Origin of the sequence: Buttiauxella agrestis ATCC 33320, assembly GCF_000735355.1 — a bacterium.
GTDB classification, from domain to species: Bacteria; Pseudomonadota; Gammaproteobacteria; order Enterobacterales; family Enterobacteriaceae; genus Buttiauxella; species Buttiauxella agrestis.
This window is the reverse complement of the sequence record NZ_JMPI01000023.1, coordinates 57,244-114,141: the sequence shown is the minus strand read 5'-3', so window position 1 is coordinate 114,141 and position 56,898 is coordinate 57,244. Positions and strand designations below refer to the sequence as shown.

Here is a 56,898-nt window from a genome sequence, read left to right as displayed (position 1 = left end):
GGGGCTATTAGCATACTGTGCCCTTCAATCTGTAATCGGCGGAAGTGCATGTTATAAGCTGTCGCTAAATGTTGCGGCGACAGCACTTCATCCCGATTTCCTTGTGCAATCATTTTACCTGCCCGCAATAACCAGACGGTGTGCGCATGGCGCAAACTATGGTTTAAATCATGGCTGCTCATCACCACCGCAATACCCGCTTCACACAATGCCACCAGGATCCTGTCCAGCGCAGTCTGTTGCGCGACATCGAGGCTATTCATTGGCTCATCCAACAAGAGTAAACGCCCTTGCGGATTGATTTCAGGATGAATTTGCAGAACGACAGCGGCCAGACGAACGCGTTGCCATTCCCCACCCGAAAGCTGATTCACGCTGCGGGTGAGTTTGTCGGTCAGACCGAGCGTTTCAACAAGGTCGAGCATAATGGTGTCTGTAGGGCCGAGCGTTTGATGAAGCTGTAAATAGTGCCAGACGGGCATGGAAAATGGCGGCATCTGTTGTTGAGATAAATAAGCCCGATGACGTGCCAGCTGCGTCGGTTGCCAGTCATTCAGTTCACGTTCAACAAAAGTGATTTGCCCGCCACCGGAGCTTAAACCCGCAGCCCGTGTTAACAAGGTGCTTTTCCCGGCCCCGTTTGGCCCGACAAGGTGTATCAGTTCACCAGCGTGCACCGTGGCGGAAATCGGCCCAAGCCGTTCCGCCACTGCGACATCATTGAGTTGCAACAACGGCATTATTTTGCCAGTGCCGACTTAATTGCATCAACAATGATTGCGTCGTCAGGCGTCATGTCTGGTGAAAAGCGTTGAATGACCTGACCATCACGACCAATCAGGAATTTTTCGAAGTTCCACAAAATATCGCCAGGATGAGCTGGAGCGCGGCCTTTGCTGCTCATGCGCTCCAGAAAGCCGCTGCCTTCGGGCGCGACGGCATTCGGTGCAGCGGCGACCAGTTTTTCATATAGCGGGTGACGATTTTCACCGTTCACGTCCAGCTTGCTGAACATCGGGAAAGTAACGCCGTAAGTGGTGCTGCAGAAAGTTTTGATCTCTTCTTCACTACCCGGCTCTTGCCCCAGGAATTGGTTGCACGGAAAACCGAGCACTGAGAAGCCTTGCTGCTCATATTCTTTCTGCAGGTTTTCTAGTTGCTCGTATTGCACTGTCAGGCCGCATTTAGAGGCAACGTTCACCATCAGCAGCACTTTACCTTTCCACTTTTCGAGCGTTGTGGCTTCACCATCAATGGTAGTAACTTGAGTGTTCAGAATGTCTTGCATTGTTTACCCCTGAATTGAATAGCGTTTGATTATTTCCCAGCTTTTAATAATAGCCAGATAAATACAGGTGCGCCTAACGTTGCTGTCACGACGCCTATTGGTAATTCTGCGGAAGCCAGAGCCAGGCGAGCAATCACATCGGCCCCCAATAACACTGTGGCACCTGCCAACGCGCTCGCGGGCAGTAAAATACGATGATCGGTTAAGCCTTTCAGACGTAACATATGAGGGATAACCAGGCCGATAAAACCAATTGCGCCAGCAAGCGCAACGCTCACACCCACCAGCCAGCCTGTCGCTATCACCAGAATGTTGCGCCATACCCAGACGGGCAAACCGAGCTGACGTGCGGATATTTCGCCAAGCGCCATGAGATTCAATGGGGCGTAGTTGCGGCATAACCACAGCATCACGGGCAATAACGTGACCATGAGCCACCATTGCCGCCAGTCCACGCCACCAAACCCGCCCATCATCCAGTACATTAACTGGCGCAGGTCGAGGCTGCTGCTGAAATAAATTGCCCAGGTCATCAGTGCGCTACAGATGATGCCCAGCGCCACACCGGCGAGCAGCAAGCGGCTATTCGAAAGATGACGTCGTGAAAAACGCAGCAGGATAAATGTGATGATAAGCGCACCAGCAATGGCACAGATACCCAAAACCCAACCCGGCAGCATGCCCTGCCCAAGTAAAACAGCCGCCACTAAAGCCACACCCGCGCCATTGGAAACCCCTAATAGACCGGGTTCCGCCAGTGGGTTTTCAAAAAGTGCCTGCATGATAGTGCCAGAAATCGCCAGTGCCGCTCCAACCAGTAACACCGATAATGTACGAGGCAGGCGAATTTGCCAGATAAACAACTGCGCATCCTCACGCATCCAGTGTTGTGGGGCAAACCATTGATCCCCTGCGCTCAGGCTCAACACCACCATGCCTAGCATTGTGGCGAACAATGCAAGCAACCAGCGGCGTTCCAGAAAGCGCTGTCGCGCAACGAAAGTGTGCATCTGGATAATAAGATCCAATTAGTAACAATTCATAAACTTGATTTTACGGGGGATTTTCCGCGCAGGACAAGAAGAAAAGAAAAAGGCCGCTTCAGGCGGCCTTTTTGGTTAATTCAGGTTACTCGTCTTTTGGCGACGCGTTTTCAACCCTACTTTTCAACTTCTGACCAGGTCGGAAAGTCACAACACGGCGAGCCGTGATAGGAATATCTTCACCAGTCTTCGGGTTACGCCCGGGACGTTGGTTTTTATCGCGTAAGTCAAAATTACCAAAGCCTGATAGCTTAACCTGCTCGCCGTTCTCCAGAGCGCGACGGATCTCTTCGAAAAACAGCTCTACCAACTCTTTAGCATCACGTTTGCTAAGCCCTAGCTTATCAAACAGATATTCTGACATTTCAGCTTTTGTAAGCGCCATACGTTCAATCCCTCAATGATGCCTGGAATCGCTCTTTTAATGCCTCTACGCATTTTGCAACGGTAGCGGCCATCTCCTCTTCTTCGAGTGTACGGCCCGTATCCTGCAGGATAAGGCTTATGGCAAGGCTCTTATAGCCTTCGGCTACGCCTTTGCCACGGTACACATCAAATAAGTTTACGCCAACTACCTGATTTGCGCCAACTTTCTTACACTCGGCCAAAATATCTGCTGCGGGAACGTTTTCAGCGACCACAACAGCAATGTCACGGCGGTTCGCAGGATAGCGAGAAATCTCAGCCGACTCAGGCACAGCGCGGTCTGCAAGCTTGCTCCACAGCACTTCGAACACCAGCGTGCGGCCATTGAGTGACAGCTTGCGCTCGAGCTCTGGATGCACAACACCAATGAAACCAACGTATTCCCCGCCTAAATAAATGGCAGCACTTTGGCCTGGATGCAAAGCTGGGTTGCTTGCAGCTTTGAATTCGATGTCAGAAAGTTTACCAGTAAGATCTAATACTGCTTCCAGATCGCCCTTCAAATCATAGAAGTCGACAGTGTTACGCGCCAGATCCCAATGCTCTTCGTAGCGATTACCACAGATGGCACCAGCCAGCATAAGATCCTGACGGATACCCAGGTCTGCCTGAGTATCAGGAACAAAGCGTAAACCTGATTCAAAGATACGTACGCGTGCCTGCTGGCGGTTTTGGTTATAAACCACGGTATTAAGCAGGCCTGGCAGCAAAGATAAACGCATCGCTGACATTTCGCTGGAAATTGGGCTCGGCAGAATCAGATTTTCTTCACCTGGGTGCAGCAATTGCTGAACTTTAGGATCAACAAAGCTGTAGGTGATAACTTCCTGGTAGCCTTTATCGACCAGCATGGTTTTCACACGCTTGAGCGATAAGTCTGCTTCGCGATGGCTGCCCATAATCAGACCTGCTTGAACAGGCTCATTCGGGATGCTGTTATAACCATAAACGCGTGCCACTTCTTCAACCAGATCTTCTTCAATCTGCATATCAAAGCGCCAGCTTGGTGCCACTGCCGTCCACTGGTTGTCGCCTTCAGTTACTTCACAGCCTAAGCGGCGCAGGATGTCGCTAACCTGTGCATCTTCAATGTGATGACCAATCAGGCGATCCAGTTTGCTGCGACGCAGAGTAATTGTGGCAGCTTTTGGCAGATGTGCTTCATTAGTCACGTCAATAACTGGACCCACTTCGCCACCGCAGATATCAGTCAACAGGCGAGTTGCACGTTCCATCGCTTTATATTGCAGAGCTGAATCCACACCACGCTCATAACGATGGGAAGCATCGGTATGCAGACCATGGCGACGAGCGCGGCCTGTAATAGACAGCGGGCTGAAGAATGCGCACTCCAGCAGCACGTCCTGGGTTTCATCATTCACGCCAGAATGTTCACCACCAAAAATACCGCCCATTGCCAGCGCTTTATTGTGGTCAGCGATAACCAGCGTGTCAGCTTTCAGCTTCACTTCGTTACCATCAAGCAGAGTCAGCGCTTCGCCCTCTTCTGCCATACGCACAACAATGCCACCTTCGATGCGACTCAGATCGAATGCGTGCATCGGTTGGCCAAGTTCGAGAAGCACATAGTTGGTCACGTCAACGACTGCATCGATAGAACGAATACCACAACGGCGCAGTTTCTCTTTCATCCACAGTGGAGTTGGCGCTTTAACGTTGATGCCTTTAACCACACGGCCAAGGTAACGCGGGCACGCTTCAGGCGCATCCACACGAATGGGCAACGTGTCGGTAATGGTCGCCGCTACTGCGGGCATTTCTGGTTCGTGCAGCGGCAGTTGGTTCACAACCGCTACATCACGCGCAACACCGATGATGCCAAGGCAATCGGCACGGTTTGGCGTAACGCTGATTTCGATAGTATTGTCATCGAGCTTCAGGTATTCGCGGATATCAGTGCCAATTGACGCATCCAGCGGCAACTCAATAATACCGTTATGATCGTCGGAAATACCCAGCTCGGAGAACGAGCACAGCATCCCTTCAGATGGCTCGCCACGCAGTTTGGCGGCTTTGATTTTGAAATCACCTGGCAGAACAGCACCAACGGTTGCCACCGCAACTTTCAGGCCCTGACGGCAATTTGGCGCACCACAAACGATGTCTAACAGGCGCTCGCCACCGACATTCACTTTCGTTACACGCAGTTTGTCCGCGTTTGGATGTTGACCGCACTCAACCACTTCACCCACCACCACGCCATTGAATGCACCGGCAACGGCGTCAACGCCATCAACTTCCAGGCCAGCCATAGTGATTTGGTTTGAAAGCTCTTCACTGCTGTTGGCTGGGTTTACCCATTCGCGTAACCAGAGTTCACTGAATTTCATTGGATATCCCGCCCTTATTTGAACTGTTTGAGGAAACGTAAATCATTTTCGAAGAATGCACGCAGATCGGTCACGCCGTAGCGCAACATGGTCAGACGCTCCATGCCCATGCCGAACGCAAAGCCTGAATAAACTTCTGGGTCAATACCGACGTTACGCAGAACGTTCGGGTGCACCATGCCACAACCTAATACTTCCAGCCACTTGCCGTTTTTACCCATCACATCAACTTCTGCGGACGGTTCAGTGAACGGGAAATAGGATGGACGGAAACGAATCTGCAGATCCGCTTCGAAGAAGTTGTTCAGGAAGTCGTGGATGGTTCCTTTCAGGTTGGTGAAGTTGATGTTGGTATCAACAATTAAACCTTCCATCTGGTGGAACATCGGGGTGTGAGTCTGATCGTAATCGTTACGATAAACGCGGCCAGGCGCGATAATACGAATCGGCGGCTGCTTGTCTTTCATGGTACGAATCTGTACGCCAGACGTTTGGGTGCGCAGCAGACGAGTTGCATCGAACCAGAAAGTATCGTGGTCAGCGCGAGCTGGGTGGTGCCCTGGGATATTCAGCGCATCAAAGTTATGATAATCGTCTTCGATTTCCGGGCCAGTTGCCACAGTAAAACCAAGTTCACCAAAGAAGCTTTCAATACGGTCAATGGTGCGAGTCACCGGATGCAAGCCGCCATTTTCAATGCGACGGCCAGGCAGGGAAATATCAATGGTCTCTTCTGCCAGACGCGCATTCAGCGCGGCACTTTCGAGAGCGTGTTTGCGTGCATTCAATGCTTCCTGCACTTTCTCTTTCGCTTCATTGATTACCGCACCAGCGGCTGGACGCTCTTCTGGTGGCAATTCACGCAGGGTTGTCATCTGGAGGGTCAGATGCCCTTTCTTCCCTAAATACTCGACGCGTACGTTGTCCAACGCGGCAACATCATGGGCCTCGTTTATGGCGGCCGTTGCATTGGCAACCAGCTCTGCGAGATGTGGCATGGTATTCCTCTTATGCCGGCACAATTGCCGGGGTAGTTGATCCGTATACAGAAGCAAAAAAAAAGCCTCCATAGTGGAGGCTTTCGGCGCTATTTTTCGTTTCTTTTCTTACGCGCAAAGCCCCCTGATTCAGGTGCTAAAGTAAAAAAAGAAACGGAAAATAGCAGCATTCATGCTTGCAGTTACCTTATTGATCAGTGTTAAAAATTACCATTAGAAATTAAAAGAGGGAGACAAGCTCCCTCTAATAACCGGCTTACGCCAGAGCTGCTTTCGCTTTCTCAACCAGTGCAGTAAATGCCACTTTGTCGAATACGGCGATGTCAGCCAGGATCTTACGGTCGATTTCAACAGAAGCTTTTTTCAAGCCGTTGATGAATTTGCTGTAAGAGATCCCGTTCTGACGAGCTGCAGCGTTGATACGTGCAATCCACAGCTGACGGAATTGACGTTTACGTTGACGACGGTCACGGTAAGCGTATTGGCCAGCTTTGATAACAGCCTGGAAAGCAACGCGGTAAACGCGTGAACGCGCACCGTAGTAGCCTTTGGCTTGTTTAAGGATTTTTTTGTGACGAGCACGTGCGATAACACCACGTTTTACGCGAGCCATATTAGCTCTCCTGTTCTATATTCTGAATTAATTAAAAAGTGCTACTTATGCGTACGGCAGGCAAGCGATGACCAGGCCCAGATCCCCTTTGGAGACCATACCTTTCGGACGCAGGTGACGTTTACGCTTAGTAGACTTTTTAGTCAGAATATGACGCAGGTTAGCGTGCTTACGCTTAAAACCACCACCGGCGGTCTTTTTGAAGCGCTTAGCGGCGCCGCGTACAGTTTTAATCTTTGGCATTTAATAACTTTCCACTTCGCATTGTTAATAAAACGAACCAGAAGGCGAACAAATCTCACGAGACCGAAACCTCGCGAGAACTGTTACTTGATGGCCTTACTGTTTCTTCTTCGGAGCGAGCACCATGATCATCTGGCGGCCTTCGATCTTCGATGGGAAGGATTCGACGACTGCCAGTTCACTCAGATCGTCACGGACGCGGTTAAGCACTTCCATACCAATCTGTTGGTGAGCCATTTCACGACCGCGGAAACGCAGTGTGATTTTAGCTTTATCACCCTCTTCCAGAAAGCGAACCAGGCTGCGGAGTTTTACCTGATAGTCGCCATCATCGGTACCAGGTCGGAATTTGATTTCCTTGACCTGAATAACTTTTTGCTTCTTCTTCTGTTCCTTAGAAGATTTGCTTTTTTCATAGAGAAACTTGCCGTAGTCCATAATGCGGCAAACAGGCGGTTCAGCATTAGGACTGATTTCGACTAAATCAACTCCTGCCTCTTCGGCTTTTTCCAAAGCTTCATTCAGACTGACAATACCAATAGGTTCGCCTTCTAAGCCTGTCAGACGAACTTCTGTGGCACGAATTTCTTTGTTTATGCGATTAGGACGCGCCGGTTGAACTCTTTTTCCGCCTTTAATAACTCTATTCCTCTAGTTGGTTAAGATTGCGACTGCGAATTTCATTTTGCAGCTTTTCAATCAATTCGTTTACGTCCATGCTGCCCAAATCTTTGCCACGACGAGTACGAACGGCTACTTTGCCTGCTTCGACCTCTTTATCGCCACAAACTAACATGTATGGGACACGACGCAACGTGTGTTCACGGATTTTAAAGCCAATCTTCTCATTTCTCAAGTCTGCTTTTACACGAATGCCTGCATTTTGCAGTTTACGGGTCAATTCGTTAACGTAATCAGACTGTCCATCAGTGATATTCATGACCACTGCTTGTACTGGCGCAAGCCAGGTTGGGAAGAAACCCGCGAACTCTTCAGTCAGGATACCAATAAAACGTTCCATTGACCCGAGAATTGCACGGTGAATCATTACCGGAACCAGGCGTTCGTTATTTTCACCAATAAACGAAGCGTTCAAACGTGATGGTAATGAGAAGTCTAGCTGTACAGTACCGCACTGCCATGCACGGTCCAGGCAGTCGTACAGGGTAAATTCAATTTTAGGGCCATAGAATGCACCCTCACCCGGTTGATAATCAAACGGAATGTTATTTTCTTGCAGTGCAACAGCCAAATCTGCTTCTGCACGGTCCCACATTTCGTCAGTACCGATGCGTTTTTCAGGACGAGTAGACAGTTTCACAACGATTTTTTCAAAACCGAAGGTGCTGTACATGTCATAAACCATGCGGATACAGCTGTTTACTTCATCACGAACCTGGCTTTCAGTACAGAAAATGTGCGCATCGTCTTGAGTAAAACCGCGAACGCGCATCAGACCATGCAACGCACCTGACGGTTCGTTACGGTGGCAGCTACCAAACTCAGCCATACGTAATGGCAAGTCGCGGTAGGATTTCAGGCCTTGATTAAAGATCTGAACATGACCAGGGCAGTTCATTGGCTTGATGCAATATTCACGGTTCTCGGAAGAAGTCGTAAACATCGCATCTTTATAGTTGTCCCAGTGGCCGGTTTTTTCCCACAGCACACGGTCCATCATGAACGGGCCTTTCACTTCCTGGTACTGGTACTCTTTGAGTTTGGAGCGAACAAACACTTCTAACTCACGGAAGATAGTCCAGCCATCGTTGTGCCAGAACACCATACCAGGCGCTTCTTCCTGCATATGATACAGGTCGAGTTGCTTACCAATTTTGCGATGGTCACGCTTGGACGCTTCTTCCAGACGTTGCAGATAGGCATTCAGTTGTTTTTTATCAGCCCATGCAGTGCCGTAGATACGTTGCAGCATCTTGTTGTTGCTATCGCCACGCCAGTAAGCACCGGACGTTTTCTGCAATTTGAAATGATGGCAGAAACGCATATTCGGTACGTGCGGGCCACGGCACATATCAACATATTCTTCATGATGATAGAGACCAGGCTTATCATCATGGCTGATGTTTTCATCAAGGATCGCGACTTTGTAGCTCTCACCACGGTTCACGAAAGTTTCACGGGCTTCATGCCAGCTCACTTTCTTCTTAATGACATCGTAATCTTTCTCAGCCAGCTCATGCATACGCTTTTCGAGCAGCTCAAGATCTTCCTGCGTCAGCGTGTGGTCGATATCAACGTCATAGTAAAAACCGTTGTCAATCACCGGGCCAATCGCCATTTTGGTGTGCGGCCACAACTGCTTGATAGCATGACCCAATAAGTGGGCGCATGAGTGGCGGAGAATCTCCAGGCCAGCTTCATCTTTTACAGTGATAATCGCAAGTTTGGCATCGTGCTCAATAACATCAGATGCATCAACCAATTCACCATCAACACGGCCAGCGATACACGCTTTTGCAAGGCCTGGACCAATATCCAGAGCAACATCCAGCGGGCTAACAGCATGATCGTAATGGCGTTGGCTGCCATCAGGAAGAGTAATAACAGGCATTATAAGTCCTTATTCGCAGTGGTGACCCACACGTAAGATCACATGCAACGTTTATTTTGCTTTAGTTTCAATTAGTTGTTCAGCCATCTCGCCTACAATTGCAAGGCCGACTGCACAATTTATGCGCGAGCGTGCGGTTCACAGCTTCGCGACGGTTGGGAATATTATCACTTTCAAGAGGGAATGTCGCGCTTCGCGACCGGAAGGTCTCGTCTGACAATAAGAATAACCACCTGTTTTATCTTCATTTTAGGGGCCGTTGCTAAGGATGCTTATTAATTCAACGAAAACATGTGGCTTACCATTAATAAGTTTTTCTAACGTTTTAAATCAAATGATTTTCATGATGCACAAGCGATGTTCCAGACATAAAAAAACCGGGCTTCATGCTCGGCTTTTTATTTCATGCAGAATTAAAATGGAGTAATCAATTATGTATTCCGCACAAAGGGATAATAAAATTTACTTGTTAAGACCACTCACCTGCAACCAGAGTATGGACATTAAAAGCATCATCCATAGATTGCCCTGTAGATTGTGCGCCAGGTTGAATATTGGAACCAGCTTCAATATCGGTTGCATGCCATACGGCAGCAGGAGCGGTTTCTGTTGTTGTGGTCGTAGCAGGTGCTGCAGCAAATGCGCCAAATGAAAGCATCGAAAGTGCAATAGCTACAGTGGCATATTTAATATTTTTCATAATCTTTATTCTCTTATTTATTTGTGGGCCAGCAAGTTATTATCTCGCTACAAAAAAAGAGTAGATCCAGATCACACTTTTGACAAGGCTAATAACTTATCAATTCGTGTCAAATATATAGAAGATATGACTAAACAGATGATTAAGGAGAAATTATGGAGAAAATTCGTTAGGTTTGTTTTTTATTTAAAATAAAACTGCGGACCAAAATAATATTAGCACATATTGATAATTTAAAACAATAAAGCCGGGCATGACCCGGCTTTGCCAATTACATCTTATAACCAAGCGTCACTGCAGTGCGTCTGTCGGTGTGCTCAGGTGCAGAATCTGGCGGATTGGAGTTCCAGGTGACGTTATAACCCACCCGCAAACCGAAGTGCTCATTGATAGCAACTTCGAGCGCCGTTTCAGAGTTGACCGTCGTATCTTCACTACCCAGCACAGAAACGCCCTGGATAAATTTAGCATTGTCGGTCAATTGCCAGTTATAGATACCGGATGCATAACCCAGCGCCTGAGTCTTGTGGTCGCCATCTGCGTATTCGTCGTAACGAACGCCAGGACCGAATTCCACACGCAAACTGTGCACCGGCCCGCTAAGGAACTGACGACCGTAACCCGCGGTGAGGACATCCCTGGCTTGATAACCGTTGAAACGGTCCGTCAACCAGCTTCCCTGGCCAAACAAGTAATCGCTGTCTGTCATGTTGTAACGGCTACGACCGCCCAGTGCGTAAGTCTCAGAAGAGCGCTGATCGTTAGCAGAGGTATTATTTGCGTTGCCCCACAGAGACCATGCGGTAGAGGTGTTATACCAGGTCAGGTTGGAGTTCGCCGTCAATGAGGAGCTTGTTGTGTTACCTGATTGCGCAAGGTAACCCGCGTTCAGATTACCTTCGAAAGGTTTTTTGGCGGTGGATGGGTCATCCATGACAGTGAAAACCGAATTATCTGCAATTGCAAAGTGACTCAATAGCGCACTTCCGGTCAGCAAAATAGCAGCCGGTACTGTCTTAACAAAATTCATTTAATCGTCCGTACAACATAAAAAGAAACCATCAAGGTTCCGGAATCTTTTCTGTGGATCAAATATTTATGAGCCAAGAAAGGTTACAAATTATAAAAAAGCCCGAATAACATAGCAATGAATTCTTCTTTCATTTTTTGAATAAGAGAGCTCTTAAAACATGTTTATTTTCATAAACATAGAGATCGGTTGCTTTTTACAAATCATTTGATAAATCATGATGTTAATCGACATTCGACATCCTGAAACAGTGCTACGCTTTATCCCAATGCTAAATTAAGGAGGATATATGACACGCATTTACACTTTGACTCTCGCCCCTTCTCTCGATAGCGCAACACTCACCGCACAAATTTACCCCGAAGGGAAACTACGTTGTACCGCACCCGTTTTTGAACCAGGCGGTGGTGGCATTAACGTTGCGCGGGCGATTGCTCATCTTGGCGGGCAGGCAACCGCCATTTTCCCGTCAGGAGGTGCCACCGGAGCACACCTTTGCAATCTGCTTTTAGATGAACACGTTGCTATTGATACTGTTGACGCACATAACTGGACGCGGCAAAACCTGCATGTTCACGCGCAATCAACAGGTGAGCAATACCGTTTCGTCATGCCAGGCGCCGCACTGAGCGATCACGAATTTCGCCTTCTTGAAGAAAAAGTGCTGACCATAGAATCCGGCTCCATTCTGGTCATAAGCGGCAGCCTGCCGCCAGGGATAGATGTCGCTGAACTCTGCGCATTAGTCAAAACCGCGCAAAAATCCGGAATACGCTGCATTGTCGATAGCTCTGGTGAGGCGTTAAAAGCCACGCTTGAAATAGGAGGTATCGAACTGGTCAAACCCAATCAAAAAGAGCTGAGTGCGCTGGTGAATCGCGACCTCACGCAACCTGATGATGTCCGCAAAGCAGCACAAGAAATTGTCGATAGCGGCAAAGCCAAATGTGTCGTGGTCTCACTTGGCCCACAAGGTGCGCTGGGCGTTGATGCCAGCGGATGTGTGCAGGTCGTTCCGCCGCCGGTGAAAAGCCAAAGCACCGTGGGCGCGGGTGATAGCATGGTTGGAGCGATGACCCTGAAACTTGCTGAAAATGCGCCGCTATTAGATATGGTTCGTTTTGGTGTCGCCGCAGGTAGTGCCGCAACGCTTAACCAGGGAACACGTTTGTGCTCGCTGGAAAACACCCAAAAAATCTACGATTACTTGCGAAGTTAACGAGTCGGGTACGCGCCAGGCGGCTTGTCGTTTCGTCAAAAGTCGCCATTTTGCGCAGAAAGGCTATGCTAAAACCTTCGGGATAACAACGAGGTGAATCATGAGTAACGGAGACATTGAACGCTATGTCATCACATTAAAATTTCAGGAACATAACCTCACCGACCTTAATGAGTTAAATAACCATCTGACGCGCGGCGGTTTTTTGCTCACACTGTCTGATGACGAAGGCAAGGTACACGAATTAGGTATCAACACCTTCGGTTTAATTAGCCCTTTAAGCCCGAAAGAAGTGGAAGAGTTAGCCCGAGGTCTTGGCAAACTGGCATTGGGCGTGGAGCCAGAAGTTTCTGTCACGACCTGGGATGCCTGGCAACAAGAGAGTAAATAGCTTTGTTTCAAATATCATGACCGGGGATGTGCGTTAGTTCGAAGTTTGACCCGGTTAACAGCGATAAGCTAATGATCTACCAGAAAACCTGGGGAGAAGTATCATGTGGCAAGCCATTAGTCGTCTGTTAAGTGAACAACTCGGCACCGCTGAAATCGAACATCGTACAGAATTACCCGGCGGAGAAATTCATGCCGCCTGGCGTATTCACTATGCCGGTCATGAGATCTTTGTCAAAAGCGACGCTCGCGAGATGTTACCCATTTTCACCGCCGAAGCCGATCAGCTTGAGTTACTGTCGCGCAGTAACACGGTGCGAGTCCCCAAAGTCTGGGCGCTCGGCAGCGATCGAGATTACAGCTTCCTGCTGCTCGAATACATGCCCGCTAAACCGCTGGATGCGCATAACGCCTTTTTGCTGGGGCAACAGCTGGCACGTTTGCATGAATGGAGTGACCAACCGCAGTTTGGGCTAGATTTTGATAACGATCTTTCTACCACGCCGCAGCCGAATGCCTGGCAACGACGCTGGTCCACATTCTTTGCCGAACAACGTATCGGTTGGCAGCTTGAACTCGCCGCAGAAAAAGGGATCCAGTTTGGTGATATCGACTTAATTGTCGAGTTTGTTCATCAAGCTCTTGCCTCCCACCAGCCGCAACCTTCTTTATTACACGGTGATTTGTGGTCGGGGAATTGCGCGATGGGCCCGGATGGGCCATTTATCTACGATCCGGCATGCTACTGGGGTGACAGAGAGTGCGATTTAGCCATGTTGCCTTTGCACCCGGATCAACCCCCACAAATTTATGATGGTTATCAGTCAGTTTGTCCCCTTCCTTCCGATTTCCTCTTACGCCAACCGATTTACCAACTCTATACCCTGCTCAACCGTGCAATTTTGTTCGGCGGTCAGCATTTAGTGGTCGCGCAAAAAGCGCTTGATAGAGTTCTGGCCGCGTAAAAACTCGCCACTCCCGCGCATCAGGAGTGGCGTTTTTCTAGATAAAGCCCAATAAAGAAAAGAAGAAGTAACCGATGACGATGATAATGACAGGTAAAATATAGAGCGGGAAAATTTGCAGGAATATCGTGTGGCGCGGCACCACAATTTTGCTGTCGATTTGCTCTTTGGTTAATCCGTCCGGCCCTTTTGCCTGTTCCAGAATCAACTGATCCTGCACACCTTCGCGCAGAAACTTCGCCTGGCGGCTCATGCGCGCGCCCGATGCCTGTAACGCAAGACCCACAAATATCAGCGCGTAGATCACCCAAAACAGCACATTGGCTTGTTGATGGAACTCCGGCTGGGGCGAGTTGTACCAGAAGAAATTCAAAAATGGCGTATTAAAACGCATCATCTCAATCATGACGTGCGCGAAATCCAGCATCACGGCATTAATGCCCGCCTGTTTTTCGCTATGTTCATACATGAACTTCAAAATTGAAATCAGTGTTGAAATCACTGCCGGGATGAAAATTACCCAGCCAGCCACACGTTTGAGTACGGCAATGCGTCCAGCTTGTTGATACGTCATTCGTTCCCCTTTGGTTAAGACGCAACTTGTACGCACAAAGTTTACCTCGTCTGGTGTGATTTCGCCTGAGCTTTGCGGGCGATTTTCACAAAGCGGTGGCATCAATGCGTAATTCCAGCTATTCATAAGGGATCTTATTGGTAATGCACAAAGACAGGAGTCATAAATGGCTGCAACGCGCCAGATTTTAGCTGCAATTTTTGATATGGACGGTTTGCTGATTGATTCAGAACCATTATGGGACGAGGCTGAGCTGGAAGTGATGGCGAGCCTGGGTGTGGATATTTCGCGCCGTTGCGAACTGCCCGATACGCTCGGTCTGCGTATCGATCTGGTGGTCGATTTATGGTTTGCCCAACAACCCTGGAATGGTCCAGATCGCGAAGAAGTCACCCAACGCGTTATTACGCGGGCGATTACCCTGGTTGATGAAAAGCGCCCCATTTTACCTGGCGTTCGCGAAGCCATTGCGTTATGTAAAGCGCAAGGCCTGAAAGTCGGTCTGGCCTCGGCATCGCCGCTGCACATGCTTGAGCGAGTCCTCGAAATGTTTGACCTGCGTGACCAATTTGATGCCATTGCGTCCGCTGAACATCTGCCGTACAGCAAGCCACATCCGCAAGTTTATCTCGATGCTGCCGCAAAACTGGGAGTTGATCCGCTGACGTGTGTCACGCTCGAAGATTCGGTTAACGGCATGATTGCCACCAAAGCGGCCCGCATGCGGTCGATTGTGGTTCCAGCCGAAGAAAACCGTAGTGATGAGCGCTGGTGCCTGGCGAATGCCAAACTCTCCTCGCTGGCTGAATTACGCGCTGAACATCTGCTGGGTTAATCATTTTAAGATGCGGGGCTACCCCGCATCTTTCTCAAAACACTACCTGCGTCAAAATTATTGAAACGTCATTTCAATTAAGTTTGAGTTTCTGCAATCCCCTACCTATCCTTAATTTACACGCGCAAATGCGCATTTCCGGATACCGGGGTAACTATGATTCTCGATGCTTTTAATCTGCAAGGCAAAGTCGCTATCGTCACGGGTTGTGATACCGGGCTTGGCCAGGGAATGGCGATTGGCCTTGCCGAGGCCGGCTGCGATATTGTCAGTGTGAATCGCAAAGTCCCGCAAGAGACAGCGCAAAAAGTTCAGGCGTTGGGCCGACGTTTTATGGCAATCCAGGCCGATTTAAGCCAGCAAGACGCCATAGCGAGTATTGTAGAACAAGCCGTCGCCGGTATGGGGAAAATAGATATCCTGGTCAACAACGCCGGCACTATTCGCCGTGAGGATGCCCTTGAATTTAGCGAGAAGAATTGGGATGACGTGATGAACCTGAATATTAAATCGGTGTTCTTTCTCTCACAGGCGGTAGCAAAGCAGTTCATTAAGCAAGGAGGCGGCGGCAAAATCATTAACATCGCTTCCATGCTTTCGTTCCAGGGTGGTATCCGCGTCCCCTCTTATACGGCATCGAAAAGCGCAGTCCTGGGTGTCACGCGTCTGCTGGCAAACGAATGGGCGCAACACAACATTAATGTGAATGCCATCGCTCCGGGATACATGGCGACCAACAATACTCAACAGCTCCGTGATGATGAACAACGCAGCCAGGAAATTCTCGACCGTATTCCCGCTGGCCGCTGGGGGCTTCCTGCCGACCTGCAAGGCCCGATTGTGTTTCTCGCATCCAGCGCTTCTGATTACGTGAATGGTTACACCGTTGCCGTCGATGGAGGCTGGCTAGCCCGCTAAACATGCCGCCGCCGGGGCAATCGGCGGTTGCAAAATGTTACGCCGTCACCTCTTCCGTCTACTGTATAAAAACCCTATACTGTATGAATCGACAGTTTTCATCCAGGTAGTATCATGACGGCGGAAGGCCACCTTCTTTTTTCCATTGCCTGTGCAGTATTTGCTAAAAATGCTGAACTCACGCCAGTGCTCGCTCAGGGCGACTGGTGGCATATTGTGCCGTCAGCAATTTTGACCTGTTTACTACCGGATATCGACCATCCCAAGTCCTTCCTCGGCCAACGCTTACCCTGGATTTCCAAACCGATAGCCCGCGCCTGCGGCCATCGTGGTTTTACACACAGTTTGTTCGCGGTGTTTGCAGGCCTTGCGTTGTTCTATCTCAAGGTTCCTGAAACCTGGCTGATCCCCGCCGATGCGCTGCAAGGCATGGTATTGGGCTATTTAAGCCATATTCTGGCGGACATGCTGACCCCTGCTGGCGTTCCACTGCTCTGGCCATGCCGCTGGCGCTTTCGTTTCCCGATAATCAGGCCGCAAAAAGGCAATCAGCTTGAACGCGCCTTATGCATGGTGTTATTCGGGCTGGCTGTATGGATGCCACAAAGCGTGCCCGATAACAGTGCAGTGCGCTGGTCATCACATATGATAATTTCGCTGCAAATGACCTTTAATAGTTTTTTAAATAACCACCTGGAACAATAATTAGGCGAAATAACTCAAAACGTAATAATCAATTCCTTTTGAATATAAGACTCGTTCTGAGCTTCTGGTACGATTTACCCAATAAAGATGGCAAACAGTCCATCTATTGGTAAAACACTCAGGAGATACGGGATGAACTTTCCACTTATAGCGAACGTTATCGTGTTCGTTATTCTGCTGCTGTTGCTGGCGCAAACTCGCCACAAACAGTGGAGTCTGGCGAAGAAAGTACTGCTTGGTTTAGTGATTGGTGTGGTCTTTGGCCTTGCACTGCACACCATTTATGGCGAAGACAGCCCAGTACTGAAGCAATCTATCCAATGGTTCAACATCGTCGGTAACGGCTATGTACAACTACTGCAAATGATCGTGATGCCATTAGTGTTCGCCTCAATTCTGAGCGCGGTTGCACGTCTGCATAACGCATCATCTTTGGGAAAAATCAGTTTCCTGACCATCGGCACTTTGCTGTTTACCACGCTGATTTCAGCGCTGGTCGGCGTGTTAGTCACCAACCTGTTTGGTTTGACGGCTGAAGGCCTGGTTCAAGGGACTGCGGAAACTGCGCGCCTGAGCGCCATCGAAACCACATACGTGGGCAAAGTGGCCGACCTGAATGTGCCACAGCTGATTCTGTCCTTCGTACCGAAAAACCCGTTTGCTGACCTGACCGGTGCGAATCCAACTTCCATTATTAGCGTGGTGATTTTCGCCGCCTTCCTGGGTGTTGCTGCACTGAAATTGCTGAAAGATGACGCGCCGAAAGGTGAACGAGTCCTGGTGGCGATTGATACGCTGCAAAGCTGGGTGATGAAGCTGGTTCGTCTGGTCATGCAACTGACACCATACGGCGTGCTCGCCCTGATGACCAAAGTCGTTGCCGGTTCAAACCTGCAAGACATCATCAAACTTGGCAGCTTCGTGGTCGCGTCCTACCTCGGCCTGGCGATCATGTTTGGTGTACATGCGATTCTGCTGGCGGTAAATGGCGTTAGCCCACTGAAATACTTCCGTAAAGTGTGGCCAGTGCTGACCTTTGCCTTCACCAGCCGCTCAAGTGCTGCAAGTATCCCATTAAACGTTGAAGCGCAAACGCGTCGTCTGGGTGTTCCTGAATCTATCGCAAGCTTTGCTGCATCCTTTGGTGCGACCATCGGTCAGAACGGTTGTGCGGGTCTGTATCCGGCAATGTTGGCAGTCATGGTAGCGCCTACCGTGGGTATCAACCCGCTGGATCCGGTATGGATTGCAACGTTAGTTGGTATTGTGACCGTTAGCTCCGCAGGCGTTGCCGGTGTGGGCGGCGGTGCAACCTTCGCCGCGCTGATTGTACTGCCAGCGATGGGCTTGCCGGTTACATTGGTCGCGTTGCTGATTTCTGTTGAACCGCTTATCGACATGGGCCGTACCGCCCTGAACGTCAGCGGCTCCATGACTGCCGGTACTATCACCAGTCAGTTGATGAAACAAACCGATAAAGAAGTCATGAATAGTGATGAAGAAGCAGAACTGGCGCATCGCTAACCAGTAGCTAAATCACCGCAGAATCTGCGACAATCAAACGGCTCCCGAAACAGGGGGCCGTTTTTTTATTTATAACTTAGAGCGCCCGCATAGGGAGCCAAACCCAATTGCCGCCTACGGAATTTCTTTCATGAAACGATTGTGCATTCTGATGTTCTTTTGTTTATCAACCGCCTGGGCCGAAACGCCCGACAGCCCCTATTTAAAGCAGGCGCAAGCAGGCGATAGCCGCGCTCAGTTCTATCTTGCCGATACCCTTTTTAGCGCAGGCGAATACCAGCAGGCTGAAGACTGGGCTGCAAAATCTGCGGCGCAAGGCGATGCTGATGCTCTCGCCCTTCTGGCACAGCTAAAAATTCATAACCCGGCAACGGCGGATTACCAACAGGCTAAATCATTAGCTGAGCAGGCAGTACAACGGGGCAGCAAAACCGGCGAAGTCACGCTCGCACGCCTTCTGGTAAACACACAAGCCGGTAAACCTGATTACCCTGCCGCCATAAAACTGCTGGAAAGCGCATCGCAGGACCTTGAAAGTGACTCCGCAGTGGATGCTCAGATGTTCTTAGGTTTGCTTTATGCCAATGGCGTGGGCATTGCCCAGGACGATGAGCAAGCCACATTCTGGTTCAAGCGCAGCTCGGCACTCTCCCGCACCGGTTATGCCGAATACTGGGCAGGCATGTTGTTTTTAAACGGTGAGAAAGGGTTTATTGCTGCCAATAAGCAACGCGCATTGCAGTGGCTAAACCTGAGCTGTACGGAAGGTTTTGATACCGGCTGTGAAGAGTTTGAGGCAATCAGTAACGGCGGGTAACCCCGCCATTACTGCAATAGCAAATCCGATAATCCCTCAGGAAATCTCGTTTTCATGTCTGACTTGCATCGCCCAACGTTGAGCCGCCTCTGGTAAGGTAAATGGCGGTGACTGGCGGAACGCGTTCCCCACCAGCACAAATGCCACATAGCGATTGCGTAGCATCCACACATCCTTAAATCCTTCTACACGCCAGGCATGGGCTGGCGGCACGGGTTCAACACGCGGTTGATACGTAATAACGGGACGAGTATTCGGTTGGCGCAAAGGTTTCATAGGCAATGGAATCAAAACTAAATTGATGAACAACTTCACTATGATAGCGGAGAACTGCCCTTCTCGTCTCGCGTTGAGATGACCTTGTCCTATAGTTAAAGATGTTTTGATCATACCAAGCATCTTTATAACAAGACTAAATCAGGAGAAGTGTTCAATGTCGACGAACGATAAACATCCGCTTAGCCACAATGCCCCGATACATGACGCCAATGAATCAAAACCCGGAATGGATTCGCTGGCACCCGAAGACGGCTCACACCGCCCTTCCGCAGAACCCACGCCACCCGGTGCCCAGCCGACCGCTGCGGGGAGTTTCAAAAGCCCGGACACGTCCAATGAAAAGCTGAAATCGCTCGATGTGCATCGCAAAGACGGTGAAAACTTCCCGCTCACCACCAACCAGGGCGTGCGCATCGCCGACGACCAAAATTCACTGCGCGCAGGTACGCGTGGGCCTACGCTTCTGGAAGATTTTATCCTGCGGGAAAAAATCACCCATTTTGACCATGAGCGTATTCCCGAGCGTATCGTTCACGCCCGCGGTTCAGCCGCCCACGGCTATTTCCAGCCGTATAAAAATTTATCGGATGTCACCAAAGCCGATTTCTTATCCGACCCTGACAAAATCACCCCGGTATTCGTTCGATTTTCTACCGTCCAGGGCGGCGCTGGCTCCGCCGATACCGTGCGTGATATCCGTGGGTTTGCCACCAAGTTCTACACCGAAGAAGGGATTTTCGATTTAGTTGGTAACAACACGCCGGTGTTTTTCATTCAGGACGCGCATAAATTCCCGGATTTTGTCCATGCCGTTAAACCCGAGCCGCACTGGGCTATCCCGCAAGGCGGGAGCGCCCACGACACCTTCTGGGATTATGTTTCACTACAACCCGAAACATTGCATAACGTCATCTGGGCGATGTCTGACCGTGGCTTACCGCGCAGTTATCGCACCATGGAAGGTTTTGGGATCCACACCTTCCGCATGATTAACGCCGAGGGCAAAGCCACATTCGTGCGCTTCCACTGGAAACCGACCGCCGGTAAAGCCTCTCTTATCTGGGATGAATCGCAAAAACTCACGGGCCGTGACCCGGACTTCCACCGTCGCGATCTCTGGGAATCTATCGAGGCTGGCGATTTCCCGGAATACGAACTGGGGCTGCAATTAATTCCAGAAGAAGACGAATTCAAGTATGACTTTGACCTGTTGGACCCCACTAAACTGATCCCTGAAGAACTGGTCCCGGTTCACCTGGTGGGCAAAATGACGCTCAATCGCAACCCGGATAATTTCTTTGCCGAAAACGAACAGGCGGCGTTCCATCCGGGCCATATTGTTCCTGGACTCGATTTCAGTAATGACCCGCTGTTGCAGGGGCGCTTGTTCTCCTACACCGATACACAAATCAGCCGTCTGGGTGGGCCAAACTTCCACGAAATCCCGATTAACCGTCCAACCTGCCCGTATCACAACTTCCAGCGTGACGGCATGCACCGCATGGATATCGACAGTAATCCGGCAAACTACGAGCCGAATTCAATTAACGATAACTGGCCGCGTGAAACGCCTCCTGGCCCGAAACGCGGAGGTTTCGAAAGCTACCAGACGCGCGTTGAAGGGCATAAAATCCGTGAGCGCAGTCCATCGTTTGGCGAATATTACTCCCATCCTCGCCTGTTCTGGCAAAGCCAGACGCCTGTTGAACAACAGCATATTATCAGCGCGTTTAGCTTTGAATTATCCAAGGTCGCCAGACCCTATATTCGTGAACGCGTGCTCGATCACCTCACGCGTATAGATATTTCCCTCGCTCAGCCGGTTGCGGAAAACCTGGGCATCGAACTGTCACACGAGCAAATGCATGTCGCACCGCCGAAAGACGTCAACGGATTAAAGAAAGACCCGAGCCTCAGCCTGTATGCGGTGCCGAGTGGTTCCGTAAAAGGCCGTGTAGTAGCGATTTTGCTCAGTGAAAAAGCGAATGCAGCGGATGTGCTGGCGGCCATGAAAGCGTTAAAAAGCGAGGGCGTGCACACCAAATTGCTGTTTGCCCGTATGGGTGAAGTGGCTGCTGATGATGGTTCTCTATTGCCCATCGGCGCAACCTTTGCGGGTTCACCTTCGGTCACAGTCGATGCGGTCATTGTGCCGGGAGGCGACCTGAGTTCAATTCTCGATAATGGTGATGCGGCTTACTATTTACTCGAAGCCTATAAGCACTTAAAAGTGATTGGTCTCGCAGGGGATGCCCGCCAGTTCAAATCTAAACTGGCGATTGATGCGCAGGGTGAAGAAGGTGTTGTAGAAGGTGACACCGTCACAAAATCATTTACCGATGATTTCCTGAAATCTTTAGCCGCCCACCGCGTCTGGTCACGGCATAACAAAATCGCTCATATCCCGGCATAAGCCATAAAAAAAGCCGTCACATCAGTGACGGCTTTTTCAGAAATAGCGGGAATTATTTCTTAGTCTGCGGATCGGTATCGTATTCAGCACAAGTCTGATAACCCGAATTCATCACATGCCCGGTGTCATCAAGTGCGACGAAATAAGTTTCTGTTTTGCCATCGCGCTGGCCAAGAATATACGTCTGGCAAGTTCCGCGCGCGTGAATCATGGTCACTTCAGAAGAAGGCTTACCGGCAACCTGCTGCACTTGCTCACGGCTCATGCCTTTTTTCACATCTTTCACGACTGGCGTCGCGACCTGATCTTTTGTGCGGTCATAGGCCGTACAACCCGCAAGCATAGTCATCACCGCTGCTGCACCTAAAATTCCTGCAAAAGTCTTGTTCATATTTTATCCTCGTTTTTCAGGGTATTGCTCATGCGTGTTAGATAAGCCTGGAATATAAAAGAGGTTTTATCAACTAAGCAGACCAAATGAACAAATTTTAGGATTATTATACAAAACACCATGTTAGCGCTAAATGGTGTCAAATAGAGTTAAATAACACCAAATGATTCCATCGCAACGGCATGAGCCTTGTCGTTTCAACGACAAAAGGGTAGTTTTAACAAAAATAGCTTTTGCTGCCTGCACGTGCAGGTAAACGGTAACCGGAGGGTTTAAATGGCTCTGCAACAAGAGATTATCCAGGCACTAGGGGTTAAACCGCAGATCGATCCTGCACAAGAAATTCGTGTCAGCGTCGATTTTTTGAAGACCTATCTGAAAAAATATCCCTTTATTAAATCTCTGGTGCTGGGCATCAGCGGCGGTCAAGATTCAACCTTGACCGGCAAACTGTGCCAGACCGCCATCAGCGAACTGCGCGAAGAAACCGGTGACGAGAGCTACCAGTTCATTGCGGTGCGCTTGCCGTTTGGCGTGCAGGCCGATGAGCAAGATTGTCAGGACGCCATCACCTTTATCCAGCCCGACCGCGTATTAACCGTGAACATCAAAGGTGCTGTGCTTGCGAGCGAACAAGCGCTGCGCGAAGCGGGTATTGAACTGAGCGATTTTATTCGCGGCAACGAAAAAGCCCGCGAGCGAATGAAAGCGCAATACAGCATTGCCGGAATGACCAAAGGCGTGGTGGTCGGGACCGACCATGGCGCAGAAGCGGTAACAGGTTTCTTCACCAAATACGGCGATGGTGGCACTGATATCAACCCAATCTTCCGTCTGAATAAACGTCAGGGTAAAGCGTTGCTTAAAACCCTGGGCTGCCCGGAGCATTTATACCAGAAAGCGCCGACGGCTGACCTCGAAGACGATCGCCCTTCCCTGCCGGACGAAGCCGCACTGGGTGTGACTTACGAGCAGATTGATGATTACCTTGAAGGCAAAACGCTTGATGAAGGCACCAGCAAAATCATTGAAGGCTGGTATCTGAAAACCGAACACAAACGTCGCACGCCGATCACTGTGTTTGATGATTTCTGGAAATAACTTTTTCTGTAAATAGCGTCGGATGGCGCTTCGCTTATCCGACCTACGAAAACCCGTTCTCGCGTGTAGGTCGGATAAGCAAAGCGTCATCCGACAATACCTCTCTGGAAATACATGGACACCTCTGTAAAACGCGCCACGGCCTTTGGCCTGCTGGCTATTCTCCTCTGGAGTACCTCGGTTGGTTTACTGCGAAGTATCAGCGAACATTTTGGCCCGGTTGGCGGCGCGGCGCTGATTTATACCGTCAGCGCCATTTGCCTGTGCCTGGCTCGCGGCTTACCCAAAGTCCGTGAAATCCCTCAGCGATATTTATGGATTGGCGGCGCATTATTTGTCACTTATGAAATTTTCCTCGCCTTAGCGATTGGCCTGGCACACACCCGCACGCAGTCTTTAGAACTCGGGATGATTAATTACCTGTGGCCGAGTCTGACTATCTTACTGGCGTTATTTATCAACCAGCAACGTAGCAGCTTGTGGTTATGGCCGGGGCTTGCACTTTCGCTTGCGGGTATCGTTCAGGTGATGAAAGGCGACGGTGACTGGTCGCCGCTGCAAATGTGGCACAACATTCTCGATAACCCACTGGCTTACGGCCTGGCGTTTGCCGCAGCACTCATTTGGGCACTGTACTGCAATATTACGCGCCGCTGGAGCGACGGTAAGAACGGCGTTTCACTGTTTTTCTGCGCCACCGCCGCTGTGCTGTGGGTAAAATTTGCCTTCGTGAGCGAAGCGCCGATTCACTTTACGCTGCCTGCAACGCTGCAACTGCTGTTTATGGGGGCTTCCACGGCAATAGCCTATTCGGCCTGGAACCACGGCATTCAACGCGGGAATATGACGTTGCTGGCTACAGCATCGTATTTCACGCCGGTGCTTTCGGCGTTAATGGCGAGTTTGTGGTTAGGTTTGCATCCAGGCTGGGGATTCTGGCAAGGGGTGATGATGGTCGTCGGCGGGTCATTGTTATGCTGGTTAGCGACCCGCCGTTACAGTTAAGGCGTTATTTCACCATCGGTAGTTCAAGATCATGCTGCTGCGCGCATTCAATGGCGCTCTCATAACCCGCATCGGCGTGGCGCATCACGCCAGTTGCCGGGTCATTCCACAATACGCGCCCCAAACGCACGTCCGCTTCCGGTGTGCCATCGGCCACAATCACCACTCCGGCATGTTGTGAGAAGCCCATCCCCACGCCGCCACCGTGATGCAAACTCACCCAGGTGGCACCGCCTGCGGTATTTAACAGTGCGTTTAGCAATGGCCAGTCGGAAACCGCATCAGAACCATCTTTCATGGATTCCGTTTCACGGTTTGGTGATGCCACCGAACCACAATCCAGATGATCGCGTCCGATAACCACTGGCGCTTTCAGCTCGCCGTTGCGTACCATTTCGTTAAACGCCAGCCCTGCAAGATGGCGCTCTCCCAGACCCAGCCAGCAAATACGCGCCGGTAATCCCTGGAAAGCAATGCGTTCTTGCGCCATATCCAGCCAACGATGCAAATTCTGGTTATCCGGGAATAACTCTTTCAGTTTGGCGTCGGTTTTCGCAATATCTTCCACATCGCCCGACAGCGCCACCCAGCGGAATGGCCCTTTGCCTTCGCAGAACAGCGGGCGAATATAGGCCGGAACGAAGCCGGGGAAATCAAAGGCATTTTCCACGCCTTCATCGAAAGCCACCTGGCGAATATTATTGCCATAATCCACCGTCGGGACGCCCATTTCCCAGAAATCAAGCATCGCACGAACGTGTACGGCCATTGATTCACGCGCCGCTTTTTCTACCGTTTTAGGTTGCGCGGATCTTTCACTCTGCCAGCGATCCACCGTCCAGCCCAACGGCAAATAACCGTTGACCGGATCGTGTGCCGATGTTTGGTCGGTCACGATATCAGGCTTGATCCCACCCGCTTTGGCGCGTTTGACCAGTTCAGGCAAAATTTCTGCCGCGTTACCCAGCAGGCCCACAGAGATGGCTTTTTTCTCCGCATTAGCTTGCTCAATCATCGCCAGGGCTTCATCCAGATTCGTCGCTTTATAATCCAGATAACGGGTACGCAGGCGGAAATCAATACGCGACTCCTGGCACTCGATAGCTAAGACAGAAGCCCCGGCCAGAACACCCGCCAGCGACTGTGCGCCGCCCATTCCGCCCAGGCCCGCAGTCAGAATCCATTTGCCGCGTAAATCACCGCCGTAATGCTGGCGGCCTGCTTCGGCAAAGGTTTCAAACGTCCCCTGCACAATGCCCTGCGCGCCGATATAAATCCACGAGCCGGCGGTCATCTGGCCGTACATCATCAGCCCCGCTTTATCCAGCTCATGGAAATGATCCCAGTTAGCCCAATGCGGCACGAGGTTTGAGTTGGCAATCAATACCCTCGGCGCATCCGCGTGGGTGCGGAAAATACCCACCGGTTTACCGGATTGCACCAGCAGTGTTTCATCGGCTTTAAGCGTGCGCAGCGAGGCAAGGATCTGCTCGAAGCATTCCCAGTTACGCGCCGCTTTGCCGATCCCGCCGTACACCACCAGATCCTCCGGGCGCTCGGCGACATCCGGATCGAGGTTGTTTTGGATCATGCGGTAGGCCGCTTCGATCAACCAGTTTTCGCAGTGCAGTGTGGTGCCATGTGGAGCGCGTACCGTGCGGGCTACCGCCTGTTTTACAGATTCAGTCATTGTAGTGGCTCCCGGCGTCACGCCGATGTAGAAGGAAAGAGTTGAGTAATCACCGCAGGCAGTTCGCCGCTGGCACCCCACTGGCGCATGCTTTCAATATCGGGTGCCAGTAAACGGTCTTTATCGAGGAATGCCACGCGTTCGCGCACGCCGCTGAATACCTGTTCCATAAGCGGTGAACTGCGCAGCGGGCGTGAAAATTCAATCCCCTGAGCTGCCGCCATCGCTTCAATTCCCACCACTGCGGAGGTGTTGAAGCACATATCACCGAGGCGGCGAGCCGCGTAGGTCGCCATCGAAACGTGATCTTCCTGGTTTGCCGACGTTGGCAGGCTGTCAACGCTGCCAGGATGCGCCAGCGATTTGTTTTCAGACGCCAGAGCGGCGGCAGTGACCTGGGCAATCATAAAGCCTGAGTTAATCCCGCCCTCTTTCACCAGGAATGGCGGCAGGCCAGAAAGTCCGGTATCCAACAACAACGCCAGGCGGCGCTCGGAAATCGCACCAATTTCTGCCACCGCCAGCGCGATAATATCTGCGGCGAACGCGACGGGTTCAGCATGGAAATTACCACCAGAAATCACCTCGCCCGTTTCGCTAAACACCAGCGGGTTATCGGATGCAGCGTTGGCTTCAATTTGCAGCACGCGAGCCGCGTGGCGCAGGTTATCGAGACATGCGCCCATCACTTGCGGCACGCAGCGAATCGAATACGGGTCTTGCACGCGCCCACAGTGCTGATGGGAATCGACGATCTCGCTGCCGTCCAGCAACGCTCTGACCGCTGCCGCGACGTCAATTTGCCCGGTTTGCCCGCGCGCTTCATGAATACGGGCGTCGAACGGTTTCACCGAGCCTTTGATGGCTTCAAGGGATAACGCGCCCGCCACTAGCCCAGCACCAAAGACTTTCTCGCCTTCAAACAAACCGCGCAGCGCCAGTGCAGTAGAAACCTGGGTGCCGTTGAGCAACGCCAGCCCTTCTTTTGGCCCGAGCACTAATGGCTCGACACCGGCAATTTTCAGCCCGGCAATCGCAGGCAGTTCTTCGCCGTTGATACGCACGTTGCCTTCGCCCAGCAGCATCAGAGAAAGATGCGCCAGCGGCGCTAAATCACCCGAGGCACCCACAGACCCTTTTTCAGGGATCACCGGCATCACGCCCGCGTTGAACAAGGTCAGCAAACTGTCGATAACCTTCATACGCACGCCAGAATGACCACGGGCGAGACTGATGATTTTGCTCGCCATCACCAGGCGCACAACATCATCCGGCAGAGGTTGCCCAAGGCCGACGCTATGGGAAAGCACCAGATTGCGTTGCAACTCAGCGAGATGCTCTTTTGCAATCGTGGTTTGCGCCAGTTTGCCAAAACCCGTGTTAATGCCGTAAACCACATCGCCGTGATTCACGATATCCTCAACGGTTTTTTGTGACTTAGCGACTGCCTCAACAGCCTGCGAATCAAGGCTCAGAGTGACGGTTCCATGGTAGATTTCACGCAGCGTGGCGAGCGTTACACGCCCTGGAGTGAGACAGCACAGCTTTTTTTGCAGGGACATAGCGACATCCTGATGGCATCAATTCGTATGAACGTATAGAGTTGTATAGACAACCTAACTAATAAACCCAAATGACCGCCAGCACGTCATAGGTAATTTTTATTGAACAGTGAGCGGGATCGCGCTTTCACCGCAAAATGAAATAATCAAGGAACCGCTAATGTCTGAGACTCTCGCCCAATTACGCGCCGCCATCAGTGATTTACCCGCGCCCATTTATTTGCGGGTGAAGCAGGGAATTATCACCCAGATACGCAGCGGTAACTGGGTTGCCCACCAGCGAGTGCCTTCGGAAACTGAATTGGTTAATGCGCTTAATGTCAGCAGAATGACGATTAACCGTGCGTTGCGGGAACTGACGGGGGAAGGCTGGCTGGTGCGAATGCAGGGGGTCGGAACATTTGTCGCCGAGCAAAAAGGCCATACCGCTATGCTGGAAGTGGGCAGCATTGCCGAAGAAATTACCGCCCGTGGCCATCATTATCGCAACCAGGTGGTTGCCCTTGAGCAAGTCAACGCGGATGAAAAGCTGGCGCATGCTTTTTCAATTAACATCGGCGAGCCGCTGTTTTACTCGCAACTGGTTCATTACGATAACGATATGGCGGTGCAACTGGAAACACGCTACGTCAATCCGGCGCTCGCTGCTGATTATCTTCACCAGGATTTTCGCCTGTTCACGCCGCACCACTACCTGAGCAAAGTTGCGCCGTTAACCTCAGGTGAACATGTTGTGGAAGCGGTGCTCGCCGACGAAACGCAACAAGGATTGCTTGAAGTGACCGCTAGCCAGCCTTGTCTGTTGATTCAGCGCCGCACCTGGCATCATTCTCAGGTGGTGACGGTGGCCCGGCTGTTGTATCCAGGCTCACGTTATCAGTTGGTAGGCAGTTTTACAGGTAAGTGATTTCACTAAACAGCAGTTTCCCTTCCGATTTCAGCAAGCGCAAAGTGTGGCGGCCATCTTGCCACCACGCGCCCTGCTCCGCCTTGAGCAGTTTGTCACCCAGTTGCCACTCGCCACTTAGCACGTACACAATGCCGCCGCGTGGCGCGAAAGTGGTAAACGAGCGGTCCGCCACACGCACTTTGGCGCGGCAACGGTCACGGTGCGTCATGATATTAAAATCCATCGACATCCCCTGTTTCAGCTCGGCTTTTACCGTGTAATCACCGGCAAAAGCAAACGGCTGGAAGTGTTTCAGAGTATGGCGAAACGCCTTTCCTGCATCCAGCACCACTTCGCCCCCTTCGAGCAAAGTGATGACGCGGTCAACCTGTGGGAACGCAGAAAACTCACCGCTACTGGCGATCGAAGCGATACTGGCACGCCAGTTAAAATCACGCGTTGCGGGTGGAAAGCAGCAAATTTCGCGGGTTTCTCCAGCCCCGTTACGCCACAAACTGACGGGCACTTTCCGTATATCAAAAAATTCCATCACCACTCCTGAAGGGTGCGCATCACCTGCGCAAACTGTGTGTTGCTTTGTTCATCGAGCGGGTGCTGCCTGTCGCTGATTACCTGCTTCCCGGCAACCCACACGTCTCTGATTTGTTCACGGCTCCCACCAAATATCCAGCGGTTGAGCAACGCATAATCTTCTATGTGCGCAAGCCAGGAATCACGCTCGAGCACCAGCCAGTCGGCACGTTGCCCCGGCGCTATCATGCCCATAGTGACGCCGCACGCTTGCGCGCCCCCCACTGCCGCCTGTCGCCATAACACTTCACCCACCTGCGGCAATTCTGGCAGCACGATCCGATTGCGGCGTTTGTCACGCAGACGCTGCGCGTACTCGAGCCAACGCAGCTCTTCGAGCGCATTCACCGAAACATGGCTGTCGGAGCCAATCCCCCAGTGCCCGCCCTGCGCAATGAAATTCGTGGCCGGGAAAATACCGTCACCGAGATTCGCTTCGGTAGTGGGACACAACCCCGCCACGGAGCGGCTCTCAACAATTTGGGTTAACTCTTCCGGCGACAAATGCGTAGCGTGAACCAGGCACCAACGGTCATCCACTGCAAAGCGGTTATACAGCCACTCAACCGGGCGCTCGCCACTCCAGGCAAGGCAGTCATCGACCTCTTTTTCCTGCTCGGCAATATGGATATGCACCGGCATTCGGTAGTCGCTGGCTTCCAGCACATCTTCCATTTGCTCCTGCGTCACCGCTCTTAATGAGTGGAAACACAGGCCATGATTAATCAACGGATAGCGACGCAGCGCATTGCCCAGCGCTTGTTGCTGGCGCAAGTAACGGTCGACATCCTGAATAAATCTTTTCTGCCCGACGGCAGGAGGCTGTGCGCCAAATCCCGCATGGCTATAGAGCACAGGCAACAATGTTTGCCCTATCCCACTGTTATCGGCAGCAAGCAGCAGTTGCTGTAGCATCAAATCGCCAGATGCATACGGTTTTCCGTTAACGTCATGATGCAAATAATGAAATTCTGCAACCTGGGTATAGCCGCCCTTGAGCATGTCGATATACAAGCGTGTGGCAATAGCGCCAACTTGTTCAGGCGACAGTTTTTGCACCATGCGATACATCACATCGCGCCACGTCCAGAAGCTGTCTTGCGGATTGCCCGCGACCTCCGTCAGCCCCGCCATCACCCGCTGGAAAGCATGCGAATGCAAATTCGAGATAGAAGGAATCACTACACCGGGAAGCAGCGTGGCCTCCTCGCTTGTAGCGCCAGCCTCAACATGAGTTATCGTCCCTTGTTCATTGACGGTAATGCGCACATTGTGTCCCCAGCCTTGCGGGAGCATGACAACTGGTGCAAAAAATGCTGGCATAGATTTGATTCCTTCTTTTGCGATGCCAATGATTTAGCGATTATTTCGTGCCGACGCAAACCAAATCCGTCGTTTGCTAAAAAATTGTGTGACGGACTACAAAACGCGGGGTTGCCTGCTGCTTTAGCGGCAACCAGGTTGCTCAACTCATCATGCTGCGCTAGCTTGTAGTCAATTGTCTATACAACCTGATGTGGAGAATGTCATGACTTATCCTCGCGCCTGCGACAGCCTGTGGAGTGGCGCAACCCTGGTCACGATGAAAGACGGTCTTTACCACTTGATTGAAGATGGCGTTATCGCGGTGCATCAGGGGAAGATCGTCTGGCTCGGTGCGCGGGCGCAGCTTCCTGAAATCACCGCCGCTGAACATCACCATTTTGACGGCGGAATCGTGACGCCAGGCTTTATCGATTGTCATACGCATTTAGTTTTTGGCGGCGATCGCAGCGCTGAATTTGAAATGCGCTTAAACGGTATGAGCTACGCGGAAATAGCGGCACAGGGCGGCGGGATTATTTCCACCGTTCGCCACACGCGGGAAGCTGACGAAAACGAGCTGCTGAACTCCGCACATCAGCGCCTGCAACACTTGTTAAAAGAAGGCGTGACCACCGTCGAAATTAAATCGGGCTATGGCCTGGATATCGACAACGAAATCAAAATGCTGCGTGTGATTCGTCAACTCGGAGAAACGCTTCCGGTTGAAGTGTATGCCACCTGCCTGGCCGCGCACGCCATACCGCCAGAATTTAGCGGCGATGGCGATAAGTGGGTCGATGTGGTTTGCGAGCAGTTACTCCCTCGTGTGGCGCAAGAAAAACTGGCCGATGCGGTTGATGCCTTTTGCGAACATCTGGCTTTCAGTCCGGCACAAACTGAAAAAGTTTTTGCTGCTGCTCGCGGTTTGGGATTGCCGGTCAAACTCCATGCCGAACAACTCTCCGCGCTGGCGGGTAGCAGCCTGGCGGCACGTTTCCAGGCGTTATCTGCCGATCATCTTGAGTACGCCACCAATGCCGATGCACAAGCGATGGCCGCAGCGAATACGGTGGCCGTTCTGCTACCGGGGGCGTTTTATCTGTTGCGCGAAAAACAGCAGCCGCCGGTCGCTGCGTTCCGCGAACATGGCGTGCCGATGGCCGTCGCCAGTGACGCAAACCCTGGCACGTCCCCGGTACTTTCGCTGCGATTAATGCTGAATATGGCGTGTACGTTGTTTGGCCTGACGCCAGAAGAAGCGCTGGCGGGCGTGACGCTTCACGCGGCACAGGCGCTGGGAATTCGAGAAAGCCACGGCAGTCTTGAATGCGGGAAAGTTGCCAACTTTGTGCACTGGCCTGTGGCACGTCCGGCTGAACTGGTCTATTGGTTAGGGGGGCAATTGCCCTGCACCGTGATTTATCAGGGAGAGAAACGTGACAGCACCTTTTAATTTCAGCCGTGGGAAACTGCCGCTATTGGTCAGCATCCCTCACGCAGGCACCGCATTAACGCCAGAAGTTGAGTCGGCCCTGAGCGATGCGGCCCGCCCATTGCCGGATACCGACTGGCATATCCCGAAGCTATATGAATTTGCCCAGGCACTCGGCGCGAGTGTGATTGTCGGTAATTATTCGCGGATGGTTATCGACCTTAACCGCCCCGCCGATGATAAACCGCTCTATACCACGGCGACCACTGGCCTGTATCCCGAAACCTTGTTCGATGGCACAGCCGTTTTTATTCCCGGCAAAGAACCTAATACGCAGCAGCGTAAAGCTGCGCTGGACACTATCTGGCAGCCGTACCATCAGCAATTGCAGAGCGAGCTGGAGAGAATGAAAGCCGAACACGGCTACGCGCTTTTGTTCGATGCACATTCCATCGCCAGCCATATTCCGCGTCTATTCGACGGCAAATTACCGGATCTGAATTTCGGCACCAACGGCGGTAAAAGTTGCGATGAGCTGATTGAAGAACATCTGGTGGCCTGTGCAGCCTCGCAAAACCAGTTTAGCTGGGTGGCAAACGGGCGCTTTAAAGGTGGGTATATCACCCGCGCTTACGGGCAACCGTCGCAAGGCGTTCACGCGGTGCAGTTAGAACTTGCGCAGTGTAATTATATGGATGAGCAACCGCCGTTTGCATGGCGGGCAGAGCGAGCAGAAAAACTGCAACCGCTGCTTGAACAGTTTATTCGTTCGATGTTGAGTAGCGCCCAGCAGATTGCCTGAGATTCAAAACGGTGGATGACGTAAATGGTGGATGACGCTGCGCTTATCCACCCTACACAACCCAACATCAACAACATTTTACCCTAAATAACTCGAGTTGCAGCCAACACACCTGCAGCTCGAAGTATGACGGGTAAAAAGAAAACCGCCGGTTCTGTCCACTGCAATAAAGCGATTGTGGACAAAACCGGCGGTCTTAAGTCAGTCGATCAGTTATTCCTGATCAGCAGGCATTTTACCTTCATGCTGAGGACGTTCTGTCAGACGCTTCTCAAAATTGGCATTAAATTGTTTTTTCTGCTCAGGCGTCAGAATGTTGTAGATTTTATTCTGAGTTTCCATATGAGCCATCATACGAGTTTTGTTTTGCTCGGCCATTTTGTCGACTTGCGCCTGAGCTTTCGCTTTGTCGAAGCTGTCGCTGGCGATAATATTATGTGCCGCACGACGTTCTTCTACTGAAGGACGCTCCATTTTGCCGCGCTGGTCTTTCATGATGTCGCGCACTTGCTGTTTCTGCGCATCCGTCAAATTCAAATCTTTGAACATCATATCGTGATGGCCGCCACGCATACCTTTATGGTGCATCATCGGCGCATCGGTTTTTGCCGCCGTGGTCGTGGTGGTGTCAGCTGCATGAGCCAGGTTCGCCGCGCCCAGAGCCAGAGTTGAAGCAACAAAGAGAGCTGTTAATTTACGCATATTGTTTATTCCTGTTCTGATTTCTATTACGACAAGGTCTGCCGCGTTGACGAAATTAAGTTTACGGGGTTGTGCGTCAAGTAATAGTGCGCATCGGTAAAGCATTGAAAGGATAAAAAACAAAATTGCGGCAATTATGAAGAGAATAAGGATAAAACGTCGCTGAATTGCAACAGAATATAACAAGGCGATGATTTTAAAGGAATTATGAAGAGAGTGTATAGTAACTGGAATGTCGAAGAAAGCATCTATTAAGATTTATCTGTATATTGTTGTTTGACCGGTGATTATTTTCCGGCCCCATTACTGAGGCCGATGCTTATTAAAGTTCGCGTAGCATTAATCCAGCACGTAATCCCACCGCTACATGAGGATTAGGGAATAATACATATTCAATATCTTCTTTCACCACGTAACGCGTGTCGCCATCTTCTGCCAGTAATGTGTCTTTAGGAAACGCGGTGAAGTTCTGCGTTTTCGCCGACATGTGCAACACAAAGTCATCGCTGAGGCGAGTGATCTGTTGCGCCACTTTATAGCGTAGCGGTTCACCTTCCGCCGCTGGCGGAGTTTCACCACTCAGCAAAGCCTGCAACGCCTGTTTGGTTTGTTCAAACTGGCTGAGATCATTTTCACCAAAGGGTTGCGCCTTGCCCAATTCCAGCGTGCAGCTCAACGCATTGAAATGCTCACTGCTGAAATGAGTGAAAGTCCCGCCCGGTGACTGGTGGAACACCAGTGCCTGTAACCCCGCGCAACCCAACCACGAGAGAAACGCCTCATCGTACGGCGTGGTGCGTGAAGGTAACACCCCAAAACGTGGATGGTATGAGCTACGAATGGCGGTGTGCATATCGAGATGCCAGCAAATGGTCTCTTCGCTTTGGGCGAGGAACAAATCCAGCGCGTGTTCAAGGCGACAGGCGCGCTGGGTTTCAATGCTTTCCGGGAACTGCTGCCAGCCCCCGCCGAACATGCGGTTCATGTCGCTGTGTTGGTAACGCTGGTTGCTGCGCAATGCCTCTGGATTACCCAGAACCACCAGCAACCGCCATTGCAACGCCAGCTCACCCGCGAGAAGACTATCAACGAGCTGGGCGAGTATTTCTACTGGCGCAGTTTCGTTGCCGTGGATACCCGCCGACAACACCAGCGTCTTTTCCACAGATTGATGCGGAGTCAATGCCCAAATCCCCTCATCCCACCACTGCCAACGTAGGTGAGTGTTTTTTCCTGCGGTCTGCGTTGGCACTTTACCCGCCAGGGTTTGCGCCAAAAAATCCAACATTGAGCCTCCGGTTAGGACTGAAATTAGTGCTGAAACGGATAAACAAAACCTAAGTCTAGTATACGCGTCAGTTCGTCGAGTGCTTCGCGCCCTTCACGCAACAGTTGAGGGTCAGCTAAATCAGCCTGAGTTAACTGGTCGCGATACCAGCGATCGACCCAGTTGTTGAGGGTGATAAACAACTTGTCGTTCATCATCACCGCCGGGTTTACCGCTTTGAGTTCTGCATCATTGAGAACCACACGCAGACGTAAACACGCCGGGCCGCCGCCGTTAGCCATGCTTTCGCGCAGGTCGAAGACCTGCAAATCGCTAATCGGGTTATCCGCCGCCAGAACCTCATTGAGATAACGCCACACGCCCGCGTGTTGGCGTGACTCTTCGGGCAAGATAAGCGTCATACTACCATCTTCACGGCTCAGTAACTGACTGTTAAATAAATACGTTCCGACCGCATCAGCCACACTCACTTTATCCGCTGGCACTTCAATGGCGGTAAAACCAGGCACTCTTTCACGTAACTGCTCGTAAAGCGCGTGCTGATGCAGGAACGCCTGTTCGTGGCAGAACAGCACCTGGCGGTTGGAAACCGCAATCACGTCGTTGTGGAATACGCCCTGGTCGATAACCATCGGGTTTTGTTGCGCGAACACCAGTAAATCAGGTTTGACCTGGTTGAGTCGCGCTACCGCCTGGCTTGCTTCTAATGTCTGACGTGCCGGGTAGCGCGCCGGAACGAGCCCGGCTTTGGCTTCTTCACGCCCATAAACAAACAGTTGTGTCGACGGCTCGCCATAGGCTCCGCCCAGACGGTTATGGTTCGCCGCCCCTTCGTCACCAAACATAGCGACCTGCGGCAATGCGCCGTGAACAGAAAAATACTGCTCGTTACGGAAGATGGCTCGCAATGTGTTTTCAGTGGTTGGCGCTTCACTGGCGCGGTGGAATTTGTTGTTCAGATTCGCCACCGAGAAATGCACTTTGCCATCCAGACTGTCTGCCGATGGGCAAACGGTCGCGGCATTAGCCACCCACATAGAAGAAGCCGAACTGACAGCCGACAAAAGCTGCGGTGCATCTTTGGCGACACGCTCAATAACTTGCGCATCCGTTCCACTGAAACCTAACTGGCGCAGCAGAGGAACATTAGGCCGCTCTTGCGGAGGGATAACCCCCTGCGCGAAACCGGCATCTGCCAGCGCTTTCATTTTCAGCAAGCCTTGTTTAGCGGCAAGCTTAGGGTTCGAGACGCGGAACTGGTGCTTAGTCGACGCTTCGTTACCGAAAGAAAGCCCGGCGTAATGGTGGGTTAACCCCACCAGTCCATCAAAGTTAACTTCACGCGCTTTCATGGCTATTCCTCACGGCTGAAATCAAGCCCCGGACTCAGGGTCGCAGGCAGCGGGAAGGACGGACTTTCAAGCGTCGCCATCGGCCACGCGCAATAGTCTGCCGCGTACCACGCACTGGCGCGATGGTTGCCGGATGCGCCGACGCCACCAAACGGAGCCGCACTCGAAGCACCCGTTAGCGGTTTATTCCAGTTCACAATCCCGGCGCGGGCTTCGAGTAACAACTGGTCGAATTGCTCGCGATGCGGAGAAATCAGCCCGCTTGCCAGGCCGTAGCGGGTGTCGTTTGCCATGCTGATGGCTTCATCAAAATCGCTATAACGATAAACCGTCAGCAGCGGCCCGAAGATTTCTTCGTCCGGTACGTTTGCCACGCCGGTTAATTCGACAATACCTGGCGTCAGCAACGACGTTCCCGCTTTGACCAGTTTGGGTTCAAGCAATGCTTTCCCGCCGCGGGCGATATGCTCCTGCCAGCCGGTCAGCACGCGTTCTGCGGCCTGGACCGAAATTAACCCGCCGATAAACGGCTGCGGTGTTGCATCCCACGCAGCCGGGCGAATACGCCCCGCCACTTCCACCAGCCGTTGTAAAAATGCATCGCCCTGCGCACCGCGTTTTACCAGCAAGCGACGCGCACAGGTACAGCGCTGCCCCGCAGTCACAAATGCCGACTGAATCACCAGATGCACCGCGCCATCAATATCCTGCGGTTCTTCCACAATCAGCGGGTTGTTGCCGCCCATCTCCAGTGCCAGAATTTTCTCCGGCTGGCCGGCAAACTGGCGATGTAGCTGGTAGCCGGTGTTTGCACTACCGGTAAATAACAGGCCATCAAGTGTCGGCTGCTGTGCCAGAGCCTGGCCCGTTTCACGTCCGCCCTGCACCAGATTCAGCACGCCTGCGGGAACACCCGCCTGCTCCCACAATTTCATCACTTGCTCGCCAATCAGCGGCGTCAGTTCGCTCGGTTTAAACACCAGCGTGTTACCTGCCAGCAACCCCGGAACAATATGCCCGTTTGGCAGATGTCCGGGGAAGTTATACGGGCCAAATACCGCTAACACACCGTGTGGACGATGGCGCAACGTGGCCGCACCATCCGGCATTTCGGTGTGCGTTTCGCCGGTACGGGTGTGGTAAGCCTTAATCGAAATGGCGATTTTATTGATCATCGCGGTGATTTCGGTCGCCGCCTCCCAGCGTGGTTTGCCGGTTTCCTGGGAAATCGTCACCGTCAGCGACTCTTTGTTGGCTTCGAGCAAGGTGGCAAATTTTTCAACGATAGCCTGACGCTCGGCAAACGGGCGTTTCGCCCAGGCCGGAAATGCGGCACGCGCCGCCTGACACGCTTGCTCAACTTGCGGCTCATTTGCCGCCGCCCCTTCCCACAGCAAATCACCATTCACCGGATTGTGCTTTTGCAGCGTTTCGCCCAGGCCCGAAAGCCATTGTCCATTAATCCACTGAGTCATACTTTTTTCTCCTCGGGGCACAAACGCACCAGACGGACGTTATCGCCAGTGCTGCATTTCAGGGCATCAGCGGTTTTGGCATCAATAATCAGCCGGTCGCCTTTTGGGTTCGCCTTAATCAACATGGCGCGGAAATTGTTGTATTTTTCGTTGGCGACCAGGCACATAGGTAACTCTTCGGTTGCCGGTTGCCCAATCACCACTTCAACGAGGCGGCTTTTTCGGATCGCACGCACGCGGTCGATATCACATTCAAGCGTTGGGCCGCCGTCGAAAATATCGACGTAATTACGGTAGCGGAAACCTTCGGCTTCAAGAACCGCACGCGCAGGCGCAGTTTGCGGATGGACTTTGCCAATCACCGCCCGCGCCTCGGCAGACAGGAAATCGGTATAAATCGGATGCTTCGGCATCAGTTCCGCGATAAACGCTTTCTGACCGGTACCGCACAGGTAATCGGCACGGCTAAATTCCATTGAGAAAAAGCGATTGCCGAGGCTTTCCCAGAATGGCGAATGACCGTGTTCGTCAATCACGCCACGCATCTCAGCGACCACTTTTTCATTAAAGCGGTCGCGAAACGCCGCCATAAAGAGAAAGCGTGATTTGGAAAGCAGGTAGCCGTTGCCTTCTTTGCGCCAGTCGGCATCAAGGAAAAGCGTGCAAAGTTCGCTGCTGCCAGTGTGATCGTGGCTAAGGAACAGTGTCGGTAACGCGTTGTAAATGTTCAGCTCTTTGGAGGCATGAACATGGGTGCCAACGTGATAGTTGTACCAGGGGTCGTTTAAGCCCACCGCCACTTCAATGGCGCAAATGCCGACGACGCGTTCTGTCGTGGAATCTTCCAGCACAAACACATAACCCAGGTCGCCTTCTGGCAGGTCGCCCTGCCAGGTTTGAATGGAGCGTTCGATACGTGCCGACAGCGTTTTTTCATCCGCAGGCAGCGAGGTCAACCCGCCGCCCGTTTTACCCGCCAACGCCAGCAGCCCGGATAAATCACCGCGCTCAACCGGACGGATAATCATCATGATTGCTCTCCCGCTAAAAAGCGTTCACAGGCGCGCTCAAAACGATCCAGCCCTTTTTGCACTTCGGCTTCACTGACAATTAATGCCGGTGCGAAACGGACCACATTTGCCCCGGCGATAAGCATCATCAAGCCTTCCTGAGCCGCAGCCTGTAAAATAAGTTTAGCTTTTCCGCTGTATTCCGGTTGGAGTACACAGCCAATTAACAACCCCAAACCGCGCACTTCGCTGAACAACTGATGCTTCTGATTAATTTTGTTTAAACGCTCTACAAACCACGCGTGGCGCTGCTTAACACCGTTGAGCACTTCTGGGGTGTTAATGATTTCCATCACGCGCCCGGCAACGGCTCCTGCTAACGGGTTACCGCCGTACGTCGTGCCGTGAGTGCCGACTACCATCACTTTTGAGAACTTATCGGTAGTCAGCATCGCACCAATCGGGAAGCCACCGCCCAACGCTTTAGCGGTAGAAAGCACATCCGGCGTGATGCCATAGTGCATATAAGCGTAAAGCTCACCGGTGCGGCCGACACCAGTTTGCACTTCATCGAAAATCAGTACCGCGTTATGGCGGTCGCAAAGCTCGCGCAAACCTTGCAGGAAAGTAGGATCGGCGGGTACCACGCCGCCTTCGCCCTGCATCGGCTCCACAATCACCGCGCAGGTATTTTCGTTGATCAGTTCGCTGGCAGATTGCAGATCGTTATAAATGGCATGGCTAATTTGCGGCGGCAGCGGCGCAAAATCCTGCGAATAAGCCGGTTGTCCGCCTGCCGAAACAGTAAACAGCGTGCGACCGTGAAACGCATTTTTGAATGCAACGATGCCACTTTTGTTCGGGCCAAAATTATCGTGGGCGTATTTGCGTGCCAGCTTCAGCGCTACTTCGTTGGCTTCCGCTCCCGAGTTACAGAAGAATACTTTGTCGGCAAAAGTGGCATCGATCAGTTGTTTTGCCAGGCGCAGAATCGGCTCGTTGGTGTAGCCGTTGCCGGTATGCCAGAATTTTGCCGCCTGCTCTTCTAACGCTTTGCGTAAATCAGGGTTGGCGTGGCCCAGCGCGTTGACCGCAATACCCCCGGCGAAATCGATATAGTCTTTGCCTTGCTGGTCCCACAATGTCGACCCTTCACCGCGCACAGGAATAAAAGAAGCTGGGGCATAAACGGGCATCATCCATTCGTCGAAATTTTGGCGGGTAATTGACTGCGACATAAAGACCTCTCCGGGTAAATAAAAAGTTATTTATATGTTAAATAATTGAGTGTTTGCGCTGTAAATGTAGATTGCACGCTTCGTGCCAGCCAGCGATATAAATGCATAGCGGAGGGTTGCTAAAGGAAAATCAAGGAGTTACAAACCAGGCATATTCACTTAAAGTGAATAGATAGTGCATAGTTTTATGGTGCCGTATGGATCGCCGCACGAAAACAAGAAATATTATGCAACTGTAAAATTTAATACTGGATTTGTGATCGATGATGGGGTTTGCACGGCTATTACGCCCCAAAACGGGGCGGCGTGACTTATTTTGGTGCGGATTTTGTATGTGAACGAACGTCATTCTCGTAGGTCGGTTAAGCGTAGCGTCAACCGAAAAAGCAGCGGTTATGGTGGATGAAGCTGGCGCTTATCCCCTCTACAAAGCGGTGATCCCTCGGCATTTTTGCCATTTTCTGCTAACATCCTGCAACATTGACTCGTCACCACGGCAGCGACTTATGAAATTCGTCTCTTTTAATATCAACGGCCTGCGCGCCCGTCCGCACCAACTTCAAGCCATTGTTGAACAGCATCAACCTGACGTTATCGGTTTGCAGGAAACAAAAGTCCACGATGACATGTTCCCGCTCGAAGAGGTTGCAAAGCTGGGTTACAACGTCTTTTATCACGGTCAGAAAGGCCATTACGGTGTGGCGTTGCTCACCAAAGAGACGCCAATTTCCGTGCGTCGTGGTTTCCCTGGCGACGATGAAGAAGCTCAACGCCGTATTATCATGGCGGAAATTCCTTCCCCATTAGGCAATCTGACGGTGATAAACGGTTACTTCCCGCAGGGTGAAAGCCGCGACCATCCGACCAAGTTCCCGGCCAAAATGAAGTTCTACCAAGATCTGCAAAACTACCTGGATACCGAGCTGAAGAAAGATAATCCGGTGCTGATTATGGGTGATGTGAACATCAGCCCGACCGACCTGGATATTGGCATTGGCGAAGACAACCGCAAACGCTGGTTGCGTACCGGTAAATGTTCCTTCCTGCCGGAAGAACGTGAATGGATGGACCGCCTGATTAGCTGGGGCCTGGTCGATACTTTCCGCCACGCAAATCCTGAAGCGCAAGACAAGTTCTCGTGGTTTGATTACCGCTCGAAAGGTTTTGATGACAACCGTGGCCTGCGCATAGATTTGCTGCTGGCAAGCCAACCGCTGGCTGAACGCTGTGTTGCAACCGGCATTGATTACGATATTCGTAGCATGGAAAAGCCATCCGACCATGCGCCGGTGTGGGCTGAATTTAAGCTATAAGGAAGAACACCACATCCCATGCGTAAGTTACTGTTTGCCACGCTGGTTGTGGTTTTCGTTCTCCTCATCATCTATTTGCCGCCGGGAAGTCTGGCGGCCCTGCAACACTATCAAGCGCAATTCTCTGCCTGGCATCATCAGCATCCGCTGCAAACAGCGTTTGCCTTCTTCGTGATTTATCTCCTGGTCACCACACTTTCGATTCCCGGTGCCACGCTGTTAACGCTGCTGGCTGGCTCGCAATTTGGTTTGATTCAGGGCACGGTTCTGGTTGCTTTGGCGGCGACCTGTGGCGCAACACTTGCCATGCTGATTAGCCGTTATCTGCTGCGTCAGTGGGTACAGCAACGTTTTGCGGCTCCCATGTCGGCCATAAATCGTGGGATGGAACGCGAAGGTTTGTACTATCTTTTTGCTTTACGTCTGACGCCGGTTTTCCCGTTCTTTTTGATCAATTTGCTGATGGGCCTGACGTCGGTCAACACTCTGCGTTATTTTGCCGTTAGCCTTGTCGGGATGCTGCCAGCGATTGTGGTTTATCTCAACGCCGGACGCGAACTGAGCCAGCTTAGAACCCTGAGCGATATTCTTTCCCCCGGCATGATGCTGATGTTTATTTTACTGGGTTTATTGCCGCTGGTTTCAAGCCGGATAGTCCGCCTGCTCCGAAAATCATAAGGATCCCATTTTGCGTCTTTTAACTCTTTTGCTGTCGCTGGTTGCGGTCAGCTTTGCGGCCTTTGCACAGCCTGACAACTGGAACAGTCTGCGTCAGCAAGCCAATGGCCAGACCGTTTATTTCAACGCCTGGGGCGGTGACCCGGCGGTAAACAGTTATCTCGACTGGGTTGCCGGTGAAATGAAACAGCAGTACGGCGTGACGGTAAAAGTGGTGCGCCTTGCCGATGCTGCTGATGCGGTAAAGCGTATTCAGAGCGAAGATGCAGCCGGGCGCAAAACCAGGGGTTCGGTCGATTTACTGTGGGTGAATGGCGAAAACTTCCGCACCCTGAAACAGGCTGGATTACTGAAAGAAGGCTGGGCGTGGGCGTTGCCCAACTGGCGCTACGTCGATCAGAATAAACCCGTGCGCGAAGATTTCTCACAACCGACTGACGGAGCCGAAGCGCCGTGGGGCAGCGCGCAGTTAATGCTCATTGGCAATGTGCAACCCAACGTTAAATTCCCGCGCAGCGCTGATGAACTGCTGGCATTTGCCAAAGCGCACCCGGGTAAACTGAGTTACCCTCGCCCGCCCGATTTCACCGGCACCGCGTTTATCGAACAGCTATTCATTGTGCTGACTCGCGATCGGCAAGCGTTGCGTACCCCGCCCGACGCAGCGACTTTCCAGCAGGTGACGGCTCCGCTGTGGGATTACCTGGATAAGCTGCATCCGCTGTTATGGCGTGAGGGCAAAACGTTCCCGCCAACGCCTGCCCGCATGGACCGCATGCTGGCCGACGGCGAACTGCTGTTCTCCGTGACGTTCAACCCCTCGCATGTCGACAATTTAATCGACCGTAAACAACTGCCGAAAACAGCCCAGGCATTTGGATTTGAGCAAGGCATGTTGGGTAACGTCCATTTTGTGACGATCCCAGCTAATGCTAATGCGCAGGCGGGCGCCCAAGTGCTGGCTAACTTCCTGATGTCGCCAGAGGCGCAAATTAGGAAAGCCAACCCGGCAATCTGGGGCGATGCGACGGTGCTTGATAGCTCGACACTGCCACAACCGTTGCGTGAGCAACTTGATGCTCAAAAACCGGTCCACCAGCAAAGCGTGCCTTACCTGGCTGAACCGCATGCCGCCTGGGTAGAGGCTCTGGAAAAAGAGTGGTTGCAGCGTTACGGGGCTAAATGAGCCATCGTCTCTTAGCAATCCTTGCTGTGGCGTGCGTTTTTGCACCGCTGCTACCGGGTTTAGCTATGATGACAAAGCCGCTGCTGATGCCCGAAATATGGCAGGCGTTGTGGACGGATAACCAATGGCCGCAGGCGCTGCTGGCGACGCTAAATTCAACCCTGATTAGCGTCCTGGGGGCGCTGGCACTGTGTTTGCTTCTGCTTTGCGGGCTTTGGCCTGGCGTTCGCTGGCAACGTTACACCGCGCAACTGCCGCTCCTGTTAGCCTTGCCTCACGTTGCCTTCGCCAGCGGTTTTCTGTTGCTGTTTGCCGATAACGGCTGGCTGGCACGATTGTGTGGAGTGTCATTTCATCTTGATGAATTCGGTGTAGGGCTGGGCATATTGCTGGCGTTCAAAGAGAGCTGGTTTTTGTTATGGATTGCCAGCACGCAGCTCCCCCACACGACGCTGTCCCAACAACTCACCGTGGCGCAAAGCCTGGGTTACGGCCCGCTGCAAAGCCGCATTCGGGTTATAGTTCCGCAGCTTTTGCCGCGCCTGAAGTGGGCGTTATTAGCGGTTGTGGCCTACAGCCTTTCGGTGGTTGATGTCGCGATGATTCTTGGCCCGGCAAACCCGCCAACGCTCGCGGTTCTTGCCTGGCAGTGGCTTAACGATGCCGACCCGCAGCGCGTGGCAATGGGGATGTTAACGTCCCTGCTGATGCTGGTGATGTTGATCGTTTTTATTGTCGTTGGCTACGGACTCTGGATGTTCATTCGCCGCGCTTTAGGGCAGTTTTCCGGCAGGCGCCATCAATCTGGTATTCAGCCGCTGGCGTCGGGTGCCGGTTTTATGATGAGCGCAACGGGCATGGCGGCCATCGCAATGCTGGTAGTTTGGTCATTCGCCGACGGCTGGTTCTACCCTTCGCTATTTCCCGATGGACTTGCGTTTTCTGGCTGGCAAACCGCTGAGTTATCATCGTTAACCACCACACTAATAATCGCGCTGGCGAGTAGCTTACTCGGTTTTCTGGTGGTTATTCTTTGGCTGGAAGGTGGCAACTCGCGCTTTGATATGTGGCTGGTTCTACCGTTGTTTTTACCCGCGCTGCCGCTGGTCGCCGGGCAATACCGAATGTTGTTAGTGCTTGATCAAGACGGCAATTGGCCCGGTGTTATCTGGAGTCATTTGCTGTGGGTGGTGCCGTATATGTTATTAGTGGCACGCCCCGCCTGGCAGCAGTTTGACAGGCGGTTGCTTATCACCGCGCAGACTTTTGGCTGGTCGAGATGGAAGATTTTATGCCGGGTTAAACTGCCGATTTTAGTTCGCCCGCTGCTGGCCGCTTTTGCCGTTGGGTTCTCAGTCAGCGTCGCGCAGTATTTACCCACGCTCTATGCTGGCGCCGGGCGTTTTTCCACCGTCACCACACAGGCGGTGGCCTTAAGCAGCGGCGGCGACCCACAGCAGCAGGCGATTCAGGCGTTGCTGCAAATGCTGCTTCCGGCAATGATGTTTATCGCTACACTCCAGGTTAGCCGCCTGGTAAGCCATTATCGACAAGGGTTACGCTGATGCTCAATGTTCAGAACTGTTCGATTTCTAACGCATCGCGCTCGCTGATTAATGAGCTGAATTTTACCGTTTCTCCTGGCGAAGTGCTGACGCTAATGGGGCCGTCGGGCGCGGGGAAATCAACGTTTTTAAGCTGGATGATTGGCGCATTGTCGGCTGAATTTCGCGTGTCAGGTGAGCTTTGGCTTAACCAAAAACGCCGCGATACTTTACCCACTGAACGGCGAAACATGGGCATTCTGTTTCAGGATGCCTTGCTGTTTGCTCATCTGAACGTGGGGCAGAACCTGGCGATGGCGATTCCTGAGGCGATCAAAGATCGTAAGCTGCGCCAGCATTGCGTTGAAGAAGCGCTGGCAAACGCGCAACTCGCGAACTTTGCCCGGCGCGACCCGGCAACGCTTTCCGGTGGGGAACGTGCGCGCATTAGCGTGCTGCGGGCGTTGCTGGCAAAACCAGAAGCGCTGCTGCTCGACGAACCTTTTTCACGTTTAGATCAGACCTTGCGTGAGCAATTTCGCCAGTTTGTCTGGCAACAAGTCGAGCAAATGGACATTCCGGTGGTGCTGGTCACCCATGACCCGCAGGATATTCCCGTCGGCGGAAAAATAATCACGATCAATAGTTCCCCCAGCTAATTCGTCATACATATTCATGCGTTACCGCAAAGAATAGCCGTCGCTATTAGGCAAAAATAGCGGCTCTTTTTTTCTCTCTTTCAGGTTATAAGATGAAACGTGTTTCTCAACTAACCGCCGCCTTGATGTTATCCGGGTTGGCGCACATGGCAACCGCGGCAGATATGCCATCCCAGATGACTTTATCCACTCTTCAAGCGCAGCACGGCGTGGTTATTGATACACGTCTAAGTGCCTTTTATAACGGCTGGCCACAAACCATTTCCAGCGTCGGTGGCCATGAGCCTGCCGCTCTGAATTTATCGGCCAGTTGGTTAGACATGATGAATGATGAGCAACTGCAATTGTGGGCAAAACAGCACGCGATTAAACCTGACAGTCTGATTGCTCTGTATGGCAATGATGATGAGACAAAAGCGGTGAAAACACGCTTGTCTAAGCTGGGCTATCAGCATGTTGCACTGCTTTCTGATGCTCTCCAGCAACCCGCTCGTTTGCAGAAAATGGCTCACTTCGAGCAGTTGGTTTACCCGCAGTGGCTGCACAATCTGATGCAGAATAAAGCTGTCGTGGCAAAACCAGCGGGTGAAGTGAAAATCATTGAAGCCGCCTGGGGCGCGCCAAAGCAATACCTGCTGAGTCACATTCCAGGTGCGGATTACATTGATACCAATGACATCGAAAGCGAGCCGTTATGGAACAAAGTTTCTGACGACAAGCTGAAAGCATTGATCGCAAAACACGGCATTCGTCACGATACCACCGTGATTATGTACGGGCGTGATGTCTACGCTGCGGCACGTGTCGCACAAATTCTGCTGTATGCAGGCGTGAAAGATGTGCGTTTGCTCGATGGCGGCTGGCAGAGTTGGTCTGATGCCAAATTGCCGGTCGAGCGTGGCTTGCCAAACGATGTGAAACCCGCACCTGATTTCGGCGCAACCATTCCAGGCCAGCCACAACTGATGCTCGACACCGAGCAGGCTCGCGGCCTGTTAGGTCGTAAAGACGCGTCTTTAGTGAGCATCCGTTCCTGGCCGGAATTTATCGGCATCACCAGCGGCTATAGCTACATTAAACCAAAAGGTGAAATTGCCGGGGCGCGTTGGGGCCACGCGGGTTCCGACTCCACGCATATGGAAGATTTCCATAATCCAGATGGCACTATGCGTTCGGCTGATGATATCGCCGCGATGTGGAAAAGCTGGAACATTACGCCGGATCAGCACGTTGCGTTTTATTGCGGCACCGGCTGGCGCGCGTCTGAAACCTTCATGTATGCCCGTGCGATGGGCTGGCAGAATGTTGGCGTGTACGATGGCGGCTGGTATGAGTGGAGCAGTAATCCGAAGAACCCGGTGGCGACTGGGGAGCGTAAGCCTCTGTAAGATGTTTTAAGTTTTCCCCTCACCCCGCCCCTCTCCCTCAGGAGAGGGAGAAACCGGTCTATCCCCTCTCCTGAGGCAGAGGGTTAGGGTGAGGGCTGTTCTTCAACCACCCACGCGCTTTAACGTCTCATATCCACTCCACACTCGCGTAAATGTCGTCATCCAGCACAGCGCACCAAACACCCACGCAAACCAGACAAACCACTGCGGGAACAGGCAACTCAGGACAAAGAGCGCGATAGTTTCCGTGCCTTCCGTCAAGCCACCGAGATAGTAAAACGATTTGTGCGCGTAGCCGGGATTATCAAGCTGATGCTTTTGCGCCACCGCAGCAAATGCCAGGAAACTGCTGCCGGTCCCGATAAACGCAAACAGGAGCCAGCCACCGGCTAATGCATTTTGCGCCGGGTCGGCGAGAATAAAACCAAATGGCACCAGGGCGTAAAACAAAAAATCTAACGAAATATCGAGAAACCCCCCGGCATCGGTCAGGCCGCGCCGCCGCGCCAGCGCGCCATCTAAACCATCAAACAGCCGGTTCAACACTATCGCAACCAGGGCCGCGCCATACCATTGCAGCGCTAAAAACGGCAGCGCCAGCACTCCGATGGCAAAGCCAATTAGCGTCAGCCCATCGGGGGAGATAGACGGTTTATCCAGCGTCGCCGCAGCACGTTCCAGTGACGGTTTAATCCGTGGATGGAGGTAACTATCAAACATGAGGCTGTTTCCCGGTTGCGCTGACGCATAGCCCTTGCGCCGGAATATCCAGTGCGGCATTAAAGCGGGCGGAGAGATTCTGGAAGGCAATCAATGCGGTTAATTCGGTGATGGCTTTGTCATCATAATGGGTTTTCAGTTCGGCTTTTAGCGCATCACTGATTTGCGGAGGCGTCGCTGTCATCGCATCAGCATAAGCGAGTGCCGCTTGTTCTTTGGCGGTGAACAGCGTCTCGTCGCGCCAGTTCGCGACGGCCAGGACTTTATCCATCGAACCGCTACGCTCTGCCAGCCGCAAGCTATTGGCATCAATGCAAAATTCGCAGCAGCATTGTTGGGAAACACGCGTCATCACCAGGGAGCGCACCACCGGGTCGATTTTCGCCCGCCGTCTTTCGAGAAAGCCCACGAACAATGCCACCAGCCAGAATAAAAACGGAAAGCGCCCCCACCATCGCGTTGGGTTTAGCACCGAGCCGAAATGCTTTTGTTGCATCGAAACAATGGGCCGTAAACTGGCAGGCAATTTTTCAAGCGGAGCCACCCAGGGAGCGCTTTTTTTATTCGTCATTCGGGAAAATCTTCAGAAAACCTTTGATGGCGCGTATTATGCCACGCCCATGGGGAAAGAGCGGATGAGTATCATGAAAACCATTGATGTCGTTGCGGCAATTATTGAGCGTAACGGTAAGATTTTACTCGCCCGACGCCCGGAAGATGGCGATCAGGCGGGTTTGTGGGAATTTCCCGGCGGCAAAGTCGACGCGGGTGAATCACAACCTGAAGCCCTGGCGCGGGAGTTAGAAGAAGAGCTGGCGATTAACGCGGTGGTTGGGCATTACGTTGCCAGTCATCGGCGGGAAGTTTCCGGGCGAATTATTCATCTGCACGCCTGGCATGTCAGTGAGTTTAGCGGCGAATTAACGGCACTTTGCCACAGTGAACTGGCCTGGTGTTTACCGGCCGGGGCATTTGAGTACAACCTTGCCCCGGCAGATATTCCCTTGCTGGAAGCGTTTATGGTTTTACACGCCGCCAGACTAAAGGATTTGTACTAAGCGTCTTTTCGTCGCGCTGGCATTGCAACAAAATTCCGCCATCGGCTTTCACAACCGCCCCTTCGGTGTAATTTTGATCCTGATAGATACAACACTGGCTGCACGGTGCAGCTCTTTGCCCCTGCGTGCTGAACACTTCCGGCGGCACGGAAATATCTATCTGGGGATCAAGACGCTGCGCCATCCCCGGCAGGCTTATCATCAGCGCCACGGCGGCGGCGAGCTGGCTTTTTAGTCGCATCTTCACTTCCCTCTTTTTTCGCCCATTGCTTGCGCGGTTTTTTCTGCTCGTCAGGCGCTTTGACGCCTTTAAAGGCATGATGAACCGGCTTGGTTCGCGCCTGGTGAATAAGGTCATATAACGTTTGCACCAGCGGCTGCATGAAATCCTGATAACGGCACTGTTTTTCACTGATTTGTGTCAGCGTCGATTCCCACTGTGCCGTCATATCCGGCCTTGCAGCCAGTTCTGGCAGAGAATGAATTAACGCGCGCCCCGCATCAGATGAGTGAATATAGCGCCCTTTTTTCACCAGGAAGGTTCGTTTAAACAGCAGCTCGATGATGCCGGCGCGAGTCGCTTCTGTGCCTAATCCGTCCGTTGCACGTAGGATCTTTTTCAGATCTTTATCCTGCACGAAGCGGGCAATCCCGGTCATTGCCGAAAGCAGCGTTGCATCGGTGAAATGGCGTGGCGGTTGGGTCTGGCGTTCAATCACCTCACCTTTTTCACACAGCAATTCATCACCTTTGGCAACCACCGGCAGCGGCGTACCATCGTTTTCTTCATCGCGCTCTTTGCCGCCCAACAGCGTGCGCCAGCCAGCTTCAGCCAGGAAACGGGCTTTGGCGTTAAATTTACCGCCAGCAATATCAAGATCGATGGTGCATTTGCGGAACACCGCATCGGCACAGAACTGCATTAAGTATTGTCGGGCGATCAGGTTGTAAACTTTAGATTCATTTTCAGAAAGCGAAATTTTGGAGCTACGCGCGGTCGGGATAATCGCGTGGTGAGCATCAACTTTTTTGTCATCCCAACAGCGGTTGCGCAGATCGGTATTCAGCGCAGGCTGCGGGAATAAATCAGGCTGGTGGATGCTAATCGCATTCAGTACCGCGTGACGCCCGGCAAAATGTTCATCCGGTAAGTAACGGCTATCCGAGCGCGGGTAAGTGATAAGTTTGTGGGTTTCGTACAATTTCTGGCAAATATCCAGCACGTTCTGCGCACTTAGCCCAAAACGTTTAGCCGCCTCGATTTGCAGACTGGAGAGCGAAAACGGCAGCGGGGCGACTTCTGATTCCCGTTTATCATTATAGGCAGTGACTATCGCCGGTTGCCCGCCGATACGGTTCACCACATGTTCAGCCAGCGGGCGATGCAGCAAGCGCCCTTCTTCGTCCTGATACGGTTCGCAAGATTCGCTTGGTTGCCACGTTGCGACAAAACGTTCATCGGCAGGTGTAACGATGTGCGCTTTGACTTCGAAGAAATCTTTAGCGACGAAATTCTCAATTTCTTCGTCGCGACGCACCACCAGACCGAGTACCGGCGTTTGCACGCGCCCGACGGAGAGCACCCCCTGATAACCCGCATTACGCCCAAGAATGGTGTAAGCGCGGGTCATGTTGATGCCGTAAAGCCAGTCGGCACGGGCGCGAGCCAGGGCTGAAACACACAGCGGAATAAATTCACTGTTCGCACGTAAGCGACTTATAGCGCGTTCTACCGCCTGCGGGTTGAGATCGTTTATCAGGCAGCGTTGAACTTGCTGACGCTTTTGCGGTGCCAGTTCCAGGTAGTCGAGAACTTCGTCCACCAGCAGTTGCCCTTCGCGATCCGGGTCACCTGCATGAACCACTTCGTCAGCCTGGACGAGGAGTTTTTTGATGGCGTTAAGCTGTTTAGTGACCGACGGGCGCGGCTGCAAGCGCCACTTTTCCGGCACAATCGGCAGATCGGCAAGGTTCCAGCGGGCATAACGCGCATCGTATGCATCTGGCTGAGCCTGTTCCAGCAAGTGACCGATACACCAGGTCACGACTTGCCCATTACCACACTCAATGAACCCATCGCCACGGCGATGGGGCTTGGGTAGCACGTCAGCAATAGCGCGAGCGAGACTCGGTTTTTCGGCAATAAACAAACGCATCCGACTAACGAATCTCAATCATCGGGCGGCCCGCGCGTGCGGTTTTTAGCTCGCCAATCGCGGTCAGTTTGATGCCATTTTTTTCGGCGACGGCGGCAACGGCAGCTTCTGCGCTCTCTTCAACGGCCAGCAGCAAGCCGCCTGAAGTTTGCGGGTCACAGAGCAAATCACGCTGCGCCTGGGTCATTTCACCCATCAGATATCCGTAGCTGGCAAAGTTGCGCGAAGTACCGCCTGGCACGCAGCCCTGTGCGATGTAGTCTTCGACACTCGGTAATTTAGGGACTTTATCGAACCAGACTTCGGCCTGAATGCCTGCGCCCTGGCACATTTCGCTGAGATGACCGAGCAGACCAAAACCGGTGACATCCGTCATGGCGGTGACGCCTTCGATATCGGCAAATTCAGCGCCAGGTTTGTTGAGTTGGCACATGACTTCTGCGGCCAGGCCGTAGTGTTCGGGTTTAAGCAGGGATTTTTTCTCAGCGGTGGTCAGCACACCAATACCGAGCGGCTTAGTGAGGAACAGTTTGCAACCTGCGGTGGCCGAGCTGTTTTTCTTCACGCGGTCGGTAGGCACAATCCCGGTCACGGCGAGGCCAAAAATAGGCTCTGGTGCGTCAATGGAGTGACCACCGGCCAGAGAAATTCCGGCCTGCTGGCATACAAAACGCCCACCTTCAATGACTTTACGCGCGATTTCTGGTGCCAGGGTGTTAATCGGCCAGCCAAGAATGGCGATAGCCATAATAGGTTTGCCGCCCATCGCATAGATATCACTGATCGCGTTGGTGGCAGCAATGCGCCCAAAATCGAAAGGATCGTCGACGATCGGCATAAAGAAGTCGGTGGTGCTGATGACACAAGTGCCGTTGCCCAGATCGTATACCGCCGCGTCATCACTGGTTTCGTTTCCTACCAGTAAGTTAGGGTCGACAAATTTAGCCTGCTCGGATTGCAGAATAGTTTGCAGGACTTTCGGGGAAATTTTGCAGCCGCAACCAGCTCCGTGGCTGTACTGCGTCAAACGAACGGTTTGCTCACTCATGGACTACTCCTGTCATTGGCAATGCCGCTATGGTAACTCTTCGGCCAGGGAGTAGTAAGTATCAGTGTCTGAATTGCGCCATTGCTGGTCACAATCCAGACAGCTTTTGCGTGATTGCTTAGAATCTGTGCACAAATGGAGCGATGTCCGGCACGCTGACGGTGGTAGACGCTTTAAGCTGCGGCGTTCCCAGATAGAGGAAACCCACCACTTCGTCTTGCTCACGGCACTTAAGTGCGTCACGCACGGCTTCACTTTCAGTCCAGATTCCTGTGCGCCAGATTCCGTTGTAACCCTGCGCCACTGCCGCCATCTGCATCGCCATAACGGCGCAACCCGCAGAGACCACCTGCTCCCAGACCGGGACTTTGTGATTGTCATCGCAATGCGCGACGACCGCGATAATCATTGGTGCGCGGAACGGAGCGGTGCGCGCTTTTTCAATGCCCTTTTCGTCTTGCTCTTCAGCGATGGCAGCCTGTTCCATCACTTTGCTAAAGCGCTCACGCCCTTCGCCTTCGATGACGGTGAAACGCCACGGCTGTAATGTCCCGTGGTCCGGGGCACGCATACCCGCACGAATAATGTTATCCAGGACATCGCCTGCGGGAGCAGGTTCTACCAGGCGGGAAGCGCTGCGACGGTTAAGTAGTAGTTCGAGTGCATCCATTTGAAAACTCCTGTCATGATTTTTAACGGCAAAACTAACACAGCAGGTGAATTTGTTACAGCGCAGGGCAGATTTCCTACTGACTTTCGCCCTGGAGGTATTTAGGATAGCGGTAACTTTGGCTGTCACACGCAGCTTGCCAGAAATAACGGAGTATTCATGCGCACCATTGGGCGATTTGTTGCCGGTTTTTTTAAGTGGACCTGGCGTCTGCTTAACTTTATTCGAGAGTTTATTCTCAACCTGTTTTTAGTGCTGTTGGTTCTGGTCGGCGTTGGCATCTGGATGCAGCTTAACAGCGCCCCTGCCGAACCTGCACGGGGTGCGTTGCTGCTGGATATTACCGGTGTGGTTGTCGATAAACCTTCGGTAAGTAATAAGCTGGGCGTGATTGGCCGCCAGTTGCTGGGTGCCAGTTCTGACCGCTTGCAGGAAAACTCGCTGTTTGATGTGGTCGATACCATTCGCCAGGCTAAAGATGACCGCAACATCACCGGGATTGTGCTGGACTTAAAAGAGTTCGCGGGTGGTGATCAGCCTTCGATGCAATATATCGGCAAAGCACTGCGTGAATTCCGCGACAGCGGCAAACCGGTTTACGCCGTGGGTGACAGCTATAACCAGGGGCAATATTACCTGGCAAGTTTCGCCAATAAAATCTGGCTCTCACCGCAAGGCATGGTGGATTTACACGGTTTTGCAACAAACTCCCTGTATTACAAAACGCTGCTGGATAAGCTGAAAGTCTCCACGCACATCTTCCGCGTCGGCACCTATAAGTCTGCCGTGGAACCGTATATTCGTGACGATATGTCCCCTGCTGCGCGTGAAGCCGATAGCCGCTGGATTGGTGAGCTGTGGCAAAACTATCTCGCAACGATTGCCGCTAACCGCCAGATAACGCCTGCTCAGGTATTCCCTGGTGCGCAAGGTCTGCTTGATAGCCTGCAAAAACTCGGTGGTGATACAGCAAAATACGCGCTGGATAACAAGCTGGTAGATGAACTGGCCAGCAGCGCCACCATGGATAAAGCCATGGTGAAACAGTTTGGCTGGAACAAAGAAAACAAAGATTTCAGCTACACCAGTATGTATGACTACGTGGTGAAAAAACCGGCTGATACCGGCGATGCCATTGCTGTCATCATCGCCAATGGCGCAATTATGGATGGTGAAGAAACGCCAGGCCAGGTAGGCGGTGATACCACTGCAATGCAAATTCGCGAAGCGCGTCTTGACCCTAAAGTGAAGGCAATTGTGCTGCGTGTTAACAGCCCTGGCGGCAGCGTTACGGCGTCAGAAGTGATTCGTGATGAACTGGAAGCCGCGCGTGCGGCGGGCAAACCTCTCGTGGTTTCGATGGGCGGAATGGCAGCATCAGGCGGCTACTGGATTTCAACTCCAGCCAATTATATCGTCGCCAGCCCGAACACCCTGACCGGCTCGATTGGTATTTTTGGCGTGATCAATACCGTTGAAAATAGTCTTGATTCGATTGGCGTTCATACCGATGGCGTGGCAACTTCGCCATTAGCGGATGTGGCGGTGACGAAATCGTTACCACCGGAAGTTCAGCAGATGATGCAGTTGACCATCGAAAATGGCTATAAGCGCTTTGTTAATCTGGTGGCGGATTCGCGTAAGAAGACTCCAGAGCAAATTGATGCCATCGCACAAGGTCATGTCTGGACCGGCCAGGATGCAAAAGCGAACGGTCTGGTCGATAGCCTCGGTGATTTCGATGATGCCGTAGCGAAAGCGGCAGAACTGGCGAAGCTGAAAACATGGCACCTGGATTTCTGGCAGGATGACCCGAGCTTTATCGATATGGTGTTCGATAGCATGAGCGGTTCCGTGCGCGCCATGTTGCCGCAAGCGTTGCAGGCATATTTGCCCGCGCCGCTGGCTGATGCTGCGTTAGCCGTTAAAGCGCAAAACGATAAGTTTGGCACCATGAATGACCCGCAAAACCGTTACGCTTTCTGCCTCACTTGTGGCGATGTGCGATAATTCATAACTTCCCGGGTGGATGAGCGTCGCGCCGTCCACCGCTTTTTAAGGCGGGTGACACTTCGTTTACCCGCCCTATATTGCTGATGTGAAACCATTCCATGCAAAAGAAATCCATCTACGTTGCCTATACCGGCGGTACTATCGGTATGCAACGATCTGAACACGGTTACATTCCCGTTTCCGGGCACCTGCAACGCCAGTTGGCGTTGATGCCAGAATTCCACCGCCAGGAAATGCCTGATTTCACCATTCATGAATATCAGCCGCTGATGGACTCCTCGGATATGACCCCCGAGGACTGGCAGCACATCGCCGATGACATCAAAGCGCATTACGACGAATACGACGGTTTCGTGATTTTGCACGGCACTGACACGATGGCATTCACCGCCTCAGCGCTGTCGTTCATGCTGGAAAATCTCAGCAAGCCCGTGATTGTGACCGGCTCACAGATCCCATTAGCTGAATTGCGCTCGGATGGGCAGATTAACCTGCTCAACTCTTTATATGTGGCGGCAAATTTCCCGATTAATGAAGTCACATTGTTCTTTAATAATCGTCTGTATCGCGGCAACCGCACCACCAAAGCGCACGCTGACGGTTTCGATGCTTTTGCCTCACCCAATTTGGCACCGTTGCTTGAAGCGGGAATTCACATTCGCCGCCTGAATACGCCACCTGCGCCGCACGGTGAAGGAGAACTGATCGTTCACCCGATTACACCGCAGCCGATTGGCGTGGTAACGATTTATCCGGGCATTTCGGCAGATGTGGTCGGTAACTTCTTACGCCAGCCGGTAAAAGCGTTGATATTGCGTTCCTATGGCGTGGGCAATGCGCCACAGCACGGCGCGTTCCTCAAGGAGTTACAAGAAGCCTCTTCACGCGGCATTGTGGTGGTAAATCTCACGCAATGTATGTCCGGGAAAGTGAATATGGGGGGTTATGCCACAGGTAATGCGCTGGCTCAGGCAGGCGTTATCAGTGGCTATGATATGACGGTAGAGGCCACGCTGACTAAACTTCATTATTTGCTTAGCCAGAATCTCGACGTGCAGGCCATACGCGAAGCGATGTCGCTTAACTTACGTGGCGAACTCACTCCAGATGAGTAAGGAGAAACCATGAAACGTGCTTTGTTATTGGTTGATTTACAAAATGATTTTTGTGCCGGTGGCGCACTCGCAGTCCCGGAAGGTGATAGCACGATTGATCTCGCTAACACCTTGATAAGCTACTGCAAAGCAAAGGGTGATGTCGTGGTTGCAACCCAGGACTGGCACCCCGCCAATCATGGGAGTTTTGCCAGCGTTCAGCGAACCGAACCGTTTTCACAGGGGAAACTCGATGGACTTCGCCAAACCTGGTGGCCGGATCATTGCGTGCAGGACAGCGAAGGGGCAAAGCTCCATCCTTTGCTCAATACTCATGAAATAGAGGCTGTTTTTCAAAAAGGTGAAAACCCGCAGATTGATAGCTACAGCGCGTTTTTCGATAACGGGCATCGTCAGAAAACTCAGCTCGATGACTGGCTCTACCGCAATGAGATTAAACAGCTCGTGGTAATTGGCCTGGCGACGGACTATTGCGTGAAGTTCACCGTGCTCGACGCCCTGTCGCTCGGTTATGAAGTCACAGTGATTACAGATGGCTGCCGCGCGGTGAATCTGCATCCTCAGGATGGTCTGCGAGCGTACCAGGATATGTCTGCCGCTGGCGCAACGCTAATGACACTGGCTGATTTTACTTACTAAATTACTGACCCGGCTCCCCAGGGCGTGAAAGCGCCCTCCTTTCTTTATTCGATTCCGCTCTCATTCTTAACTTTTATTGCTCGCTCATTTCTGAGAGCGCTCTCATAATGAATTTGTTTATTAATGCAGCAACTTAGCTGCGTTTATTTTGCCTTCCGTTCCCTCTGGTTACTGAAGGCTTGCTCGTCAAAGAGGAACTACCCTATGGTCTTCACGCGTAAACTGCTGCCGTTACTGGCAGTGATACAGATCGCTTGTGCCGGTGTGGCTCAGGCAAGCTCTTACCTCTCAGTCGGTTATTTCAACGGTGGAGGCGACGTCACAGCCGGACCGGGCGGCGATATAGATAAACTCGATGTGCGCCAGATAACGCACCTCAACTATTCGTTCGGTCTGATTTATAACGATGAAAAAGACGAAACAAACCCTGCCCTGAAGGATGCGTCGAAACTGCATCAGATTTGGCTGTCACCGAAAGTGATGGCCGATCTGGAAAAGATCCCCGATCTGCGTAAACAGAACCCTTCCCTGAAAGTGCTGCTATCGGTTGGCGGTTGGGGCGCGCGTGGCTTCTCAGGTGCTGCGGCGACACCAGAAAACCGTGCGATATTTATCCGCTCGGCGCAGGAAGTGATTAAACGCTACGGGCTGGATGGCATCGATCTTGACTGGGAGTATCCGGTGAATGGGGCGTGGGGTTTGGTGAATAGCCTGCCGGAGGATAAAGCGAACTTCACTGCGCTACTCAACGAACTGCGGGCCGCGTTAGGTAAAGAAAAACTCCTGACCATCGCCGTGGGCGCTAACGTGAAAAGTCCAACCGAGTGGGTGGATGTAAAAGCCATTGCGCCAGCGCTGGATTACATCAATCTGATGACCTACGACATGGCGTATGGCACGCAATATTTTAACGCCAATCTTTATGATTCAAAAACCTGGCCAACCGTGGCCGCCGCAGATAACTACAACGTTAAC

57 protein-coding genes and 1 other annotated feature (2 of these 58 cut by a window edge) are annotated in these 56,898 nt (G+C 52.1%); of the genes, 25 read left to right on the top strand and 32 right to left on the bottom strand.

The features are described from left to right. From btuD to GBAG_RS07775, 13 genes are all read right to left on the bottom strand, one after another. A protein-coding gene (gene btuD, locus GBAG_RS07830) for a vitamin B12 ABC transporter ATP-binding protein BtuD (RefSeq protein ID WP_034494809.1) crosses the window boundary here: on the bottom strand, positions 1-740 show its 5' portion. Its footprint begins 7 nt before the window's first position; only the first 740 of its 747 coding nucleotides appear in the window; its start codon is at positions 738-740; its stop codon lies beyond the left edge, outside the window. Then, on the bottom strand, positions 740-1,288 hold the full coding sequence (locus tag GBAG_RS07825) for a glutathione peroxidase (protein ID WP_034494808.1): 549 nt from the start codon (positions 1,286-1,288) through the stop codon (positions 740-742). The genes btuD and GBAG_RS07825 overlap by 1 nt, the downstream gene beginning before the upstream one ends. A 29-nt stretch (positions 1,289-1,317) precedes the next feature. Continuing rightward, positions 1,318-2,298, bottom strand: a complete 981-nt coding sequence (gene btuC / locus GBAG_RS07820) for a vitamin B12 ABC transporter permease BtuC (RefSeq protein WP_034494925.1) — start codon at positions 2,296-2,298, stop codon at positions 1,318-1,320. A 118-nt stretch (positions 2,299-2,416) separates the two neighbouring features. Further along, a complete protein-coding gene (gene ihfA / locus GBAG_RS07815; RefSeq protein WP_001229265.1) occupies positions 2,417-2,716 on the bottom strand; it encodes an integration host factor subunit alpha in 300 nt (99 codons plus the stop codon). 4 nt (positions 2,717-2,720) lie between these two features. Continuing rightward, positions 2,721-5,108 (bottom strand): phenylalanine--tRNA ligase subunit beta, encoded by a 2,388-nt coding sequence (gene pheT / locus GBAG_RS07810; RefSeq protein ID WP_034494804.1) that lies wholly within the window; start codon positions 5,106-5,108, stop codon positions 2,721-2,723. A 14-nt stretch (positions 5,109-5,122) separates the two neighbouring features. Further along, positions 5,123-6,106, bottom strand: a complete 984-nt coding sequence (gene pheS, locus GBAG_RS07805; RefSeq protein ID WP_034494802.1) for a phenylalanine--tRNA ligase subunit alpha — start codon at positions 6,104-6,106, stop codon at positions 5,123-5,125. Between the two features lie 55 nt (positions 6,107-6,161). Then, positions 6,162-6,285: a sequence feature (Phe leader region), on the bottom strand. Then, positions 6,236-6,280, bottom strand: coding sequence for a pheST operon leader peptide PheM (gene pheM, locus GBAG_RS22685; RefSeq protein WP_001386830.1), 45 nt, complete (start codon positions 6,278-6,280; stop codon positions 6,236-6,238). (Overlaps the previous feature by 45 nt.) A gap of 77 nt (positions 6,286-6,362) precedes the next feature. Continuing rightward, positions 6,363-6,719, bottom strand: coding sequence for a 50S ribosomal protein L20 (gene rplT, locus GBAG_RS07800; protein ID WP_000124850.1), 357 nt, complete (start codon positions 6,717-6,719; stop codon positions 6,363-6,365). Positions 6,720-6,764: 45 nt separating this feature from the next. Further along, the gene (rpmI, locus tag GBAG_RS07795; protein WP_005968897.1) at positions 6,765-6,962 is read right to left on the bottom strand and encodes a 50S ribosomal protein L35; all 198 of its coding nucleotides are present in this window, start codon (positions 6,960-6,962) and stop codon (positions 6,765-6,767) included. A 96-nt stretch (positions 6,963-7,058) separates the two neighbouring features. Further along, positions 7,059-7,601 carry a translation initiation factor IF-3 gene (gene infC / locus GBAG_RS07790; RefSeq protein ID WP_072011152.1) on the bottom strand — a complete coding sequence of 181 codons (543 nt, stop codon included), beginning with the start codon at positions 7,599-7,601 and terminating at the stop codon, positions 7,059-7,061. A 4-nt stretch (positions 7,602-7,605) separates the two neighbouring features. Further along, entirely contained in the window at positions 7,606-9,534 is a 1,929-nt protein-coding gene (thrS, locus tag GBAG_RS07785) for a threonine--tRNA ligase (protein ID WP_034494799.1), read from the bottom strand. 469 nt (positions 9,535-10,003) lie between these two features. Then, entirely contained in the window at positions 10,004-10,234 is a 231-nt protein-coding gene (locus GBAG_RS07780; protein ID WP_034494797.1) for a hypothetical protein, read from the bottom strand. Positions 10,235-10,505: 271 nt separating this feature from the next. Continuing rightward, on the bottom strand, positions 10,506-11,264 hold the full coding sequence (locus GBAG_RS07775) for a DUF481 domain-containing protein (RefSeq protein WP_034494794.1): 759 nt from the start codon (positions 11,262-11,264) through the stop codon (positions 10,506-10,508). Positions 11,265-11,553: 289 nt separating this feature from the next. Between GBAG_RS07775 and pfkB the strand changes: the two genes are divergently transcribed. From pfkB to GBAG_RS07760, 3 genes are all read left to right on the top strand, one after another. Next, complete coding sequence (gene pfkB / locus GBAG_RS07770; RefSeq protein ID WP_034494792.1) at positions 11,554-12,483, top strand: 6-phosphofructokinase II; 930 nt, start codon at positions 11,554-11,556, stop codon at positions 12,481-12,483. A 100-nt stretch (positions 12,484-12,583) separates the two neighbouring features. Then, the gene (ghoS, locus tag GBAG_RS07765; RefSeq protein WP_034494791.1) at positions 12,584-12,874 is read left to right on the top strand and encodes a type V toxin-antitoxin system endoribonuclease antitoxin GhoS; all 291 of its coding nucleotides are present in this window, start codon (positions 12,584-12,586) and stop codon (positions 12,872-12,874) included. Between the two features lie 103 nt (positions 12,875-12,977). Next, positions 12,978-13,838 carry a fructosamine kinase family protein gene (locus tag GBAG_RS07760; RefSeq protein WP_034494789.1) on the top strand — a complete coding sequence of 287 codons (861 nt, stop codon included), beginning with the start codon at positions 12,978-12,980 and terminating at the stop codon, positions 13,836-13,838. A gap of 37 nt (positions 13,839-13,875) precedes the next feature. Here GBAG_RS07760 and GBAG_RS07755 read toward each other — a convergent pair whose 3' ends face one another. After that, entirely contained in the window at positions 13,876-14,412 is a 537-nt protein-coding gene (locus GBAG_RS07755; RefSeq protein WP_034494787.1) for a YniB family protein, read from the bottom strand. A 166-nt stretch (positions 14,413-14,578) separates the two neighbouring features. Here GBAG_RS07755 and hxpB point away from each other — a divergent pair, with 166 nt between their 5' ends. The 5 genes from hxpB (at position 14,579) to GBAG_RS07730 (ending at position 19,211) form a co-directional block, all read left to right on the top strand. Further along, positions 14,579-15,247, top strand: coding sequence for a hexitol phosphatase HxpB (gene hxpB, locus GBAG_RS07750; protein WP_034494785.1), 669 nt, complete (start codon positions 14,579-14,581; stop codon positions 15,245-15,247). 156 nt (positions 15,248-15,403) lie between these two features. Beyond that, the gene (gene kduD, locus GBAG_RS07745; RefSeq protein ID WP_034494783.1) at positions 15,404-16,165 is read left to right on the top strand and encodes a 2-dehydro-3-deoxy-D-gluconate 5-dehydrogenase KduD; all 762 of its coding nucleotides are present in this window, start codon (positions 15,404-15,406) and stop codon (positions 16,163-16,165) included. A 114-nt stretch (positions 16,166-16,279) separates the two neighbouring features. Then, the gene (locus tag GBAG_RS07740) at positions 16,280-16,870 is read left to right on the top strand and encodes a metal-dependent hydrolase (RefSeq protein WP_034494782.1); all 591 of its coding nucleotides are present in this window, start codon (positions 16,280-16,282) and stop codon (positions 16,868-16,870) included. Positions 16,871-17,002: 132 nt separating this feature from the next. Next, entirely contained in the window at positions 17,003-18,394 is a 1,392-nt protein-coding gene (locus tag GBAG_RS07735; protein WP_034494781.1) for an L-cystine transporter, read from the top strand. A gap of 130 nt (positions 18,395-18,524) precedes the next feature. Beyond that, positions 18,525-19,211, top strand: coding sequence for a tetratricopeptide repeat protein (locus tag GBAG_RS07730; protein WP_034494780.1), 687 nt, complete (start codon positions 18,525-18,527; stop codon positions 19,209-19,211). A 36-nt stretch (positions 19,212-19,247) separates the two neighbouring features. Here GBAG_RS07730 and cedA read toward each other — a convergent pair whose 3' ends face one another. Then, the gene (gene cedA, locus GBAG_RS07725) at positions 19,248-19,487 is read right to left on the bottom strand and encodes a cell division activator CedA (RefSeq protein WP_034494779.1); all 240 of its coding nucleotides are present in this window, start codon (positions 19,485-19,487) and stop codon (positions 19,248-19,250) included. 157 nt (positions 19,488-19,644) lie between these two features. Here cedA and katE point away from each other — a divergent pair, with 157 nt between their 5' ends. Beyond that, positions 19,645-21,903, top strand: a complete 2,259-nt coding sequence (gene katE, locus GBAG_RS07720) for a catalase HPII (RefSeq protein WP_034494778.1) — start codon at positions 19,645-19,647, stop codon at positions 21,901-21,903. A 52-nt stretch (positions 21,904-21,955) separates the two neighbouring features. Here katE and osmE read toward each other — a convergent pair whose 3' ends face one another. Then, positions 21,956-22,294, bottom strand: a complete 339-nt coding sequence (osmE, locus tag GBAG_RS07715) for an osmotically-inducible lipoprotein OsmE (protein WP_034494777.1) — start codon at positions 22,292-22,294, stop codon at positions 21,956-21,958. A gap of 276 nt (positions 22,295-22,570) precedes the next feature. Between osmE and nadE the strand changes: the two genes are divergently transcribed. Then, positions 22,571-23,395 (top strand): ammonia-dependent NAD(+) synthetase, encoded by an 825-nt coding sequence (gene nadE, locus GBAG_RS07710; protein ID WP_034494775.1) that lies wholly within the window; start codon positions 22,571-22,573, stop codon positions 23,393-23,395. A gap of 114 nt (positions 23,396-23,509) precedes the next feature. Next, positions 23,510-24,400, top strand: a complete 891-nt coding sequence (gene yddG / locus GBAG_RS07705) for an aromatic amino acid DMT transporter YddG (RefSeq protein WP_034494773.1) — start codon at positions 23,510-23,512, stop codon at positions 24,398-24,400. Between the two features lie 4 nt (positions 24,401-24,404). Here yddG and hutU read toward each other — a convergent pair whose 3' ends face one another. Both hutU and hutH read right to left on the bottom strand, forming a co-directional pair. Further along, positions 24,405-26,090, bottom strand: coding sequence for a urocanate hydratase (hutU, locus tag GBAG_RS07700; protein ID WP_034494771.1), 1,686 nt, complete (start codon positions 26,088-26,090; stop codon positions 24,405-24,407). A 17-nt stretch (positions 26,091-26,107) separates the two neighbouring features. Next, the gene (gene hutH / locus GBAG_RS07695) at positions 26,108-27,652 is read right to left on the bottom strand and encodes a histidine ammonia-lyase (protein ID WP_034494769.1); all 1,545 of its coding nucleotides are present in this window, start codon (positions 27,650-27,652) and stop codon (positions 26,108-26,110) included. Between the two features lie 160 nt (positions 27,653-27,812). Between hutH and hutC the strand changes: the two genes are divergently transcribed. After that, the gene (gene hutC, locus GBAG_RS07690; protein ID WP_034494768.1) at positions 27,813-28,559 is read left to right on the top strand and encodes a histidine utilization transcriptional repressor HutC; all 747 of its coding nucleotides are present in this window, start codon (positions 27,813-27,815) and stop codon (positions 28,557-28,559) included. Here hutC and ves read toward each other — a convergent pair. Both ves and GBAG_RS07680 read right to left on the bottom strand, forming a co-directional pair. After that, complete coding sequence (ves, locus tag GBAG_RS07685) at positions 28,546-29,091, bottom strand: environmental stress-induced protein Ves (RefSeq protein WP_034494766.1); 546 nt, start codon at positions 29,089-29,091, stop codon at positions 28,546-28,548. The genes hutC and ves overlap by 14 nt on opposite strands. Beyond that, entirely contained in the window at positions 29,091-30,455 is a 1,365-nt protein-coding gene (locus tag GBAG_RS07680; protein WP_034494764.1) for a formimidoylglutamate deiminase, read from the bottom strand. The genes ves and GBAG_RS07680 overlap by 1 nt, the downstream gene beginning before the upstream one ends. Positions 30,456-30,660: 205 nt before the next feature. Here GBAG_RS07680 and hutI point away from each other — a divergent pair, with 205 nt between their 5' ends. Then, positions 30,661-31,890 carry an imidazolonepropionase gene (gene hutI, locus GBAG_RS07675; protein WP_034494762.1) on the top strand — a complete coding sequence of 410 codons (1,230 nt, stop codon included), beginning with the start codon at positions 30,661-30,663 and terminating at the stop codon, positions 31,888-31,890. After that, positions 31,874-32,671, top strand: coding sequence for an N-formylglutamate deformylase (gene hutG, locus GBAG_RS07670; protein WP_034494760.1), 798 nt, complete (start codon positions 31,874-31,876; stop codon positions 32,669-32,671). Before hutI ends, hutG begins: the two co-directional genes overlap by 17 nt. A gap of 213 nt (positions 32,672-32,884) precedes the next feature. Here hutG and spy read toward each other — a convergent pair whose 3' ends face one another. The 6 genes from spy to GBAG_RS07640 all read right to left on the bottom strand — a co-directional run bounded on the left by spy (position 32,885) and on the right by GBAG_RS07640 (position 39,736). After that, positions 32,885-33,373, bottom strand: coding sequence for an ATP-independent periplasmic protein-refolding chaperone Spy (gene spy / locus GBAG_RS07665; protein WP_034494758.1), 489 nt, complete (start codon positions 33,371-33,373; stop codon positions 32,885-32,887). A 322-nt stretch (positions 33,374-33,695) separates the two neighbouring features. Next, the gene (gene astE, locus GBAG_RS07660; RefSeq protein WP_034494755.1) at positions 33,696-34,661 is read right to left on the bottom strand and encodes a succinylglutamate desuccinylase; all 966 of its coding nucleotides are present in this window, start codon (positions 34,659-34,661) and stop codon (positions 33,696-33,698) included. A gap of 23 nt (positions 34,662-34,684) precedes the next feature. Further along, entirely contained in the window at positions 34,685-36,013 is a 1,329-nt protein-coding gene (astB, locus tag GBAG_RS07655; protein WP_034494753.1) for an N-succinylarginine dihydrolase, read from the bottom strand. A gap of 2 nt (positions 36,014-36,015) precedes the next feature. Next, positions 36,016-37,488: a succinylglutamate-semialdehyde dehydrogenase gene (gene astD, locus GBAG_RS07650; protein WP_034494751.1), complete on the bottom strand. Its 1,473-nt coding sequence runs from the start codon at positions 37,486-37,488 to the stop codon at positions 36,016-36,018. Further along, positions 37,485-38,519: an arginine N-succinyltransferase gene (gene astA / locus GBAG_RS07645; RefSeq protein WP_034494748.1), complete on the bottom strand. Its 1,035-nt coding sequence runs from the start codon at positions 38,517-38,519 to the stop codon at positions 37,485-37,487. The genes astD and astA overlap by 4 nt, the downstream gene beginning before the upstream one ends. Next, positions 38,516-39,736 carry an aspartate aminotransferase family protein gene (locus tag GBAG_RS07640; protein WP_034494746.1) on the bottom strand — a complete coding sequence of 407 codons (1,221 nt, stop codon included), beginning with the start codon at positions 39,734-39,736 and terminating at the stop codon, positions 38,516-38,518. The genes astA and GBAG_RS07640 overlap by 4 nt, the downstream gene beginning before the upstream one ends. Before the next feature lie 506 nt (positions 39,737-40,242). Here GBAG_RS07640 and xthA point away from each other — a divergent pair. From xthA to GBAG_RS07610, 6 genes are all read left to right on the top strand, one after another. Continuing rightward, positions 40,243-41,049 (top strand): exodeoxyribonuclease III, encoded by an 807-nt coding sequence (gene xthA / locus GBAG_RS07635; protein WP_034494745.1) that lies wholly within the window; start codon positions 40,243-40,245, stop codon positions 41,047-41,049. An 18-nt stretch (positions 41,050-41,067) separates the two neighbouring features. Then, positions 41,068-41,727 carry a TVP38/TMEM64 family protein gene (locus tag GBAG_RS07630; protein WP_034494743.1) on the top strand — a complete coding sequence of 220 codons (660 nt, stop codon included), beginning with the start codon at positions 41,068-41,070 and terminating at the stop codon, positions 41,725-41,727. 10 nt (positions 41,728-41,737) lie between these two features. After that, positions 41,738-42,913 (top strand): ABC transporter substrate-binding protein, encoded by a 1,176-nt coding sequence (locus GBAG_RS07625; RefSeq protein WP_034494741.1) that lies wholly within the window; start codon positions 41,738-41,740, stop codon positions 42,911-42,913. Then, on the top strand, positions 42,910-44,478 hold the full coding sequence (locus tag GBAG_RS07620) for an ABC transporter permease (protein ID WP_034494740.1): 1,569 nt from the start codon (positions 42,910-42,912) through the stop codon (positions 44,476-44,478). Before GBAG_RS07625 ends, GBAG_RS07620 begins: the two co-directional genes overlap by 4 nt. Then, positions 44,478-45,116 (top strand): ATP-binding cassette domain-containing protein, encoded by a 639-nt coding sequence (locus GBAG_RS07615; protein ID WP_034494738.1) that lies wholly within the window; start codon positions 44,478-44,480, stop codon positions 45,114-45,116. The genes GBAG_RS07620 and GBAG_RS07615 overlap by 1 nt, the downstream gene beginning before the upstream one ends. Positions 45,117-45,208: 92 nt before the next feature. Beyond that, positions 45,209-46,504 carry a rhodanese-like domain-containing protein gene (locus tag GBAG_RS07610; protein ID WP_034494736.1) on the top strand — a complete coding sequence of 432 codons (1,296 nt, stop codon included), beginning with the start codon at positions 45,209-45,211 and terminating at the stop codon, positions 46,502-46,504. 102 nt (positions 46,505-46,606) lie between these two features. Here GBAG_RS07610 and GBAG_RS07605 read toward each other — a convergent pair whose 3' ends face one another. Both GBAG_RS07605 and GBAG_RS07600 read right to left on the bottom strand, forming a co-directional pair. Beyond that, a complete protein-coding gene (locus GBAG_RS07605) occupies positions 46,607-47,224 on the bottom strand; it encodes a CDP-alcohol phosphatidyltransferase family protein (RefSeq protein WP_034494735.1) in 618 nt (205 codons plus the stop codon). Beyond that, positions 47,217-47,795 carry a carboxymuconolactone decarboxylase family protein gene (locus GBAG_RS07600; RefSeq protein WP_034494734.1) on the bottom strand — a complete coding sequence of 193 codons (579 nt, stop codon included), beginning with the start codon at positions 47,793-47,795 and terminating at the stop codon, positions 47,217-47,219. The genes GBAG_RS07605 and GBAG_RS07600 overlap by 8 nt, the downstream gene beginning before the upstream one ends. 73 nt (positions 47,796-47,868) lie before the next feature. On the opposite strand from GBAG_RS07600, the gene GBAG_RS07595 reads away from it, so the two are divergent. Then, positions 47,869-48,282, top strand: coding sequence for a pyrimidine (deoxy)nucleoside triphosphate diphosphatase (locus tag GBAG_RS07595; protein ID WP_072011155.1), 414 nt, complete (start codon positions 47,869-47,871; stop codon positions 48,280-48,282). Here the strand turns inward: GBAG_RS07595 and GBAG_RS22050 are convergent. From GBAG_RS22050 to GBAG_RS07580, 4 genes are all read right to left on the bottom strand, one after another. Further along, the gene (locus tag GBAG_RS22050) at positions 48,242-48,484 is read right to left on the bottom strand and encodes a DUF1496 domain-containing protein (RefSeq protein WP_410372809.1); all 243 of its coding nucleotides are present in this window, start codon (positions 48,482-48,484) and stop codon (positions 48,242-48,244) included. The genes GBAG_RS07595 and GBAG_RS22050 overlap by 41 nt on opposite strands. Beyond that, positions 48,450-50,438 carry a DNA topoisomerase III gene (locus GBAG_RS07590; RefSeq protein WP_034494731.1) on the bottom strand — a complete coding sequence of 663 codons (1,989 nt, stop codon included), beginning with the start codon at positions 50,436-50,438 and terminating at the stop codon, positions 48,450-48,452. Before GBAG_RS07590 ends, GBAG_RS22050 begins: the two co-directional genes overlap by 35 nt. A 4-nt stretch (positions 50,439-50,442) precedes the next feature. Beyond that, positions 50,443-51,486, bottom strand: a complete 1,044-nt coding sequence (gene selD, locus GBAG_RS07585) for a selenide, water dikinase SelD (protein ID WP_034494729.1) — start codon at positions 51,484-51,486, stop codon at positions 50,443-50,445. A 118-nt stretch (positions 51,487-51,604) separates the two neighbouring features. Continuing rightward, positions 51,605-52,156 carry an NAD(P)H nitroreductase gene (locus GBAG_RS07580; RefSeq protein ID WP_034494728.1) on the bottom strand — a complete coding sequence of 184 codons (552 nt, stop codon included), beginning with the start codon at positions 52,154-52,156 and terminating at the stop codon, positions 51,605-51,607. A gap of 159 nt (positions 52,157-52,315) precedes the next feature. On the opposite strand from GBAG_RS07580, the gene sppA reads away from it, so the two are divergent. The 4 genes from sppA to chiD all read left to right on the top strand — a co-directional run. Further along, positions 52,316-54,166, top strand: coding sequence for a signal peptide peptidase SppA (gene sppA, locus GBAG_RS07575; RefSeq protein WP_034494727.1), 1,851 nt, complete (start codon positions 52,316-52,318; stop codon positions 54,164-54,166). A gap of 101 nt (positions 54,167-54,267) precedes the next feature. Further along, positions 54,268-55,284 carry an asparaginase gene (ansA, locus tag GBAG_RS07570; RefSeq protein ID WP_034494726.1) on the top strand — a complete coding sequence of 339 codons (1,017 nt, stop codon included), beginning with the start codon at positions 54,268-54,270 and terminating at the stop codon, positions 55,282-55,284. A 9-nt stretch (positions 55,285-55,293) separates the two neighbouring features. Further along, entirely contained in the window at positions 55,294-55,923 is a 630-nt protein-coding gene (gene pncA, locus GBAG_RS07565) for a bifunctional nicotinamidase/pyrazinamidase (protein ID WP_034494725.1), read from the top strand. Between the two features lie 204 nt (positions 55,924-56,127). Then, on the top strand, positions 56,128-56,898 hold the 5' portion of the coding sequence (chiD, locus tag GBAG_RS07560) for a chitinase ChiD (protein WP_034494724.1). It continues 501 nt past the right edge of the window; 771 of the gene's 1,272 nt are visible here — the first part of the coding sequence; its start codon is at positions 56,128-56,130; its stop codon lies off the right edge, out of view.

Coding starts and splice junctions, on each gene's coding strand:
- GBAG_RS07825 (WP_034494808.1), bottom strand. CDS start 1,288: ATGCAAGACATTCTGAACACTCAAGTTACTACCATTGATGGTGAAGCC.
- btuC (WP_034494925.1), bottom strand. CDS start 2,298: ATGCACACTTTCGTTGCGCGACAGCGCTTTCTGGAACGCCGCTGGTTG.
- ihfA (WP_001229265.1), bottom strand. CDS start 2,716: ATGGCGCTTACAAAAGCTGAAATGTCAGAATATCTGTTTGATAAGCTA.
- pheT (WP_034494804.1), bottom strand. CDS start 5,108: ATGAAATTCAGTGAACTCTGGTTACGCGAATGGGTAAACCCAGCCAAC.
- pheS (WP_034494802.1), bottom strand. CDS start 6,106: ATGCCACATCTCGCAGAGCTGGTTGCCAATGCAACGGCCGCCATAAAC.
- rplT (WP_000124850.1), bottom strand. CDS start 6,719: ATGGCTCGCGTAAAACGTGGTGTTATCGCACGTGCTCGTCACAAAAAA.
- rpmI (WP_005968897.1), bottom strand. CDS start 6,962: ATGCCAAAGATTAAAACTGTACGCGGCGCCGCTAAGCGCTTCAAAAAG.
- thrS (WP_034494799.1), bottom strand. CDS start 9,534: ATGCCTGTTATTACTCTTCCTGATGGCAGCCAACGCCATTACGATCAT.
- GBAG_RS07780 (WP_034494797.1), bottom strand. CDS start 10,234: ATGAAAAATATTAAATATGCCACTGTAGCTATTGCACTTTCGATGCTT.
- GBAG_RS07775 (WP_034494794.1), bottom strand. CDS start 11,264: ATGAATTTTGTTAAGACAGTACCGGCTGCTATTTTGCTGACCGGAAGT.
- pfkB (WP_034494792.1), top strand. CDS start 11,554: ATGACACGCATTTACACTTTGACTCTCGCCCCTTCTCTCGATAGCGCA.
- ghoS (WP_034494791.1), top strand. CDS start 12,584: ATGAGTAACGGAGACATTGAACGCTATGTCATCACATTAAAATTTCAG.
- GBAG_RS07760 (WP_034494789.1), top strand. CDS start 12,978: ATGTGGCAAGCCATTAGTCGTCTGTTAAGTGAACAACTCGGCACCGCT.
- GBAG_RS07755 (WP_034494787.1), bottom strand. CDS start 14,412: ATGACGTATCAACAAGCTGGACGCATTGCCGTACTCAAACGTGTGGCT.
- hxpB (WP_034494785.1), top strand. CDS start 14,579: ATGGCTGCAACGCGCCAGATTTTAGCTGCAATTTTTGATATGGACGGT.
- kduD (WP_034494783.1), top strand. CDS start 15,404: ATGATTCTCGATGCTTTTAATCTGCAAGGCAAAGTCGCTATCGTCACG.
- GBAG_RS07740 (WP_034494782.1), top strand. CDS start 16,280: ATGACGGCGGAAGGCCACCTTCTTTTTTCCATTGCCTGTGCAGTATTT.
- GBAG_RS07735 (WP_034494781.1), top strand. CDS start 17,003: ATGAACTTTCCACTTATAGCGAACGTTATCGTGTTCGTTATTCTGCTG.
- GBAG_RS07730 (WP_034494780.1), top strand. CDS start 18,525: ATGAAACGATTGTGCATTCTGATGTTCTTTTGTTTATCAACCGCCTGG.
- cedA (WP_034494779.1), bottom strand. CDS start 19,487: ATGAAACCTTTGCGCCAACCGAATACTCGTCCCGTTATTACGTATCAA.
- katE (WP_034494778.1), top strand. CDS start 19,645: ATGTCGACGAACGATAAACATCCGCTTAGCCACAATGCCCCGATACAT.
- osmE (WP_034494777.1), bottom strand. CDS start 22,294: ATGAACAAGACTTTTGCAGGAATTTTAGGTGCAGCAGCGGTGATGACT.
- nadE (WP_034494775.1), top strand. CDS start 22,571: ATGGCTCTGCAACAAGAGATTATCCAGGCACTAGGGGTTAAACCGCAG.
- yddG (WP_034494773.1), top strand. CDS start 23,510: ATGGACACCTCTGTAAAACGCGCCACGGCCTTTGGCCTGCTGGCTATT.
- hutU (WP_034494771.1), bottom strand. CDS start 26,090: ATGACTGAATCTGTAAAACAGGCGGTAGCCCGCACGGTACGCGCTCCA.
- hutH (WP_034494769.1), bottom strand. CDS start 27,652: ATGTCCCTGCAAAAAAAGCTGTGCTGTCTCACTCCAGGGCGTGTAACG.
- hutC (WP_034494768.1), top strand. CDS start 27,813: ATGTCTGAGACTCTCGCCCAATTACGCGCCGCCATCAGTGATTTACCC.
- ves (WP_034494766.1), bottom strand. CDS start 29,091: ATGGAATTTTTTGATATACGGAAAGTGCCCGTCAGTTTGTGGCGTAAC.
- GBAG_RS07680 (WP_034494764.1), bottom strand. CDS start 30,455: ATGCCAGCATTTTTTGCACCAGTTGTCATGCTCCCGCAAGGCTGGGGA.
- hutI (WP_034494762.1), top strand. CDS start 30,661: ATGACTTATCCTCGCGCCTGCGACAGCCTGTGGAGTGGCGCAACCCTG.
- spy (WP_034494758.1), bottom strand. CDS start 33,373: ATGCGTAAATTAACAGCTCTCTTTGTTGCTTCAACTCTGGCTCTGGGC.
- astE (WP_034494755.1), bottom strand. CDS start 34,661: ATGTTGGATTTTTTGGCGCAAACCCTGGCGGGTAAAGTGCCAACGCAG.
- astB (WP_034494753.1), bottom strand. CDS start 36,013: ATGAAAGCGCGTGAAGTTAACTTTGATGGACTGGTGGGGTTAACCCAC.
- astD (WP_034494751.1), bottom strand. CDS start 37,488: ATGACTCAGTGGATTAATGGACAATGGCTTTCGGGCCTGGGCGAAACG.
- astA (WP_034494748.1), bottom strand. CDS start 38,519: ATGATGATTATCCGTCCGGTTGAGCGCGGTGATTTATCCGGGCTGCTG.
- GBAG_RS07640 (WP_034494746.1), bottom strand. CDS start 39,736: ATGTCGCAGTCAATTACCCGCCAAAATTTCGACGAATGGATGATGCCC.
- xthA (WP_034494745.1), top strand. CDS start 40,243: ATGAAATTCGTCTCTTTTAATATCAACGGCCTGCGCGCCCGTCCGCAC.
- GBAG_RS07630 (WP_034494743.1), top strand. CDS start 41,068: ATGCGTAAGTTACTGTTTGCCACGCTGGTTGTGGTTTTCGTTCTCCTC.
- GBAG_RS07620 (WP_034494740.1), top strand. CDS start 42,910: ATGAGCCATCGTCTCTTAGCAATCCTTGCTGTGGCGTGCGTTTTTGCA.
- GBAG_RS07615 (WP_034494738.1), top strand. CDS start 44,478: ATGCTCAATGTTCAGAACTGTTCGATTTCTAACGCATCGCGCTCGCTG.
- GBAG_RS07610 (WP_034494736.1), top strand. CDS start 45,209: ATGAAACGTGTTTCTCAACTAACCGCCGCCTTGATGTTATCCGGGTTG.
- GBAG_RS07605 (WP_034494735.1), bottom strand. CDS start 47,224: ATGTTTGATAGTTACCTCCATCCACGGATTAAACCGTCACTGGAACGT.
- GBAG_RS07600 (WP_034494734.1), bottom strand. CDS start 47,795: ATGACGAATAAAAAAAGCGCTCCCTGGGTGGCTCCGCTTGAAAAATTG.
- GBAG_RS07595 (WP_072011155.1), top strand. CDS start 47,869: ATGAAAACCATTGATGTCGTTGCGGCAATTATTGAGCGTAACGGTAAG.
- GBAG_RS22050 (WP_410372809.1), bottom strand. CDS start 48,484: ATGATAAGCCTGCCGGGGATGGCGCAGCGTCTTGATCCCCAGATAGAT.
- GBAG_RS07590 (WP_034494731.1), bottom strand. CDS start 50,438: ATGCGTTTGTTTATTGCCGAAAAACCGAGTCTCGCTCGCGCTATTGCT.
- selD (WP_034494729.1), bottom strand. CDS start 51,486: ATGAGTGAGCAAACCGTTCGTTTGACGCAGTACAGCCACGGAGCTGGT.
- GBAG_RS07580 (WP_034494728.1), bottom strand. CDS start 52,156: ATGGATGCACTCGAACTACTACTTAACCGTCGCAGCGCTTCCCGCCTG.
- sppA (WP_034494727.1), top strand. CDS start 52,316: ATGCGCACCATTGGGCGATTTGTTGCCGGTTTTTTTAAGTGGACCTGG.
- ansA (WP_034494726.1), top strand. CDS start 54,268: ATGCAAAAGAAATCCATCTACGTTGCCTATACCGGCGGTACTATCGGT.
- pncA (WP_034494725.1), top strand. CDS start 55,294: ATGAAACGTGCTTTGTTATTGGTTGATTTACAAAATGATTTTTGTGCC.